At 69.7% G+C, this 56,054-nt stretch carries 55 protein-coding genes (2 of these 55 running past the window's edge); 23 read left to right on the forward strand and 32 right to left on the reverse strand.

All coding sequences use genetic code 11. From position 1 onward, the window contains the following. From xylB to B7K23_RS14765, 4 genes are all read left to right on the forward strand, one after another. Positions 1–1,046 carry the 3' portion of a xylulokinase gene (gene xylB, locus B7K23_RS14750; RefSeq protein ID WP_084127439.1) on the forward strand. The gene continues 394 nt to the left of window position 1, outside the view, so the window shows 1,046 of its 1,440 coding nt (coding positions 395–1,440); the start codon falls outside the window, past its left edge; it ends in the stop codon at positions 1,044–1,046. 129 nt (positions 1,047–1,175) lie between these two features. Then, positions 1,176–1,472 (forward strand): hypothetical protein, encoded by a 297-nt coding sequence (locus tag B7K23_RS15790; protein ID WP_084127440.1) that lies wholly within the window; start codon positions 1,176–1,178, stop codon positions 1,470–1,472. A gap of 77 nt (positions 1,473–1,549) precedes the next feature. Beyond that, a complete protein-coding gene (locus B7K23_RS14760) occupies positions 1,550–2,872 on the forward strand; it encodes an anaerobic C4-dicarboxylate transporter family protein (RefSeq protein WP_084127441.1) in 1,323 nt (440 codons plus the stop codon). A 44-nt stretch (positions 2,873–2,916) separates the two neighbouring features. Further along, positions 2,917–4,260: a M20/M25/M40 family metallo-hydrolase gene (locus B7K23_RS14765; protein WP_084127442.1), complete on the forward strand. Its 1,344-nt coding sequence runs from the start codon at positions 2,917–2,919 to the stop codon at positions 4,258–4,260. Here B7K23_RS14765 and B7K23_RS14770 read toward each other — a convergent pair. From B7K23_RS14770 to ligA, 8 genes are all read right to left on the reverse strand, one after another. Then, on the reverse strand, positions 4,257–6,425 hold the full coding sequence (locus tag B7K23_RS14770) for a heavy metal translocating P-type ATPase (RefSeq protein WP_084127443.1): 2,169 nt from the start codon (positions 6,423–6,425) through the stop codon (positions 4,257–4,259). The two genes, B7K23_RS14765 and B7K23_RS14770, sit on opposite strands and share 4 nt — an antisense overlap. A gap of 211 nt (positions 6,426–6,636) precedes the next feature. Beyond that, a complete protein-coding gene (gene gatB / locus B7K23_RS14775; RefSeq protein WP_084127444.1) occupies positions 6,637–8,160 on the reverse strand; it encodes an Asp-tRNA(Asn)/Glu-tRNA(Gln) amidotransferase subunit GatB in 1,524 nt (507 codons plus the stop codon). Further along, complete coding sequence (gene gatA, locus B7K23_RS14780; protein WP_084127445.1) at positions 8,157–9,662, reverse strand: Asp-tRNA(Asn)/Glu-tRNA(Gln) amidotransferase subunit GatA; 1,506 nt, start codon at positions 9,660–9,662, stop codon at positions 8,157–8,159. Before gatA ends, gatB begins: the two co-directional genes overlap by 4 nt. After that, complete coding sequence (gene gatC, locus B7K23_RS14785) at positions 9,659–9,958, reverse strand: Asp-tRNA(Asn)/Glu-tRNA(Gln) amidotransferase subunit GatC (protein ID WP_062201587.1); 300 nt, start codon at positions 9,956–9,958, stop codon at positions 9,659–9,661. Before gatC ends, gatA begins: the two co-directional genes overlap by 4 nt. A 65-nt stretch (positions 9,959–10,023) precedes the next feature. Further along, the gene (locus B7K23_RS14790) at positions 10,024–10,602 is read right to left on the reverse strand and encodes a GNAT family N-acetyltransferase (protein ID WP_084127446.1); all 579 of its coding nucleotides are present in this window, start codon (positions 10,600–10,602) and stop codon (positions 10,024–10,026) included. 91 nt (positions 10,603–10,693) lie between these two features. Next, entirely contained in the window at positions 10,694–11,506 is an 813-nt protein-coding gene (locus B7K23_RS14795; RefSeq protein ID WP_143338327.1) for a hypothetical protein, read from the reverse strand. 5 nt (positions 11,507–11,511) lie between these two features. Next, positions 11,512–12,321 (reverse strand): OmpA family protein, encoded by an 810-nt coding sequence (locus B7K23_RS14800; RefSeq protein ID WP_084127448.1) that lies wholly within the window; start codon positions 12,319–12,321, stop codon positions 11,512–11,514. A gap of 113 nt (positions 12,322–12,434) precedes the next feature. After that, positions 12,435–14,594, reverse strand: a complete 2,160-nt coding sequence (ligA, locus tag B7K23_RS14805) for an NAD-dependent DNA ligase LigA (RefSeq protein WP_084127449.1) — start codon at positions 14,592–14,594, stop codon at positions 12,435–12,437. A 128-nt stretch (positions 14,595–14,722) separates the two neighbouring features. Here ligA and B7K23_RS14810 point away from each other — a divergent pair, with 128 nt between their 5' ends. Continuing rightward, positions 14,723–16,084 (forward strand): 8-oxoguanine deaminase, encoded by a 1,362-nt coding sequence (locus tag B7K23_RS14810; protein WP_084127450.1) that lies wholly within the window; start codon positions 14,723–14,725, stop codon positions 16,082–16,084. A 51-nt stretch (positions 16,085–16,135) separates the two neighbouring features. Here the strand turns inward: B7K23_RS14810 and B7K23_RS14815 are convergent, their stop codons facing one another. Genes B7K23_RS14815 through B7K23_RS14835 form a run of 5 tightly spaced genes read right to left on the reverse strand, consistent with a single transcriptional unit; the run spans position 16,136 to position 20,319 of the window. Further along, positions 16,136–16,720 carry a helix-turn-helix domain-containing protein gene (locus tag B7K23_RS14815; RefSeq protein WP_143338328.1) on the reverse strand — a complete coding sequence of 195 codons (585 nt, stop codon included), beginning with the start codon at positions 16,718–16,720 and terminating at the stop codon, positions 16,136–16,138. Between the two features lie 13 nt (positions 16,721–16,733). Beyond that, positions 16,734–17,597: an ABC transporter permease gene (locus tag B7K23_RS14820; RefSeq protein ID WP_084127452.1), complete on the reverse strand. Its 864-nt coding sequence runs from the start codon at positions 17,595–17,597 to the stop codon at positions 16,734–16,736. Continuing rightward, positions 17,594–18,391, reverse strand: coding sequence for an ABC transporter permease (locus B7K23_RS14825; protein ID WP_084127453.1), 798 nt, complete (start codon positions 18,389–18,391; stop codon positions 17,594–17,596). Before B7K23_RS14825 ends, B7K23_RS14820 begins: the two co-directional genes overlap by 4 nt. Then, positions 18,391–19,215 carry an ABC transporter ATP-binding protein gene (locus tag B7K23_RS14830; protein ID WP_084127454.1) on the reverse strand — a complete coding sequence of 275 codons (825 nt, stop codon included), beginning with the start codon at positions 19,213–19,215 and terminating at the stop codon, positions 18,391–18,393. Before B7K23_RS14830 ends, B7K23_RS14825 begins: the two co-directional genes overlap by 1 nt. 18 nt (positions 19,216–19,233) lie before the next feature. Next, positions 19,234–20,319, reverse strand: a complete 1,086-nt coding sequence (locus tag B7K23_RS14835) for an ABC transporter substrate-binding protein (RefSeq protein ID WP_084127455.1) — start codon at positions 20,317–20,319, stop codon at positions 19,234–19,236. A 317-nt stretch (positions 20,320–20,636) separates the two neighbouring features. On the opposite strand from B7K23_RS14835, the gene B7K23_RS14840 reads away from it, so the two are divergent. Then, positions 20,637–21,449: an FAD binding domain-containing protein gene (locus B7K23_RS14840; RefSeq protein WP_084127456.1), complete on the forward strand. Its 813-nt coding sequence runs from the start codon at positions 20,637–20,639 to the stop codon at positions 21,447–21,449. Beyond that, positions 21,446–24,181 (forward strand): molybdopterin-dependent oxidoreductase, encoded by a 2,736-nt coding sequence (locus B7K23_RS14845; protein WP_084127457.1) that lies wholly within the window; start codon positions 21,446–21,448, stop codon positions 24,179–24,181. The genes B7K23_RS14840 and B7K23_RS14845 overlap by 4 nt, the downstream gene beginning before the upstream one ends. On the opposite strand, the gene B7K23_RS14850 is transcribed toward B7K23_RS14845, so the two are convergent. Beyond that, positions 24,171–25,100: an XdhC family protein gene (locus B7K23_RS14850; RefSeq protein WP_084127458.1), complete on the reverse strand. Its 930-nt coding sequence runs from the start codon at positions 25,098–25,100 to the stop codon at positions 24,171–24,173. The two genes, B7K23_RS14845 and B7K23_RS14850, sit on opposite strands and share 11 nt — an antisense overlap. A gap of 67 nt (positions 25,101–25,167) precedes the next feature. On the opposite strand from B7K23_RS14850, the gene allB reads away from it, so the two are divergent. Both allB and B7K23_RS14860 read left to right on the forward strand, forming a co-directional pair. Then, the gene (allB, locus tag B7K23_RS14855) at positions 25,168–26,511 is read left to right on the forward strand and encodes an allantoinase AllB (protein WP_084127459.1); all 1,344 of its coding nucleotides are present in this window, start codon (positions 25,168–25,170) and stop codon (positions 26,509–26,511) included. A 46-nt stretch (positions 26,512–26,557) separates the two neighbouring features. Then, positions 26,558–27,142 carry a hypothetical protein gene (locus tag B7K23_RS14860; RefSeq protein ID WP_084127460.1) on the forward strand — a complete coding sequence of 195 codons (585 nt, stop codon included), beginning with the start codon at positions 26,558–26,560 and terminating at the stop codon, positions 27,140–27,142. Positions 27,143–27,292: 150 nt separating this feature from the next. Here the strand turns inward: B7K23_RS14860 and nrdF are convergent, their stop codons facing one another. The 5 genes from nrdF to B7K23_RS14885 form a co-directional block, all read right to left on the reverse strand. Beyond that, positions 27,293–28,267: a class 1b ribonucleoside-diphosphate reductase subunit beta gene (gene nrdF, locus B7K23_RS14865; protein ID WP_084127461.1), complete on the reverse strand. Its 975-nt coding sequence runs from the start codon at positions 28,265–28,267 to the stop codon at positions 27,293–27,295. Positions 28,268–28,299: 32 nt separating this feature from the next. Next, positions 28,300–30,405, reverse strand: a complete 2,106-nt coding sequence (gene nrdE / locus B7K23_RS14870) for a class 1b ribonucleoside-diphosphate reductase subunit alpha (protein ID WP_143338344.1) — start codon at positions 30,403–30,405, stop codon at positions 28,300–28,302. A gap of 20 nt (positions 30,406–30,425) precedes the next feature. Further along, the gene (gene nrdI, locus B7K23_RS14875) at positions 30,426–30,827 is read right to left on the reverse strand and encodes a class Ib ribonucleoside-diphosphate reductase assembly flavoprotein NrdI (protein WP_084127462.1); all 402 of its coding nucleotides are present in this window, start codon (positions 30,825–30,827) and stop codon (positions 30,426–30,428) included. A 14-nt stretch (positions 30,828–30,841) separates the two neighbouring features. Further along, the gene (gene nrdH / locus B7K23_RS14880; protein WP_084127463.1) at positions 30,842–31,078 is read right to left on the reverse strand and encodes a glutaredoxin-like protein NrdH; all 237 of its coding nucleotides are present in this window, start codon (positions 31,076–31,078) and stop codon (positions 30,842–30,844) included. Positions 31,079–31,315: 237 nt separating this feature from the next. Continuing rightward, positions 31,316–32,338 carry a peptidoglycan-binding protein gene (locus tag B7K23_RS14885; protein WP_084127464.1) on the reverse strand — a complete coding sequence of 341 codons (1,023 nt, stop codon included), beginning with the start codon at positions 32,336–32,338 and terminating at the stop codon, positions 31,316–31,318. 260 nt (positions 32,339–32,598) lie between these two features. Between B7K23_RS14885 and B7K23_RS14890 the strand changes: the two genes are divergently transcribed. Beyond that, the gene (locus tag B7K23_RS14890; protein ID WP_234996560.1) at positions 32,599–34,035 is read left to right on the forward strand and encodes an amidohydrolase family protein; all 1,437 of its coding nucleotides are present in this window, start codon (positions 32,599–32,601) and stop codon (positions 34,033–34,035) included. 1,037 nt (positions 34,036–35,072) lie between these two features. On the opposite strand, the gene B7K23_RS14900 is transcribed toward B7K23_RS14890, so the two are convergent. Next, positions 35,073–35,903 (reverse strand): SDR family NAD(P)-dependent oxidoreductase, encoded by an 831-nt coding sequence (locus B7K23_RS14900; protein ID WP_084127466.1) that lies wholly within the window; start codon positions 35,901–35,903, stop codon positions 35,073–35,075. Positions 35,904–35,980: 77 nt separating this feature from the next. Here B7K23_RS14900 and B7K23_RS14905 point away from each other — a divergent pair, with 77 nt between their 5' ends. Further along, a complete protein-coding gene (locus tag B7K23_RS14905; protein WP_084127467.1) occupies positions 35,981–36,589 on the forward strand; it encodes a TetR/AcrR family transcriptional regulator in 609 nt (202 codons plus the stop codon). Here B7K23_RS14905 and B7K23_RS14910 read toward each other — a convergent pair. Next, a complete protein-coding gene (locus tag B7K23_RS14910) occupies positions 36,572–37,021 on the reverse strand; it encodes a hypothetical protein (protein ID WP_084127468.1) in 450 nt (149 codons plus the stop codon). The genes B7K23_RS14905 and B7K23_RS14910 overlap by 18 nt on opposite strands. Before the next feature lie 21 nt (positions 37,022–37,042). Then, positions 37,043–37,480, reverse strand: a complete 438-nt coding sequence (locus tag B7K23_RS14915; RefSeq protein ID WP_084127469.1) for a hypothetical protein — start codon at positions 37,478–37,480, stop codon at positions 37,043–37,045. 55 nt (positions 37,481–37,535) lie between these two features. Between B7K23_RS14915 and B7K23_RS14920 the strand changes: the two genes are divergently transcribed. Continuing rightward, the gene (locus B7K23_RS14920; RefSeq protein ID WP_084127470.1) at positions 37,536–37,838 is read left to right on the forward strand and encodes a hypothetical protein; all 303 of its coding nucleotides are present in this window, start codon (positions 37,536–37,538) and stop codon (positions 37,836–37,838) included. 21 nt (positions 37,839–37,859) lie between these two features. Here B7K23_RS14920 and B7K23_RS16010 read toward each other — a convergent pair whose 3' ends face one another. Further along, positions 37,860–38,600, reverse strand: coding sequence for a C40 family peptidase (locus B7K23_RS16010; protein ID WP_234996561.1), 741 nt, complete (start codon positions 38,598–38,600; stop codon positions 37,860–37,862). A gap of 221 nt (positions 38,601–38,821) precedes the next feature. Between B7K23_RS16010 and B7K23_RS14930 the strand changes: the two genes are divergently transcribed. Beyond that, on the forward strand, positions 38,822–39,172 hold the full coding sequence (locus tag B7K23_RS14930; RefSeq protein ID WP_084127471.1) for a carboxymuconolactone decarboxylase family protein: 351 nt from the start codon (positions 38,822–38,824) through the stop codon (positions 39,170–39,172). A 269-nt stretch (positions 39,173–39,441) separates the two neighbouring features. After that, positions 39,442–39,786 (forward strand): carboxymuconolactone decarboxylase family protein, encoded by a 345-nt coding sequence (locus B7K23_RS14935; RefSeq protein WP_200809861.1) that lies wholly within the window; start codon positions 39,442–39,444, stop codon positions 39,784–39,786. 60 nt (positions 39,787–39,846) lie between these two features. On the opposite strand, the gene B7K23_RS14940 is transcribed toward B7K23_RS14935, so the two are convergent. Both B7K23_RS14940 and B7K23_RS14945 read right to left on the reverse strand, forming a co-directional pair. After that, positions 39,847–40,812 carry a lipocalin-like domain-containing protein gene (locus B7K23_RS14940; protein WP_084127472.1) on the reverse strand — a complete coding sequence of 322 codons (966 nt, stop codon included), beginning with the start codon at positions 40,810–40,812 and terminating at the stop codon, positions 39,847–39,849. A 103-nt stretch (positions 40,813–40,915) separates the two neighbouring features. Beyond that, the gene (locus B7K23_RS14945) at positions 40,916–42,385 is read right to left on the reverse strand and encodes an MFS transporter (protein WP_084127473.1); all 1,470 of its coding nucleotides are present in this window, start codon (positions 42,383–42,385) and stop codon (positions 40,916–40,918) included. 79 nt (positions 42,386–42,464) lie between these two features. Between B7K23_RS14945 and B7K23_RS14950 the strand changes: the two genes are divergently transcribed. Next, positions 42,465–43,097, forward strand: coding sequence for a TetR/AcrR family transcriptional regulator (locus B7K23_RS14950; protein WP_084127474.1), 633 nt, complete (start codon positions 42,465–42,467; stop codon positions 43,095–43,097). Positions 43,098–43,188: 91 nt separating this feature from the next. Here the strand turns inward: B7K23_RS14950 and B7K23_RS14955 are convergent, their stop codons facing one another. Next, entirely contained in the window at positions 43,189–44,211 is a 1,023-nt protein-coding gene (locus tag B7K23_RS14955) for a hypothetical protein (RefSeq protein ID WP_084127475.1), read from the reverse strand. A gap of 192 nt (positions 44,212–44,403) precedes the next feature. On the opposite strand from B7K23_RS14955, the gene B7K23_RS14960 reads away from it, so the two are divergent. Beyond that, positions 44,404–44,970 (forward strand): TetR/AcrR family transcriptional regulator, encoded by a 567-nt coding sequence (locus B7K23_RS14960; RefSeq protein WP_159451445.1) that lies wholly within the window; start codon positions 44,404–44,406, stop codon positions 44,968–44,970. A gap of 225 nt (positions 44,971–45,195) precedes the next feature. Here B7K23_RS14960 and B7K23_RS14965 read toward each other — a convergent pair whose 3' ends face one another. The 3 genes from B7K23_RS14965 to B7K23_RS14975 form a co-directional block, all read right to left on the reverse strand. Beyond that, complete coding sequence (locus B7K23_RS14965; protein WP_084127477.1) at positions 45,196–45,477, reverse strand: muconolactone Delta-isomerase; 282 nt, start codon at positions 45,475–45,477, stop codon at positions 45,196–45,198. Between the two features lies 1 nt (position 45,478). Then, positions 45,479–46,243: an alpha/beta fold hydrolase gene (locus B7K23_RS14970; protein ID WP_084127589.1), complete on the reverse strand. Its 765-nt coding sequence runs from the start codon at positions 46,241–46,243 to the stop codon at positions 45,479–45,481. Between the two features lie 173 nt (positions 46,244–46,416). Continuing rightward, positions 46,417–47,361 carry a LysR family transcriptional regulator gene (locus B7K23_RS14975; RefSeq protein WP_084127478.1) on the reverse strand — a complete coding sequence of 315 codons (945 nt, stop codon included), beginning with the start codon at positions 47,359–47,361 and terminating at the stop codon, positions 46,417–46,419. A gap of 178 nt (positions 47,362–47,539) precedes the next feature. Between B7K23_RS14975 and B7K23_RS14980 the strand changes: the two genes are divergently transcribed. Genes B7K23_RS14980 through B7K23_RS14990 form a run of 3 tightly spaced genes read left to right on the forward strand, consistent with a single transcriptional unit; the run spans position 47,540 to position 50,435 of the window. Next, a complete protein-coding gene (locus B7K23_RS14980) occupies positions 47,540–48,466 on the forward strand; it encodes a VOC family protein (protein WP_084127479.1) in 927 nt (308 codons plus the stop codon). After that, positions 48,463–49,455, forward strand: a complete 993-nt coding sequence (locus tag B7K23_RS14985; RefSeq protein ID WP_159451446.1) for an amidohydrolase family protein — start codon at positions 48,463–48,465, stop codon at positions 49,453–49,455. The genes B7K23_RS14980 and B7K23_RS14985 overlap by 4 nt, the downstream gene beginning before the upstream one ends. Beyond that, positions 49,452–50,435 carry a fumarylacetoacetate hydrolase family protein gene (locus B7K23_RS14990; RefSeq protein ID WP_084127481.1) on the forward strand — a complete coding sequence of 328 codons (984 nt, stop codon included), beginning with the start codon at positions 49,452–49,454 and terminating at the stop codon, positions 50,433–50,435. Before B7K23_RS14985 ends, B7K23_RS14990 begins: the two co-directional genes overlap by 4 nt. Positions 50,436–50,499: 64 nt before the next feature. Here B7K23_RS14990 and B7K23_RS14995 read toward each other — a convergent pair whose 3' ends face one another. After that, entirely contained in the window at positions 50,500–51,633 is a 1,134-nt protein-coding gene (locus tag B7K23_RS14995; protein ID WP_084127482.1) for an FAD-dependent monooxygenase, read from the reverse strand. Between the two features lie 154 nt (positions 51,634–51,787). Beyond that, a complete protein-coding gene (locus B7K23_RS15000; protein WP_200809862.1) occupies positions 51,788–52,774 on the reverse strand; it encodes a cyclase family protein in 987 nt (328 codons plus the stop codon). Positions 52,775–53,025: 251 nt separating this feature from the next. Here B7K23_RS15000 and B7K23_RS15005 point away from each other — a divergent pair, with 251 nt between their 5' ends. Next, positions 53,026–54,240, forward strand: a complete 1,215-nt coding sequence (locus tag B7K23_RS15005) for a S9 family peptidase (RefSeq protein WP_084127483.1) — start codon at positions 53,026–53,028, stop codon at positions 54,238–54,240. Between the two features lie 39 nt (positions 54,241–54,279). Here the strand turns inward: B7K23_RS15005 and B7K23_RS15010 are convergent, their stop codons facing one another. Further along, positions 54,280–54,699 (reverse strand): OsmC family protein, encoded by a 420-nt coding sequence (locus tag B7K23_RS15010; protein WP_084127484.1) that lies wholly within the window; start codon positions 54,697–54,699, stop codon positions 54,280–54,282. A gap of 122 nt (positions 54,700–54,821) precedes the next feature. Between B7K23_RS15010 and B7K23_RS15015 the strand changes: the two genes are divergently transcribed. The 3 genes in view from B7K23_RS15015 to pgi are tightly spaced (at most 58 nt apart) and all read left to right on the forward strand, a layout consistent with a single transcriptional unit that may run on beyond the window. Next, positions 54,822–55,244 (forward strand): MarR family winged helix-turn-helix transcriptional regulator, encoded by a 423-nt coding sequence (locus B7K23_RS15015; RefSeq protein ID WP_084127485.1) that lies wholly within the window; start codon positions 54,822–54,824, stop codon positions 55,242–55,244. A 56-nt stretch (positions 55,245–55,300) separates the two neighbouring features. Beyond that, positions 55,301–55,897 (forward strand): hypothetical protein, encoded by a 597-nt coding sequence (locus B7K23_RS15020; RefSeq protein WP_084127486.1) that lies wholly within the window; start codon positions 55,301–55,303, stop codon positions 55,895–55,897. Positions 55,898–55,955: 58 nt separating this feature from the next. Then, positions 55,956–56,054, forward strand: partial view of a glucose-6-phosphate isomerase gene (pgi, locus tag B7K23_RS15025; RefSeq protein WP_084127487.1) — the 5' end (the start) only. It continues 1,581 nt past the right edge of the window; 99 of the gene's 1,680 nt are visible here — the first part of the coding sequence; it begins with the start codon at positions 55,956–55,958; the stop codon falls past the right edge of the window.

Here is a 56,054-nt window from a genome sequence, read left to right on the forward strand (position 1 = left end):
GCGACGCCGAGCCCGACAACGCCGCCCGCGTCGCCGCCGTCGCCCTCCCCCACGACTGGCTGACCTGGCGCCTGCGCGGCTTCGGGCCTGCCGCATCGTCCGTCCGCGGCCCCGCCCTCGACGAGCTCACGACCGACCGTTCGGACGTGTCCGGCACCGGCTACTGGAACCCCGCGACGGGCGAGTACGACCGTGACCTCCTGGTCGCCGCGCTCGGCCACGACGCCGTGGTCCCGCGCGTGCTCGGGCCTGGCGAGAGCGCCGGCACCGGGATCGTCGACACCTCCGCCACGGGGACGATGCTGGACGACGTCGTCGTCGGCCCGGGAGCGGGCGACAACGCGGCCGCAGGCCTGGGCCTCGGTGCGGTCGCTGGCGACGTGGTCGTCTCGCTCGGCACGTCGGGCACCGTGTTCGCGGTCACCGAGGCCACGAGCGAGGACCCCACGGGCACCGTGGCGGGCTTCGCGTCGGCCTCGGGCGAGTTCCTGCCGCTCGTGTGCACCCTCAACGCGGCGCGCGTCCTCGACGCGTTCGCCCGCGTGCTCGGCGTCGACCACGACGAGCTCGGACGCCTCGCACTCGACGCCCAGCCCGGCGCCGGCGGCGCGGTGCTCGTGCCCTACTTCGAGGGCGAGCGCACCCCCAACCTCCCCGACGCGACCGCGACGCTCTTCGGCCTGACACTGCTGTCCACGACCCGCGAGAACCTCGCGCGCGCCGCGGTCGAGGGCATGCTGTGCGCACTCGCCGACGGCGTCGAGGCGATCCTCGCGCAGGGCGTCGAGGCCAAGCGGCTGCTGCTGGTCGGCGGCGCTGCCCAGAACCCCGCGGTGCAGGCCATCGCGGCGCAGGTGTTCGGCGTCCCGGTCGAGATCCCCACGCCCGGCGAGTACGTCGCCGCAGGCGCCGCGGTGCAGGCCGCGTGGGCGCTCACGGGATCGCGCCCGACGTGGGCCGTGGACGTCGTCGCCGCTCCCCCGGTGGATCACCGGCCGCTGATCCTCGAGCGCTACCGCGAGGTCGCCGGCACCTACTCCGCCTGACCCTCCTCAGGGTGACTCTCAGGGGTTCCCCTCATCCGGAAGGGGTAGACGGAACACTCCCTATGGCCGATGCGCGCGTACGCGCGCACAGGGCAACCTCGAGGCATGCACAAGCCAAGGGGGAACGTCATGAGCCGCGCAGTGCTTGAGGAGCAGTTCGTCGTCCTGCCACCGCGCGCGCCCTCGCGCCTCGCCGAGCCATCCTGGTCCGCGGCCCCGGTCGCGACCGACGCCCCTCAGGTCCGCGCGCCCGCGGCGCTCGGCGCCACGGGCGCGCGCCGCCGAGGCGTGGCGGAGACGATGCGCGCCGTGCGCGACGCGGTGCTGTGGACCCTGCGCGCGGTCGGCGCGGTGCTCGGGATCGCGGTCGCGTCGCTCACGGTGGCGGCGCTGATGTTCGTGCAGCGAGTCCTCCACCTCGGCTGACTCTCGCCGCGCGACCCGCATCCCCCGCGCGTAGGGTGCCGAGAAGGGGCCCGTCACGGCCCGCACCAGGGGGTCACGTGAACGTCACCTTCGTCCTCGAGGCGATCGTCGTGCTGGGCTCGATCGTGCTCGGCACGCGGGCGGGCGGCGTCGGCATCGGCATCTGGGGCGGCGTCGGGACATTCGTGCTCGTGTTCGTGTTCGGCGAGGCTCCCGGCGAGGCCCCCGGGGCGGCGATGGCGATCATCCTCGGCGTCGTCACGAGCGCGGCCCTCATGCAGGCCGCCGGCGGGATCGACTGGATGGTCGCGATGGCTGCCCGCGTGATCGAGAAGCGGCCCCGGCAGATCACGCTCATCGCCCCCGTGACCGCATTCCTGTTCACCGCGGGCGCAGGCACGGGAAACATCGTCTATCCGCTCCTGCCCGTGATCTACGACGTGTCGTACAAGAACGGCGTCCGCCCGTCCAAGCCGCTCACCGTCACGGTCGTGCAGTCGGGCATCGCGCTCGCCGCCTCGCCGGTGTCCGCGGCGATGGCCGCGATGCTGACCCTCACCGACGTCGCGCCCTACGACCTGGGGCTGGCCGGCATCCTCGCGATCACCTTCCCCGCGTGCCTGGCCGGGATCGTCGTCACCTCCCTGGTCGTGGGACGGCTGGGCGGCAAGGACATCGCGGACGACCCCGAGATCCAGGCGCGCATCGCCGAGGGCCACCTCGCTCCCCCGTCGTCCTCGGACACGGCAGCCTCCTCAGCTCTCACCTACACCGCGCGCGGACGCAACGCGGCTCTCGCGTTCCTCGCGGGCGTCCTCGCGATCGTGGTCTTCGGGATCTTCCCCGACCTGCGCCCCGAGTTCGCCGACATGACCACGACGATCGTCCTCGTGATGCTCGTCGTCGGCGCCCTGATCCTCGCGGTCGGCAGGCCGAAGATCGACGAGGTCCCCGACCAGTCGGTGTTCAAGGCGGGCATGGTCGCGGCGATCGCGCTGTTCGGCATCGCGTGGCTCACCGCGACGTTCATCGCCGCGCACGAGGAGTACATCGTGACGACCGTCGGCGGCTGGGTGACCGACTTCCGCTTCATCTTCGCGATCGCCGTCTTCCTGGTCGCCGCGATGACCACGAGCCAGTCGACGGCCACCCGCACGATCGTTCCGATCGGGCTCGCCGCGGGCCTGCCCGTCGGGGTCGCCACGGGCATGTGGGCGGGCGCGCTCGGCGGCGTCTACACCCTTCCGGCCAACGGCCCCCAGATCGCCGCCGCCAACTTCGACCAGACGGGCTCCACGCGGCTCGGCACCAAGCTCGTGGACCACAGCTTCTTCGTCCCGATGCTCGTCCTGTCGGTCACGACCGTGGCGGTAGGTTCGATCATCGGCGCATTCTTCTGACCCGGTGCCGCGCGCACCGCCCCCGAGCGAAAGGCAGCTTCCTCATGACCACCTCCGACGTCCAGGCGACCGTCCGCGAGCTCATGCCCGGCGTGATCGCCGACCTCGAGGAGCTCATCGCGATCCCGTCCATCGCCTTCCCCGGATACGACGAGAAGCCCGTGATGACGATGGCCGAGGTCACGCTCGAGAAGTTCAGGGCCGCGGGCTTCGAGGACGCGCGATTCATGGACGTGCCGACGGGCTACCCGCCCATCTACGGGGAGATCCCCGGCCCCGAGGGCGCCCCGACCGTCGTCCTGTACGCCCACTACGACGTCCAGCCCGCGCACGCCTCCCAAGGCTGGAGCAGCGACCCGTGGACGCCGACCCGCAAGGAGGACGGCCGGATCTACGGCCGCGGCGCCTCGGACGACAAGAGCGGCCTGGTCACGCACCTCGGCATGATGCGCGCGTTCGACGGCAAGCCTCCCGTGACGCTGCGCCTCATCCTCGAGGGCATGGAGGAGACCGAGAGCAACCTCGAGGAATTCGTCGAGACCCACCCCGAGCTGTTCGAGTGCGACCTCTTCGTCATCTGCGACATGGGCAACATCCGCGTCGGCGACCCGGTGATGACGACGGCGCTGCGCGGCGACGTCGCGTGCGTCGTCAAGGTCTCGACGCTCGAGCACCCGCTGCACTCGGGCGTGTTCGGCGGCGCCGCCCCCGACGCGATGATGGCCCTCGCGCGCTTGCTCACCACCCTCCAGGACGATGCGGGCAACGTGGCGGTCGAGGGCGTCACGGGCGGCTCGTGGTCAGGGGCGGACCTGACCGAGGACGACTTCCGCGCGATGGCGGACATGCTTCCCGGCGTCTCCCTCGCCGGGACGGGCACCGTCGCGGACCGGCTCTGGGCCAAGCCCTCGATCAACGCGATCGGCATCGACACGACGAGCATCGCCGACTCCTCGAACGTCATCCACCCCGAGGCGAGCGCGAAGGTCTCGATGCGCATCGTCCCTGGATCCGACCCCAAGGAGGAGCTCGCCGCGCTCGTCGCACACCTCGAGACGCACGCGCCGTGGGGCGCGAAGGTTGAGGTGACCCCGATGAAGGCCGCGCCGCCGTACCGCGTGAAGACCGACGGCGCCGGCTACGCGGCGGCGCGCGACGCGATGGCCGAGGCGTTCGGGAAGCCGTGCGACGAGGCGGGCTCGGGTGGGTCGATCCCGCTGCTGCAGACCCTCGAGGACGCCTCCCCCGGCGCGGAGTTCGTGCTGTGGGGCCCCGAGGACACCGCGCAGGCGCGCATCCACGCGTCCGACGAGTCGGTCGACCCCAAGGAGATCGAGCGCATGATCGTCGCGCAGGTGCTGCTGCTTCAGAAGCTGGCCCAGCGCTAGGAGACGTCCTCCGGCGCAAGGCTCACCCGGCGCAGCAGCTGCGCGTTCGCGGCGACGATGATCGTGGACAGGCTCATCGCGAGCGCCGCGATCGCGGGCGGCATCGTGATGCCCCACGGCGCGAGCACGCCCGCGGCGAGCGGGATCGCGATGACGTTGTACCCCGTCGCCCACACGAGGTTCTGGCGCATCTTGCGGTACGTCGCGCGCGACAGCTCGATCGCGCCGAGCAGGCCGCGCGGGTCCGAGGACGCGAGCACGAGGCCAGCAGCCTCCATCGCGACGTCGGTGCCGGCGCCGATTGCCACGCCCACGTCCGCCCTGGCGAGCGCGGGAGCGTCGTTGACACCATCCCCGACCATCGCGACGCGGCGACCCTTGCGCTGAAGGTCGGCGACCGCATCGTCCTTGTCCTCGGGGAGCACCTCGGCGTAGACGTCGTCGATGCCGAGCTCGCCGGCGACCGCGTCCGCGACGGCCTGCGAGTCGCCGGTGAGCAGCGCCACGGACACGTCGCGCGCGTGGAGAGCGTCGATCGCGGCGCGCGATTCCTCGCGGATCGGGTCGGACGTCGTGAATGCCCCCGCGACCGCGTCGCCGACCACCACGTACAGGACCGAGCCTCCGGAGTCGCGCCACTCCTCGGCGACGTTCGCGATCTGGTCCGGCTCGGACAGGTCGAGCTCGTCGAGGAGCGCGGGTCCGCCGACCGCGACGGTCTCGCCGTCCACCGTCGCGCGCACTCCACGGCCGGGAAGCGTGTCGATGTCGTCGGCCTCCGGGATGTCGAGCCCCGCGTCGGTGGCCGCCTTCACGACGGCGCGGCCCACCGGGTGCTCGGAGTCGGACTCGACCGCGGCCGCGAGCGCGAGCATGCGGTCCTCTCCGTCCGGGTCGACCGAGGCCTTGTCGGTCAGCTCGTGGGCACCCTGCGTGAGGGTTCCGGTCTTGTCGAACAGCACGGCATCCACGAGGCGCATCTGCTCGAGCGCGCCCGAATCCTTCACGAGGATGCCCTGCTTCGCGGAGACCGAGGTCGAGATCGCGACCACGAGCGGGATCGCGAGGCCCAGCGCGTGCGGGCACGCGACGACGAGGACCGAGACCGCCCTGATCAGCCCCGTGCCAGGGTCGCCCATCGCCGCGTTGACCGCGAAGGTCGCGACGGCCGCCGCGAGCGCGATGTAGAACAGCCACTCGGCGGCCCGGTCCGCGAGGCGGCGAGTGCCCGAGCGCGACGCCTGCGCGTCGCTGACCATCCGCTGGATGCCTGCGAGCGCGGTGTCGTCGCCGATGGCCGTGATCTCGACCCGCAGCGAGCCGTCTGTCGCGACCGTGCCCGCGACCACGCGGTCGCCCTCACCGCGGCTCACGGGCTCGGACTCGCCAGTCACCATCGACTCGTCCATGCTCGCCTCACCCGAGACGATGCTGCCGTCGGCGGGCACGCGCCCACCGGGGCGGACGACGACGGTGTCGCCTTCCGCGAGGTCCGACACCGACACGTGTTCGGTGCCGTCCCCGGTCACCCGTTCCGCATCGTCCGGCAGCAGCTCAGCGAGCGCCTGCAGCGCGCCCTGAGCCTGGCCGACCACCTTCAGCTCCTGCCAGTGACCGAGGAGCATCACGACCACGAGGGCCGCAAGCTCCCACCAGAAGTCAAGGTCGGCGAGCCCGAGAGTCGAAGCGACCGAGGCGCCGAACGCGACCGTGATCGCGAGCGAGATGAGCGTCATCATGCCGGGCTTGCGGTCCCGCAGCTCGTCGCGCCAGGCCATCGTCAGGAACGGACGCCCGCCCCACGCGAAGATCGCGGTGCCGAGGATCGGCGGGATCCAACCGCTGAGCGGCAGGTCGTAGCCGAACCAGCCCTCGATCGTCGACGAGAACGCGATGACAGGGACCGCGAGCGCGAGGTTCCACCAGAAGTACCGGCGGAACATCATCGCGTGGCCCGAGTGGTCGGTGTGGTGCGAGTGGTCGCCGTGGCCCTGGTGCGCGTCGTGGGTCTCGTGCGCGTCGTGGGTCTCGTGCGCGTCGTGGGTCTCGTGCGCGTCGTGGGTCTCGTGCGCGTCGTGGGTCTCGTGCGCGTCGTGGGTCTCGTGCGCGTCGTGCTGATCAGTGCCCGATTCGTGCGTCGTGTCGTGGGCTGTGCCGTGCTGCATGAATACCTCCTGGAGGGGACAACGCATTCACGGTAGGGATTCCATCCCACTGGAAGGTCAAGCCCTTGAGGCGCCGTCGCGGCTCCCGCCCGCTCCGCGCGGCCAGGCGCTGCGTCCCGAGGTCCCCCGGGGACACGCGAGCTGGATCCCCCTGGACACGCGAGAGGGGCCCGCCCCGCAGGACGAGCCCCTCATCGAGTACAGCGGCGGTTCAGCCCTCCACGCCGGCGCGCTGCAGGATGATCTCCCGCACGCGTCCCGCGTCGGCCTGACCGCGCGTGGCCTTCATGACCGCGCCGACGATCGCGCCGGCGGCCTGGACCTTTCCGTCCTGGATCTTCTGGAGCACGTCGGGCTGCGCCGCGAGCGCCTCGTCGACGGCCTTCTCGAGCGCCGAGTCGTCCGAGACGACCTCGAGCCCGCGAGCCTCGACGACGGCGGTCGGCGAACCCTCGCCCGCGAGCACGCCCTGGAGCGCCTGCCGTGCGAGCTTGTCGTTGATGCGGCCCGAGTCGACGAGCGACTGCAGCTCGGCCACGTCCGCGGGCGTCACCGCGAGAGCGTCGAGCGAGGTCTCCTGCTCGTTCGCGACGCGCGCGAGCTCGCCCATCCACCACTTGCGGGCGGCCTGCGGGCTCGCACCGGCCTCCACCGTGGCGATGAGCAGCGGGATCGCGTCGGCGGCGACCACGTCGCGCATCTCGAGGTCGGAGAAGCCCCACTCGTCCTTCAGGCGCGCGCGCATCTTGGCGGGGTGCTCGGGGATGGTGCCCCGCAGCTCCTCGACCCACTCGCGCGACGGCTCGACGGGCAGCAGGTCGGGCTCCGGGAAGTACCGGTAGTCCTCGGCCTCCTCCTTGGAGCGACCCGACGTCGTGGACTCGGTGTCCTCGTGCCAGTGGCGGGTCTCCTGGTGGACCGGCTTGCCGTCCGACAGCAGCGCGGCCTGGCGGCCCGCCTCGAAGTGGATCGCCTTCTCGATCGCGCGGAGCGAGTTGACGTTCTTGGTCTCGGAGCGCTTGCCGAACGGCACCGCCGACTGGTCGTCGCCCGCGGGGGCCTTGGGACGCAGCGACAGGTTCACGTCGGCGCGCACCGAGCCCTGGTCCATGCGGCCGTCGGAGATGCCGAGACCGCGGACGATGTCGCGGATCGTCGCGACGTACGCGCGAGCGACCTCGGCGGTGCGCGAGCCCATGCCCTCGATCGGCTTGGTGACGATCTCGACGAGCGGGACGCCGCCTCGGTTGTAGTCGACCAGCGAGTAGTCGGCGCCCTGGATGCCGCCGGAGCCACCCACGTGGGTGTTCTTGCCGGCGTCCTCCTCCATGTGCGCGCGCTCGATGCCGATCTGCACCACGGTGCCGTCGTCGAGGACCACATCAAGCGAGCCCTCGTAGCAGGTCGGCTCGTCGTACTGCGAGATCTGGTAGTCCTTCGCAAGGTCCGGGTAGAAGTAGTTCTTCCTCGCGAAGCGGCTCGACTCGCGGATCGAGCAGCCGAGCGCGAGACCCAGACGGATCGCCGACTCGACGGCCTTCTCGTTCGTCACCGGCATGGCGCCGGGAAGCCCCAGGCAGACCGGGCACACCTGCGTGTTCGGCTCGGCGCCGAACTCGTTGGCGCAGCCGCAGAACATCTTGGTCTTCGTGTTGAGCTCCACGTGGACCTCGATGCCGAACACCGGGTCGAAGTCCTCCATGGCCTCGTCGTAGCTCGTCAGCGCGGTGCTCACTCGGCCACCTCCAGCTCGGGGGCCTGCGCAGTCAAGGCGCCACCCCACTCCTCGGTCAGCGAGGCCTCGAGGGCCGCGCCGACGCGGTACAGGCGGGCATCCTCGTGCGCGGGCGCGAGGATCTGGAAGCCGACCGGCAGACCGTCCTCGGGAGCGACGCCCGCCGGCAGCGACATGCCGGGGATTCCCGCGAGGTTGGCGGGAATCGTGGCGACGTCGTTGAGGTACATCGCGAGCGGGTCGTCGAGGCGCTCACCGAGCTTGAAAGGCGTCGTGGGCGTCGTGGGCGACACCAGCACGTCGGCCTGCTCGAACGCCGCCGCGAAGTCGCGCTGGATGAGCGTGCGGACCTTCTGTGCGGAGCCGTAGTAGGCGTCGTAGTAGCCGGCCGACAGGGCGTACGTGCCGAGGATGATGCGGCGCTTCACCTCGTCGCCGAAGCCCTCGGCGCGGGTCGCGAGCATCGTCTTCTCGACCGTCTCCTTCTCGACGCGGAGGCCGAAGCGCACCGAGTCGAACTTGGCGAGGTTGGAGGACGCCTCCGACGGCAGGATCAGGTAGTACGCGGCGAGCGCGAACTCGAACGACGGGCACGAGACCTCGACGATCTCGGCGCCCATCGCCTTGAGCCGCTCGAGCGACTCCTCGAAGCGCTGCTCGACGCCGGCCTGATAGCCCTCGCCAGACAGCTCCTTGATGACGCCGACCTTCACGCCCGTGAGGTCCTTGGTCGCGCCCTGCATCGCGGCGTCGACGCAGGCCGGGACCGGCTCGTCGAGGCTCGTCGCGTCCTTGGGGTCGTGGCCGCCCATGACCTCGTGCAGCATCGCGGTGTCGAGCACCGTACGACCGCACGGGCCGAGCTGGTCCAGGGACGAGGCGAGCGCGATCGCGCCGTAGCGGGACACACCACCGTAGGTGGGCTTCACGCCGACCGTCGCGGTCACGGACGCGGGCTGGCGGATCGAGCCTCCGGTGTCCGAGCCGATCGCGAGCGGCGCCTCGAAGGCCGCGAGCGCCGCGGCCGAGCCGCCACCCGAGCCGCCCGGGATGCGGTCGAGGTCCCACGGGTTGTGGGTGGGGCCGTAGCCGGAGTGCTCGGTCGACGAGCCCATCGCGAACTCATCCATGTTGGTCTTGCCGAGGATCGGCATGCGCGCGGCCTTGAGGTTCGCGGACACGGTCGAGTCGTACGGCGGAATCCAGCCCTCGAGGATCTTGGAGCCGGCCGTGGTCGGCAGCCCCTCGGTCACGAGCACGTCCTTCACCGCGACCGGCACACCGGCCACGGCGGGCAGCTCGACGCCCGCGGCGCGGTCCTCGTCCACCTTGCGCGCGGTCGCGAGCGCACCCTCGGGGTCCAGGTGGAGGAAGGCGTGCACGGGTCCGTCGACGGCGGCGATGCGGTCGAGGTGCGCCTGCGTGAGCTCGACGCTCGTGACCTCGCCGGCCACCAGCGCGGCCGCCATCTCCGCGGCGGTCTTGCGGGTCCAGTCGGTCATGCCTCCTCCCCCAGGATCTGCGGGACGCGGAAGCGTCCCTCGTCGGCCTCGGGAGCGGCGGCGAGCGCACGCTCCTGCGGCAGCGAGGGCCTCACCTCGTCGGGGCGGTGGACGTTCGACATCGGGATGGGGTGGGAGGTGGCGGGCACGTCGGTGCCTGCTACCTCGGCGACCTTGGCCACGGCGTCGACGATGGCGGACAGCTGACCCGACAGGCGGTCGAGGTCGTCGTCCGTCATGTCGATGCGCGCGAGCGCGGCCAGCCGCGCCACGTCAGAGCGTTCGAGGGATGACATGCGGCCAGTCTAGTGGCGACGGAGCACTACGTCGGGGCCGGTGGCCCTGCTGCTCCCGGAGCCGATCACGGCTCCCAGGAGTAGCCCAGAAGCCTCGCGCCAGGAGGCTCGGCCGAGGCGTCGTCCGCGCGCCGCGCGGCCTCCTCGGGGCTGATCCTCTCCGCCTTCTCGTGGTCCACGAGCCAGTCGAGGTCGGGACGCCGCCGGAAGCCCATGGCCTCATACAGACGATGCGCCGCATGCATGGTCTCGAGCGTCGACAGGACGACGCGCGAGGCGCCGAGTTCGACCGCCTGGTCGAGCGCAGCCTTGGTGAGGGCGCGTCCCAGTCCGCGCCCACGTTCGAGCGGGGACACCGCGAGCATTCGCAGCTCGTACTCGTCGCCCGTCGCGAGCTCGGTGAAGCGGCTGCCCGGCGGGACGAGGGTGATGGTCCCGACCGCCGCGCCCTCTCCGTGGCCGCCGTCGGCGAGCATCAGCAGGATGGCGTCCTCGGCGCGGGTCTGGGCGTCGCGCAGCTGCGGCACGTAGGGGTGGGATTGGTCGACGAGTCCATCGGAGAGATACGCGAGGGCGGTGAGCGCACCGATCTCGGCAAGTCGGGAGTTCTCGTCGGGTGCGACTGCGCGGACGAGGAACGTCATCCGGTCGCCTCCTTCCGGGGTTCGAGGCTCAGGCGTCGTTGCCTGCCGTCAGTGTACGGAAACCGCGGCACGAGGGCCGAGTCGTGCTGTCCTACGCGTCCGTGGTGGGCTTGCCCTCGGGGTCGGTGGTCGCGGGCTTGTCCTCGCCGGACTGCGCGGACTTCGCGGCCTCGGCCTCACGCCGGCCGAGCGGCACCTGCAGCGCCTCGATCTCGGGCACGAACACGCTCCCCGTGTCGGCACCCCCATAGGAGCCGTAGGGACTCTCGACCTTGGGCGCGTGGCGACCGCGTCGTCTTCTCGAGGCGTGGGCCGGGGCCGCATGCTCGGCGTGCGGGGTCTCGGCCTCCGCGGCCTCGGGGTGTGTGGCCTCTACGACGCTCTCGGGGTCGGCGGCCGCCTCCGCGGCGGGTTCGGATTCGGGCTTCGGCGCAGCAGACCGACGCTTCGCGGCCCCGGGCGACGTGGACAACGAGGCGAACGTCGACACGGCCTCGCCGAGGGTGTCGACGTCCACGTCCTCCCTTTGAGGCTCGGTCGCGGCGGTCCGGGAGACCGGCTCCGACTCTGGCTCCGGCTCGTCAGCGGTCTGTGCAACGGTCTCGACCGCGGGGGCAGGCGCGGGGGCGGAAGGGCTCATCGGCTCCTCCACTGCCTCGTCGGCGGGCTCCGTGTCTGCCGTCACCACGTCCTCCGAGGACTCCGACTCGTCGGGGCCCCCATCTGCGGATGGCGCCTCGTCGGGGGTGTCTTCAACGGCCGCAGGCGCTTCGGCTGCGCGCTCGTCGGGCGCGGACACGACGTGCCCTCCGACCGTGTATCGCCGCAGGTAATAGCCCACGATCACACCGAGAATGAACGCGACCAGGAGCCAGAGCCAGGCCTCAGTCATGACAGCACTCATGATCGTCATCCCTCTTCCGTGATCGTGATCTCGACGCGTCGATTCTGTGCGCGCCCCGCCTCGGTGGCGTTGGAGGCGACCGGCGAGTCCTCGCCATACGCGGCGGTCTTCAGGAGGTCAGAGGGCACCCCGGCGCGCGCGAGGTACTCGGCCACATTGGCGGCCCGCTCCTCCGTGAGCTCCTGGTTCTCCTCCTCGGTGCCATACGAGTCGCTGTAGGCATCCAGGTGGACCGTGATGCCCTCGTGCGTCTCGAGAGCGTCGATGATGCTGTCGGCCACGGAGTCGAGCGACTTCTTGGCCTTCGACGTGAGATCGGAGGAGAAGGCCTCGAACAGCACTGGCTCGAAGTCGGGAAGCGGCGTGGTGGCGGTCTCGTCGGGAGTCGCGCTCGGCGACGCGGACTCGGCGGGCGAGGCCGTGTCGGAGGGCTCGGCGGACTCCGACGGCTCGTCGGTCGGGTCCTCGGAGGTCGACGTGGGCTCGGGCGTGGGGCTCGGGTCGAGAGACGCGTCCGCGGTGTAGGTCAGCGATGTGATGAGGGCGATGCCGTCCACGGCGGACGCGGCCGCCTCCTGATCCCCACTCGGCCCCCGCAGCTCGACCTCGCGATAGCGAACGTCGGCGACGACGACGTTCTCGAGGCCCGCCTCATCGAGCGCCTCCCGCGCCTGCGACTCCGCGGAAGAGGCGACCGACGCGGTGAAGCCCCAGGTGACGAGCGTGAGGGTGAGCGCGAGCCCGAGGAGCAGCAACCACCATCGGATGGGGCCGGCGACGTACCGCCGACCGTGCCCCTGGCCTTCGCCGTTCATCGTCACCCTCCTGACGTGCACGCGACACTGCGGTGTTTCCTGTCACCTTAGACCCGAGCGCAAGCCCCGGAGCCTTACCGCCGCGGTGTCGGGCGTGCCGTCGCGCCGTCCGCCTATTCCACCGAGTCCTGCGGGGCTATTCCTTCGCACAGTGCCACGAACTGCTGCTCGTTGAGCACCGGGACGCCGAGGTCCTCCGCCTTGGCGGCCTTCGAGCCCGCGTTCGCTCCGACGACGACGTAGTCCGTCTTCTTGGACACCGACGAGGCGGCCTTGCCGCCCCGCGAGATGATCGCCTCCTTGATACCGTCGCGGGAGAAGCCCTCGAGCGTTCCCGTCGCGACGATCGTCAGCCCCTCCAGGGTCTGCGCGATGCTCTCGTCCTTCTCCTCCGCCATGCGCACGCCCGCGGCGGACCATCGCTCGACGATCTCGCGATGCCAGTCCACCTCGAACCACTCGCGCACGGACTCAGCGATCACGGGGCCGACGCCCTCGACGGCCGCGAGCTCCTCGGCACTGGCCGCGCGGATCGCGTCCATGGAGCCGAGCTCGGTGGCGAGGGCGCGCGAGGCGGTCGGGCCGACGTGCCTGATACTGAGCGACACCACCACCCGCCACAGCGGCTGAGTCCGCGCCTTCGCCAGCTCGTCGAGCAGCTTGGATCCGTTGCGGGTGATCGCCCCGGCCTCGCGGGGCGTCTCCCCCGCCTCGCGCTGCGCCTTCGACAGGTTCTCGTCGACCTTGAGAGTGAACATCGGGATGCGGGTGAGGTCGTCCTCCGTCAGATCGAAGAGCCCCGCCTCGGTCGCGAGCACCCCGGTCTCGACGAGGGCGACCGCGGCCTTCTCCCCGAGCACCTCGATGTCGAGGGCGCCGCGGGACCCGATGAAGGCGATGCGGTCAGCGAGCTGGCCGGGGCACGCGCGCGCATTGGGGCAGCGAAGGTCCTTGTCGCCCTCCTTCTGCTCGTACAGCTCGGTGCCGCACGAAGGGCACGTCGTGGGCATGGTCCACTCGCGCTCCTTGCCGGTGCGTGCGGCCACCACCGGGCCGACGATCTCGGGAATGACGTCGCCGGCCTTGCGGAGCACGACCGTGTCGCCGAGCATCACGCCCTTGCGCTTGACCTCGTGCGCGTTGTGGAGAGTCGCGTATGTCACCGTCGAGCCCGCGACCTTGACCGGCGTCATGATCCCGTAGGGGGTCACGCGCCCCGTGCGCCCGACGTCCACACCGATGTCCTCGAGAGTGGTGTGGACCTCCTCGGGCGGAAACTTGTATGCCAGCGCCCAGCGGGGCGCTCGCGACGTGGAGCCGAGCTCGGCCTGGACCGCCCGGTCGTCCACCTTGAGCACGGCGCCGTCGATCTCGTGGACGAGGCGGTGACGCCGGTTCTCCAGATCGGTCAGGGTGGCCGCGATGGCCTCCGCGCCGCGCACCGCGCGGACGTGCTCCGAGATCGGCAGCCCCCAGGCCTCGAGGACCTCGTAGATGCCGTGTTGTGTCTTAAACCGGGGGTCTGGAGGCGTTTCCTGCCATTCCAACGCGCCGAGGGCGTAGGTCGTGAGCGCGAGCGGCCGCTCCGCGGTGACCTCGGGGTTCTTCTGACGCAGGGAACCCGCGGCGGTGTTGCGAGGGTTCGCGTACGGGGGCTTGCCCTCGGCAAGCAGTCGCTCGTTGAGCCTGTCGAACTCCCTGACGGGCATGTAGACCTCACCGCGGATCTCCACGACCGAAGGGATCGCCGCGCCACCGTCGTCGGGGCCGCGCAGCGCCCGAGGGATGCCGGCGATCGTGAGCACGTTCGCAGTGACGTCCTCCCCTGTGGTGCCGTCTCCTCGCGTGACCCCGCGCACGAGCGTGCCGTCCTCATAGGTGAGCGACAGCGACAGCCCGTCGATCTTGGGCTCGCACACGAGCTGCTGGTCGCCGGCCTCCTTGCCCACGCGCGCGAGCCAGGCCTCCACGTCGTCGAGCGAGAACGCGTTGTCCAGGCTCATCATCCGCTCGCGGTGGCGCACCGACGTGAAGCCGGTCTCGACACCGGCGCTGCCCACGGTCTGCGTGGGCGAGTCCGGCTCCACGAGCTCGGGGTGCCGCTCCTCGAGCGCCCGCAGCTCCCGCTCGAGAGCGTCGTACTCCGCGTCCGACAGGATGGGCGCATCGTCCCCGTAGTAGCGGGCGCGGTGCTCCTCGATCTCCTGCACGAGCTCAGCGTGGCGGACCCTGGCGACGGTGGCATCGGCGATGGCGTCATTCACGTAGGCCATTCCACCACGGCCCGCTGACACGGCGCCCCCGCCACCCTGACACGCACCGTCCCGCCTCGCGTGGCCCCCGAGGGCCCGCCGGTAGGCTGAGACCGCGACCGATCGGCCGCCAGGAGGGAGGCCAGCGCATGGCCGGACTGACGCTGATCGAGGGCGGGCACGTCGTGACCGTCGACGCCGACGGCACCGAGTTTCCCAAGGGCTACGTCGCCATCCGCGACAACCGCATCGTCGAGGTCGGGGCCGGCGCCGCCTCCTCGCAGCTGCGTGACGCGGCCGCGCAGCGGTACGACGCGCGCGGCGCGCTCGTCACCCCGGGGCTGATCAACACGCATCACCACCTCTACCAGTGGCTCACGCGCGGTTGGGCGCAGGACTCGATCCTCTTCGACTGGCTCGTGGCGCTGTACCCGACGTGGGCGCGGGTCAACGCGGGCACCGTCGGAGCCGGCGCCGCGGGAGCGATGGCGACGCTCGCGCGCTCGGGCTGCACCACCGTGGGCGACCACCACTACATCTTCCCGCGGGGATCGGGCGACATCCTCGGCGCGATCGCGTACGAAGCGAGCGAGATCGGCGTCCGCGCGCACCTCACGCGCGGCTCGATGGACCTCGGCGCGTCCCAGGGCGGCCTCCCGCCAGATTTCGCCGTCGAGACCACCGAGGAGGCGCTCAGGGCATCGGAGGATGCGGTACTGCATCTTCACGACCGCGCGCCGGACTCGATGCTGCAGATCGCGATCGCTCCCTGCTCGCCGTTCTCGGTCACCACGGACCTGCTCCGCGAGTCTGCGCAGCTCGCGCGTCAGCTCGATGTGCGGCTCCACACCCACGGCTCGGAGACGGTCGAGGAGGAAGCCTTCTGCCGCGAGCGGTTCGGCATGGGTCCGACCGACTACCTCGAGTCCGTCGGCTGGCTGGGCCCGGACGTCTGGATGGCCCACTGCGTGCACCTGGATGATGCGGACATCGCCAAGTTCGCAGCGACCGGCACGGGCGTCGCGCACTGCCCGTCCTCGAACGCGCGCCTCGCAGCCGGGATCGCTCCCGTGAGGTCGATGCTCGACGCGGGGGTCGCGGTAGGGCTCGGCGTCGACGGCGCCGCGTCTAACGAGGACGGCACGCTCGGCTCCGAGATCCGTCAGGCGGCGCTCGTGTCGCGCCTGCGCGACGGCGCGACCGCGATGCCTGGCCGCGACGCCCTCCGGGTCGCGACGATGGGCGGAGCCAGGGTGCTGGGGCGCGAGAAGGAGCTCGGCTCGCTCGAGCCAGGCAAGCTCGCCGACATCGTCGTCTGGGACCTCGGCTCGGTCGAGCACGCGGGCATCGCCGATCCGGTCGCGGCGCTCACGCTGGGTTCGCTGCCGACGGTCAGGACGATGCTCGTGCAGGGTCGCGAGGTGGTCACCGACGGACGGCTCGCACGCACCGATGAGGAGTCGATCGCGAGCCGCGTGCGCGAAGCCGTCGCGGATCTCACGAACGTCTGAGGCGGCCTCGGCGACCGGCCCTGCTGCCCCCGCCTCAGCGGGCAGAAGGGCTCAGTGTGCGACCTGCTGCTTGACCGTGATGAGCTGCGCGGTCCCCGAGGACGCCCACCATCGGTGGGCGACTCCCCCCACGTAGTAGGCGGCGTCTCCCACCGCGAGCACCTGCTCCTCGCCGTCGAGCTCGAGGTGAAGCTCTCCGGACACGACGGTCACCCACTCGTCCTCCGCGTGCGTGAAGACCTCGCCCGGCTCGGTGCGTGCGCATTCGATCGCCATCGGCAGGAACGGCCTCGCACCGCGCGCGAGCGCCACCGCCCTGTCCTGCGCGAAGTCCGACACCGCGTCGTCCGCGTCGGAGGCGCGACGAACCTCGACGCGCGGCGGCGCCTCGCCGCCCGCAACGGCCTCCGCGGCCGCCATGAGCTCGACGGGGCTCGTCTCGAGCGCCACCGCGATGCGCCGCAGCGACGGTAGCGAGAAGTTCGCCAGTCCACGCTCGACCTGGCTCAGGAACGGATGCGACAGGCCCGTCGCCTCGGCGAGCTGCACGAGCGTCAGCCCGCGCTCCCGCCGCAGCTCGCGCACGCGCGCGCCGAGACGTTCCTCGGCGCCTTCGGTGTCGGTGCCTGGGGACACGGCTCGACTCACCTCACAGGCGCTTCGTCGGATGCATGCCCATGCGGGTCAGCACCGTGTTCTCGAGGATCGCGACCAGGTTGTAGAGCACGAGGGACACGAGCGTCACGACGACGACCGAGGCCCACAGCTCGTCGAACTTCGCGGACGTCGAGTAGCCGTTGATGACGCCGCCGATGCCCGAGCCCGTCGCAAGCCATTCGGCCAGGAGCGCACCGGTGATCGCGCCGGGCACCGACACGCGCACCGCGGCGAAGAAGGCCGGTAGCGAGGCGGGCAGAGCGACCTTGGTGAGCTGCTTGATCGAGCCACCGCCGTAGACCTGCACGACCTCGAGGGTCTGCTGCGAGGCCTGCTGGAGGCCGAAGGCGATGTTCACGAGCGCCGGGAACAGGACGACGATGCCGCCCATCACCGCGACGGTCGCGAACTCGCGACCGAAGATCATGATGATGATCGGCGCGAAGGCGACCAGCGGCACGGAGCGCAGGAGCAGCGCGATCGGCATCATCGCGTGCTCGAAGCCCTTGGACAGGCGGAAGCCGATGGCCCCGAGCAGGGCGATCAGCAGACCCGCGACGAATCCGATGACCGCGTCGCCGAGCGTGACGGCGAGGTTGCCCATGATCTCCGCGCGGTTGGCCGCGGCCTCCTCCTCGACGAAGAAGAAGTTCCACACGTCCGCAGGCCCCTTGGCCACATACGGCGAGAGGTCGGAGACGATCAGGATCATCTGCCACATCACGGCCACGCCGACGAGCGTGAGGAGGAACGTCAGCAGCGAGCTGCCGAGCGCCTTGAGCGTGGCCCTGCGCGCCTGACGCTTGACGTCGTCGGCGAGGTTGGGGCTCGACCCTGCGATGGCGGTGGCGGTCATGACGCCGCTCCCTTCGACCACGGGGTGGCAAGGCGCGTCAGCAGACCGACGCCGAGGTACAGGATGAGCGCGACAGCGCCCGAGGCGAGGGCGATGCCCCACACGCGAGGCGAGTTGAGCGCCTGCTGCGCAACGACCATCGCGACGCCGATGCCCGTCTCGACCTTGCCGAAGTACTCACCGAGGACGGCGCCGAGGAAGGCGGCCGGCACGGCGATCTGGAGGGCGGTGAGGACCGCGGGCAGGGCCGCGATGAAGCGCACCTTGCGCAGCTGGGTCCAGGTGTTGCCGCCGTAGACGGAGACGACGTCGAGCGCCGCCTTGTCCGCGGCGTGCAGGCCGAGCAGCGAGCCGACCACCGTTGTGAAGAACACGCTGAGTGCCGCCATGAACACGGCGGTGCCCGAGGGCTCTCCCTTGGACGGCACCTCGAAGATGATGACCGCGAGCGGGCCGATCGCGACGATCGGGACGCAGTACGTGATGACCGCGATCTGCGACACCACGCCCTCGAGCCGCGGTATCACCATCACGAGCCCCGCGAGGGCGAGCGCGAGCCCGTTGCCCCACAGGTAGCCCTGCGCGGCCTCGGCGAGAGTCACGGAGAAGTGGGTCCAGTAGTAGTCCCACCCGACGGCGCCGTACTCCTGAAGCACCTGGAGCGGCGTCGGGATGGCCTGGGTGCCACCGGGGCCGACGTTGGAGAAGACGGTCGCGGCAAGGATCCACCACGTGGCGAGGAGGGCGACGGCGCTGATCGACGCGGTGGCCCAGGCCGGCAGGCGGCGCTCCATCAGTGGTCCTCGAGCGCAGCGCCACCCGCGCCGAACAGCAGCTCCGACGCGCGATCCACGTACGCGTGGAACTCGGGGCTGCGCTGGATCTCGGGGGTCCTGGGACGCGGCAGGTCGATCTCCATGACCTCCTTGATGCGGCCAGGACGGGGGCTCATCACGGCGACCTGGTCGGCGAGGAAGATCGCCTCGGAGATCCCGTGCGTGACGAGCAGCGTCGTCGCGGGCTTGGCCGCGAGGATGCGCATGAGCTCGACGTTCAGCCGCTGGCGGGTCATGTCGTCGAGCGCGCCGAAAGGCTCGTCGAGGAGCAGCACCGAGGGCTTGAGGACCAGCGCGCGCGCGATCGACACGCGCTGGCGCATGCCTCCCGACAGCTGCGCGGGCTTGGCCTTCTCGAAGCCCTTGAGTCCGACCAGCTCGATCAGCTCGGCGATGTAGTCGTCGTCGACGGGCTTGCCGGAGACCTCGAACGGAAGCTTGATGTTGCCGTAGACGGAGCGCCACGGCAGCAGGGCGGAGTCCTGGAAGGCGATGCCCAGCTCGTTGTAGGCGCGCAGGTCCGCGGGGCTGCGGCCGTCCACGCGGGTGCTCCCGCTGGTCGGCTGCTCAAGGCCCGCGAGGATGCGCAGGATCGTGGACTTGCCGCACCCGGACGGCCCCAGCAGCGCCAGGAACGAGCCCTGGTCGGTGTGAAGGGTCGCGTCCTGGAGCGCGGTGACGGTCTTGCCACGCGAGTGGAAGACCTTGGTCAGCGCGGAGATCTGCAGGCCGGTGCCCGGGGCGGTCTCGCCCCGGGCACCGGTGGTGTCAGCGTTGGTCACGTGACGAATCCTTGCAGATCAGCCCGCGTAGGCGATGAGCTCGGGGTACTCCGCGTAGACCTCGTCGAGGAGGCTCATGTCGAAGAGGTCCTCGGCGGTGAGGTCGATGCCCGCACCGGCGAGCGAGGCGAGGGTCTCCTCCTGGAGGGCGTCCGAGATGGTGAAGAGGCCGTTCGCGACGGTCTCGTCCGAGACCACGAGGTCCTCGGCCTGGACGATCGCGCCCTCGAGCGAGACCTCCGGGTCGAGCTCGAGGTCCACGCCGTACTCCTCGACGGCGAGGCGCGAGCCCTCGGCCGGGTCGTTGACGGTGTCGGACCAGCCCTTGATCTCGGCCACGAGGAAGGCCTTGATCATCTCGGGGTCGGAGTCGATGAGGTCCTGCGTGACCGTGATGGTCTCGGCGACGAACGGCAGGCCGTTGTCGGCGAAGGGCAGGTTGGTGACCTCGATGCCCTCGGCCTGAAGGACGAGCGACTCGTTGGTCAGGTAGGCGATGAAGCCGTCGACCTCGCCGTTGGTGAGCGGCGCGGGGTCGTACTGGACCGGGACGATCTCGACGTCATCGGTGGTCAGGCCGTTCGCCGCGAGCAGCGCCTCGAACAGCGAGGTGTTCGAGTCCTGGACGCCGATCTTCTTGCCGACCATGTCCTCGGGCGTCTGGATGTCGGCGCCGTCGGCCAGCGAGAGCACCGTGAAGGGGTTCTTCTGGTAGGTCGCGCCGACGATCTTCAGGGGCGCGCCCTCGGTCGCGACGGCCGAGCCGATCGAGACCGCGTCGGACAGCGCGAAGTCGGCCGTGCCCGAGAGGAGCTCGGCGGCACCGGTCGACGGTCCGGGGACCATCTCGACGGACGAGAAGCCGGCCTCGGTGTAGTAGCCCATCGAGTCCGCGAAGAACTCGCCCGAGAACTCCTCGTTCTTGATCCAGGACAGCTGGAGCGTGATGTCACCGTAGTCGGCGGCCTCCATGGCCTCCTCGGTGGCCTCGCCCGACGCTGACGACGACGACTCGGACGAGTCGGAGGACGAGCAGGCCGCGAGCGTGAGAGCCGCGACGGCAGCCGTGGCGACAGCCGCGGTGCGCTTGAAGCTGAAGGACATGTGTTCTCTCTCCCTGTGTTTATCGCGCCTCGTATTCCCTGTGCGAGGCGCGTGCCGCCCGCGGACGTGGGTGAGCATGTGAGCCCCTCCGACGCGACCGTGGACACACCACGGCTGCGGCACACCGCCAAAGTAGGGACTTTAGATTTCATCAACACGACCAGTTCTGTTTCATCGCTGTTAAATCCCGCCGCCGATACCCAATCGTGACTTCGGGTCGTGCTCTACTGGCTGTTCGTCTGGTGAACATGCCCGGAGCGCCACGCTGACCTCGAACGGTCGACGCGCGCCTCGGGCCGAACTGGGAAGGAGACGCGATGGATCTCACCGCAGTCACCGGCTACCGCCGCGCCACGACGCGGGCCGACCTCGCGCTCGCGCCAGGAGAGGCGCTGCTCGCGGGCGGTACCTGGATGTTCTCCGAGCCGAACCGCGACGTCACGGGACTCGTCGACCTCATGTCGATGCCCTGGGAGCCGGTCGAGGTCAGCGACGCGGGACTGCGCATCGGCGCGACGTGCACGATCGCCCGCCTGCTCGCCGAGCCGCAGGTCCCCGGCTGGCCCGCGCAGGCGCTGTTCGGCGATGCCGCGAACGCCCTGCTCGCGAGCTTCAAGATCTGGAACGAGGCGACCGTCGTCGGCAACGTGTGCCGCTCCTTCGCTGCCGCCGCGATGCTCGCCGCATGCGCGACCCTCGACGGCACGGTCGAGATCTGGGCGGCCGACGGGTCCGTCCGTAGGGAGCCCGTTGCCTCCCTGCCGACGGGCAACGGCACGAACACCCTGCAGCCCGGGGACGTCGTGCGCGCGATCGACCTCCCTGCCGCCGCGCTCGCGGGACGCACCGCGCTGCACAAGATCGCGCTCGCCGAGCTCGGACGCTCGGGCGCCGTCGTCACGGGACGCCGCGACCCTGACGACGCGATCACGATCGTGGTCACCGCAGCGACGCTCACCCCGTGCGTGTACTCCTTCCCCGTCCCGCCGAGCGAGGACCGGCTGGTCGAGTCGGTGCGCGCGGCGGAGGGCTTCTACACCGACGCGCTCGGCACCGAGGACTGGCGTCGGCACGTCGCCGGCGTGCTCGCGGCACGCGTGCTGGCCGATCTGATGGAGACCGACTCATGACGATGAACGTCGACGGCGCGCCCATCGAGGGCGAGCCGAAGCCCGGCCAGTGCCTGCGCACCTTCCTGCGCTCCCGCGGCGCGACCGCGGTGAAGAAGGGCTGCGACGCGGGAGACTGCGGCGCGTGCGCGGTGCTCGTCGACGGCGAGCCCGTGCACTCGTGCCTCTACCCCGCTGTCCGCGCCGAGGGCCGCACGATCACCACGGCCGCGGGCATCGCCCAGGACGATGCGCTGGCGCCGGTCCAGGAGGAGTTCGTCGATCGCTTCGCCTTCCAGTGCGGCTTCTGCACCCCCGGCATGGTCGTCACCGCGGCCTCCCTCACGGAGGACGACCTGCCCGATCTCGACCGGAGGCTCAAGGGGTCGCTGTGCCGGTGCACGGGCTACCGCCCGATCCGCGAGGCGGTCGAGCACGCGGTGCGCCGCGGCTGCGGCGGCGGCGGCGAGTGTGACGGCGTCTGCGGCACGACCGCATCGTCCCTTGTCCCCGGCGAGGACCGGGCGACCGCATCGTCCTCGCCCGCCGCGACTGCATCGTCCCCGAATCCCGGCGCCCCCGTCGTCGGCACGTCCGCCCGTCCCCCTGCCGCCACCCGCGTCGTGCAGGGCCGTGAGCCCTACACATTCGACACCTGGATCCCCGGGACCCTCCACATGCGCGTGCTCGGCTCCCCGCATGCGCACGCCCGCATCGTCTCGATCGACGCGTCGGCGGCCCTCGCGATCGACGGCGTCCACGCCGTGCTGACCCACGAGGATGCCCCCGCCACGCTGTTCTCCACCGCGCGCCACGAGAGCCGGATGGACGACCCTCGCGACACCCGCATCCTGGACGACGTCGTGCGTTTCCAGGGCCAGCGCGTCGCTGCCGTCGTCGCGGACTCGCTCGCGATCGCCGACGCCGCGATCGAGGCCCTCAAGGTCGAGTACGAGGTCCTCGACGCGGTGTTCGATCCCGAGGAGGCGCGCTCAGGTGCGGCGCCGGTGATCCACCCCGGCCGCACGCCCGAGGACGGGGTGCTCGACGCCTCGCGCAACCTCGTCGCGTCCTGGAAGGGCGGCTACGGGGAGGTCGACTCGGGGCTGGCCTCGGCCGCCGCGGTCGCGACCGGCACGTGGTCGAACTCGCGCGTCACGCATGCGCAGCTCGAGACGCATGGCTCGGTCGGCTGGATCGACGATCTCGGGCGGCTCACCCTGCGGACCAGCTCGCAGGTGCCGTTCCTCGTGCGCGACGAGCTCGCGGTGATCCTGGACCGCGCCCCCGAGTCCGTGCGCGTCTTCACGGCGCGCGTGGGCGGCGGCTTCGGCGGCAAGCAGGAGATCTTCACCGAGGACATCGTCTCCCTCGCGGTGCTCAAGACCGGCCGCCCCGTGGCCTACGAGATGACCCGCACCGAGGAGTTCATCCGCACCGCTACCAGGCATCCCTTCCGCGTGACCGCGACGCTGGGCGCCGACGCGGATGGGATCCTGACAGCGATGGACATCCAGGTGCTGTCCAACACCGGCGCGTACGGCAACCACGCGATCGGCGTGATGTTCCACGGCTGCGCGGAGTCGCTCGAGGCCTACCGCTCCCCCGCCAAGCGGCTGGACGCCGAGGTGGTCTACACGAACACCACGCCCGCCGGTGCGTTCCGCGGCTACGGCCTTGGGCAGGTGATCTTCGCCGTCGAGTCGGCGATCGACGAGCTCGCGCTCAAGCTCGGCATCGACCCGTTCGAGATGCGCCGGCTCAACGCCGTGAAGGACGGCGATCCTCTCGGCGTGACCGAGCGGCAGCACCAGGACGGGCTCATCTTCGGCTCGTACGGCCTGGACCAGTGCCTGGATCTCGCGGAGGCCGCGCTCGCGCGCGGCAACGGCGTCTCGGCTCCGGACGGGTGGTCCGTGGGCGAGGGCATGGCGCTGAGCATGATCGCCACGATCCCCCCGCGCGGCCACCATGCGACCGCCTCCGTGACCGCGCGGCCCGACGGCACGTTCCTGGTCGCGGCCGGCACCGCGGAGTTCGGCAACGGCACCCACACCGTGCACACCCAGATCGCGGCGGAGGCGCTCGGCGTCCCGCTGTCCCTGATCGAGCTGCGCGCGTCCGACACCGACGCGACCGCCTACGACACCGGGGCCTTCGGCTCGACCGGCATCACGGTCGCGGGCAAGGCGGTGCATGCCGCCGCGCTCGCACTCAAGGCGCGGCTCGACGCGGGCGAGGAGATCCCCGCCGAAGGCCTCGTCGGCGAGGGCTCGACCGATGGCATGATCCGCTCGCTCGCGTTCAACGTGCAGGCCTTCCGCGTCGCGGTGGACCTCGACACGGGCGCCGTGAAGATCCTGCAGTCGATCCAGTCCGCGGATGCGGGCGTGGTCCTCAACCCCGCGCAGTGCCGCGGCCAGATCGAGGGCGGCGTCGCGCAGGGCATCGGCTCTGCGCTCTACGAGGAGGTGCTCATCGGCGACGAGGGCTCCCCCACGAACCCCGCGTTCCGCACCTACCGTGTGCCTCAGAGCGCCGACGTCCCGGACACCGAGGTGTACTTCGCGGAGACGTCCGACGAGCTAGGGCCGTTCGGGGCGAAGTCGATGTCCGAGTCGCCGTACAACCCCGTGGCTCCCGCCCTCGCGAACGCGATCATGCGCGCGGTCGGCTCCCGCCCCTACGAGATCCCGATGTCGCGCGACCGGGTGTGGCGGCTCGCCTCCGCTGCGGAGCGTGTCAGTGGATAGGACCGCCGCGCTCGCTGAGCGGCTGCCCGGTGGTCCCGGTCCTGTCGCGCAGGATCTCCGCGAGGATCGCGACAGCGGTCTCCGCGGGGCTCGATCCGCCCAGGTCGAGGCCGATCGGCGACCGCAGCCGGGCGATCTCCTCCTCGGTCAGCCCCGAGCCGCGCAGGAGCTCGACGCGCCGCTCGTGCGTGCGACGCGAACCCATCGCGCCCACGTAGCCGGCGCGCGACCGCAGCGCGACCCCCAGGGTGGGAATGTCGAAGCGCTCCTCGTGCGTCAGGACGCACACCGCATCGTCCGGGCCCAGCGCGACGCCCTCGAGGTAGCGCTGCGGCCACTGGGCGACCACCTCGTCGGCCTCGGGAAACCTCGCCTGCGTCGCGAACACGGGACGCGCGTCGACGACCGTGACCAAATAGCCCAGTGCCTTCGCGGCGCTCGCCAGCGCTCCGGAGAAGTCCACGGCACCCACGATCACCATGCGCGGCGCGGGCTCCCGTACCAGGGAGAACGACTCCTCCGCGCGTTCGGGGTGACGCGGGAGGCGCACCTCGACGCGGGCTGCCGGGTCGAGCGACTCGCGCAGCGCCTGGACCACGGCGCCGTCCTGCTCGGACAGCCGGAAAGCGACCACGCCGAGCGAGCCGCCGCACGCCAGCCCGGCCGCATAGAGGTCGCCCTCCCCGCCCAGGTCGACGTCGACGAGGCTGTGATCCTTCAGGACTCGCAGCGCGAGCTCGTAGGCCTCCCCCTCGACGCAGCCACCGGAGATCGACCCGATCGCGCGCCCGTCCCAGGTGACCGCCATCGCGGAGCCGACGGCTCGCGGGGCCGAACCATGCACCGCCGTCACGACCACCACCCCGAGCGGCCTGTCCGCATCCAGCTCCGCGAGGATCTCGCGGGCGATCTCGAACACACGTGCCTCCTGACGCTGGGAACTGCCAGCCAGTCTAGGCAGGCGCGCCGTCCCCACAAGGAGCCCCATGCTTGACGTCGACCTGGTGATCCGAGCCCCGCGCGCGCTGATCGATGGCGAGGAGCGCGCCGCGTCCGTCGCGGTCGACGACGGCGTCGTCGTGGGGATCGGCTCGCTCGAGCAGGCCTGGCAGACCGACGCCGAGCGGGTCCTGACCGACGACGTCGTGCTTATCCCGGGAGTCGTCGACACGCACGTGCACGTCAACGAGCCCGGCCGCACCGAGTGGGAGGGCTTCGCGTCGGCGACGGCGGCCGCCGCGGCCGGCGGCGTCACCACCCTCATCGACATGCCGCTCAACTCGATCCCGCCCACGACGACGGTCGAGGCCCTCGAGCTCAAGCGCTCGGTCGCCGCGTCGAAGGCCCGCGTCGACGTCGGCTTCTGGGGCGGCGCGATCCCGTCCTCGCTCGGCCACCTCCGCGAGCTGCACGAGGCCGGGGTCTTCGGCTTCAAGTGCTTCCTCGCGCCGTCGGGCGTCGACGAGTACCCGCACCTCGAGCCCGCCCAGGTGCTCGAGGCGATGGAGGAGATCGCTTCCTTCGGCGGCCTGCTGATCGTGCACGCCGAGGACCCGGGGCACCTGGACGATGCGGCGGCGCCCGGGACGGATGCCGTCGCCTTCGCCTCCACACGGCCTGACGCGGCGGAGACCACGGCGATCCAGTCCGTCATCGACGGGGTGCGCTCGACCGGGTGCCGTGCGCACATCCTGCACCTGTCGTCCGCCGCCGCGCTTCCCGCGATCCGCGAGGCGAAGGCCGAGGGGCTGCCGCTCACCGTCGAGACCTGCCCGCACTACCTGACCTTCGACGCGGCGCACATCCCCGACGGCGGCACGCAGTACAAGTGCTGCCCGCCGATCCGCGACGAGGCCAACCGCGAGGCGCTGTGGGAGGCCCTCGCCGACGGCACGATCGACTTCATCGCCTCCGATCACTCCCCCGCGACCGCGGACCTCAAGCTCGCGGGCCAGGGCGACTTCGCGCAGGCGTGGGGAGGCATCGCGGGGCTCGAGGTGAGCCTGAGCGCGATCTGGACGGGCGCATCGTCCCGGGGCTACTCGCTCGCCGACGTGCTGGGCTGGATGTCCGCGAAGACCGCGGCGTGGGCCGGACTCGCCGCCAAGGGCGGGATCGCGCTCGGCAAGGACGCGGACCTCGTGGCCTTCGCCCCCGACGACGAACGCGTGATCCACGCGGGCGAGCTCCACCACAAGAACCCGGTGACGGCCTTCGACGGCCACGCGCTGCGCGGCGTCGCGCGGACCACGTGGCTGCGCGGGAGTGTCGTGAACGGCGAGGGTAGCGTTCCTGGTGTCACGGGCGCGCTGATCGCCCGGCCCGCATAGCCGGTCGCGACCCACCGCGCACCGCCAGAACCCCAGGAGGCTCCGCATGGACGTCGGAGTCCTCGGGGACATCCCGTCGGTCGCCGAGCTCGAGGCGACGCTCGACCGGTTCTCGGCGCGAGGGATCTCGACCATCCTCTGCGCGGCCCCGCTTGCTTCTGACCTCGACGCCGCGTGCGTCGGGGCAGTGCTCGCTCCGCGCGGCCAACTGCTGTACGCCCTCTCCACCAGGGACGATGCGGCCCTCACCGGCCTCGCGACCGATGCCGAGGGCTTTGCCGTCCTGGGCGACTCGGTGCGTCTCGCGCCGCCCGGGCTCCGTACGACGCTCGCTGGCCGCAGCGTCCTCTGGCTGGGTGACGGGCTCACCGCCGAGGAGGCCGCACGCGTCGCCTCCGAGGGCCACGCCGAGCTCGTGATCAGCCACGCGGCCGCGCTGCCCGACCTGGCCGACGTGATCGCACAGGTCCGCCCGGACGTGCTGGTCTACGGCAGCGCGGACGCCCCGGTCGACGACATCCTGTTCCTCCCGGGCGGGCACCGGACGCATGCGATCGGGCTCCCTGCCGTGGGCTCGGCGGGGTCGGCCGGTGTGCTCGAGACGGGCCGGCTCGCCACGGCGATCTGGTGAGTCGCCGCCCGCCTGTGGCGCGCCGACGAGCCTCCCGACCCCGCAACGTGTGCGACCGCGCAGCCCTCGCGAGACGACCTCCGGAGACAAGCCGAGGGCCCCGCACCATACGGTGCGGGGCCCTCGATTGCTGATGGACTGAGCTGGGGGTCAGAACTCCCAGTCGTCGTCCGTGGTCTCCTCGTGCTTGCCGATCACGTAGGACGAGCCGGAGCCCGAGAAGAAGTCGTGGTTCTCGTCCGCGTTGGGCGACAGCGCCGACAGGATGGCCGGGTTGACGTCCGTCACCGTGGACGGGAACAGCGCCTCGTAGCCCAGGTTCATGAGGGCCTTGTTGGCGTTGTAGTGCAGGAACTTCTTGACGTCCTCGGTCAGGCCGACGCCGTCGTAGAGGTCCTGCGTGTACTGGACCTCGTTGTCGTAGAGGTCGTACAGAAGGTCGAAGGTGTACGCCTTGAGCTCCTCGCGGCGCTCGGGCGTCTCCTTCTCGAGGCCCTTCTGGTACTTGTAGCCGATGTAGTACCCGTGCACGGCCTCGTCGCGGATGATGAGGCGGATCATGTCGGCCGTGTTCGTGAGCTTGGCTCGCGACGACCAGTACATGGGCAGGTAGAAGCCCGAGTAGAAGAGGAACGACTCGAGCAGCGTCGAGGCGACCTTGCGCTTCAGCGGGTCGTCACCACGGTAGTAGTCCATGATGATCTTCGCCTTGCGCTGCAGGTTCTGGTTCTCGGTGGACCAGCGGAACGCGGCATCGATCTCGGGCGTCGAGCACAGCGTCGAGAAGATCGACGAGTAGCTCTTCGCGTGCACCGACTCCATGAACGCGATGTTCGTGTAGACGGCCTCCTCGTGCGGCGTGATCGCGTCGGGGATGAGCGACACGGCGCCGACGGTGCCCTGGATCGTGTCCAGCAGCGTCAGGCCCGTGAACACGCGCATCGTCAGCGTCTGCTCCTCGGGGGTGAGCGTCGCCCACGACTGGACGTCGCCGGAGATCGGGACCTTCTCGGGCAACCAGAAGTTACCGGTGAGGCGGTTCCACACCTCGACGTCCTTCTCGTCCGGGATGCGGTTCCAGTTGATCGCGTCCACGTGGCTGACGAGGGTCAGCTTCTCACTCATGTCAGTTCCTTCAGTCTCAGCTCGTCAGGGCGTCACAGCATGCAGCTGACGCAGCCCTCAACCTCGGTGCCCTCAAGCGCCATCTGGCGGATGCGGATGTAGTAGATCGTCTTGATGCCCTTGCGCCAGGCGTAGATCTGCGCACGGTTGATGTCACGCGTCGTGGCGGTGTCCGGGAAGAACAGGGTAAGCGACAGGCCCTGGTCCACATGCTGCGTGGCCGCGGCGTAGGTGTCGATGATCTTCTCGGGGCCGATCTCGTACGCGTCCTCGAAGTACTCGAGGTTGTCGTTGTCCATGAACGGCGCCGGGTAGTAGACGCGCCCGAGCTTGCCTTCCTTGCGGATCTCGATGCGCGACGCGATCGGGTGGATCGAGGACGTCGAGTTGTTGATGTAGGAGATCGAGCCGGTCGGCGGGACGGCCTGCAGGTTCTGGTTGAAGATGCCGTGCTCCTGCACGGACGCCTTCAGCTCGCGCCAGTCGTCCTGGGTCGGCAGGACGATGCCGGCGTCGGCGAACAGCTCGGCCACCCGGGCGGTCGCGGGCTTCCACTCCTGCTCGGTGTACTTGTCGAAGAACTCGCCGGTCGCGTACTTCGAGTTCTCGAAGTTCTCGAACGCCGTGCCCTGCTCCATCGCGATCTTGTTCGACGCCTTGATGGCGTGGAAGACGACCGCGTAGAAGTACATGTTCGTGAAGTCGATGCCCTCCTCGGATCCGTAGTGGATCCGCTCGCGGCCCAGGTAGCCGTGGAGGTTCATCTGACCGAGGCCGATCGCGTGGGAGCGGTCGTTGCCGTAGCGGATTGACGGCACCGAGTCGATCGCCGACTGCGTGGACACCGCGGTGAGGCCGCGCACGGCGATCTCGACGGTCTGGCCGAGGTTGCCCCCGTCCATCGCGGTCGCGATGTTCATCGAACCGAGGTTGCAGGAGATGTCCTTGCCGGTCTCCGCGTAGGTGAGGTCCTCGTTGAACTTCGAGGGCGTGTTCACCTGGAGGATCTCGGAGCACAGGTTCGACATGTTGATGCGGCCCTGGACCGGGTTGGCCTTGTTCACCGTGTCCTCGAACACGATGTACGGGTAACCCGACTCGAACTGCAGCTCCGCGACGGTCTGGAAGAACTGGCGGGCCGCGATCTTGGTCTTGCGGATCCGCGAGTCGTCCACCATCTCGTGGTACTTCTCAGTGATCGAGATGTCGCCGAAGGGGACGCCGTAGACGCGCTCGACGTCGTACGGGGAGAACAGGTACATCTCCTCGTTGTTGCGCGCGAGCTCGAACGTGATGTCCGGGACGACGATGCCGAGCGAGAGCGTCTTGATGCGGATCTTCTCGTCCGCGTTCTCACGCTTCGTATCCATGAACTTCATGATGTCCGGGTGGTGCGCCGAGAGGTACACCGCGCCCGCCCCCTGACGCGCGCCGAGCTGGTTCGCGTAGGTGAAGGAGTCCTCGAGGAGCTTCATCACGGGGATGATGCCCGACGACTGGTTCTCGATGTGCTTGATGGGCGCACCCGACTCGCGGATGTTCGACAGCGACAGCGCGACGCCGCCGCCGCGCTTGGACAGCTGCAGCGCGGAGTTGATGGAGCGGCCGATCGACTCCATGTTGTCCTCGATGCGCAGCAGGAAGCACGAGACGAACTCGCCGCGCTGAGCCTTGCCCGCGTTGAGGAAGGTCGGGGTGGCCGGCTGGAAGCGGCCAGTGACGATCTCGTCGACCAGCTTGGTGGCCAGCTCGGTGTCGCCCGCGGCGAGGGTCAGCGCGACCATGACGACGCGGTCCTCGTAGCGCTCGAGGTAGCGCTTGCCGTCGAACGTCTTGAGCGTGTACGAGGTGTAGTACTTGAACGCGCCCAGGAAGGTCGGGAAGCGGAACTTGTACGAGTACGCGCGGTCCGTGAGCTCCTGGATGAAGCCGAAGTCGTACTGCGCGAGGATCTCGGGCTCGTAGTACTTCTTCTCGACCAGGTAGTCGAGGCGCTCCTTGAGCGAGTGGAAGAAGACGGTGTTCTGGTTGACGTGCTGGAGGAAGTACTCGCGTGCCGCCTCACGGTCCTTGTCGAACTGGATCTTCCCCTCGGTGTCATAGAGGTTCAGCATCGCGTTGAGCGAGTGGTAGTCCATGCCGGTACGTGGCTTGTCGATCACAGTTGCTTCCACAGGTCATCCAATCCCTCGCGGACGGCGCTGACGTCGTCCTGAGTTCCGAAGAGTTCAAACTTGTACAGGTGAGGCACGTGGCACTTCGCGGCGACGATGTCACCGGCGATGCAGTAGGCCGTGCCGAAGTTGGTGTTGCCGGCGCTGATCACGCCCCGGATCAGCGAGCGGTTGTGCTCGTCGTTCAGGAACTTGATGACCTGCTTGGGGACGGCTCCCCCTTCGTTGCCGCCGCCGTAGGTCGGCACGACGAGCACATAGGGCTCGTCCACCTTGAGCGGTTCATCCTTGGGCCTCAGCGGAATCCGCTCGGCGGGAACGCCGAGCTTGTCGACGAACCGCTTGGTGTTCTCCGAGGTCGAGGAGAAATAGACCAGCGAGGCCATGATGGACGTCTTTGTTAGGACGCGATCTTCTGGGCGAGCGCGGCGATCTTGTCGGGCTGGAATCCCGACCAGTGCTCGTCGCCGGCGATGACGACGGGCGCCTGCAGGTAACCGAGCTCGGTCACCGTGTTGTAGGCGTCCTCGTCCATGGTGACGTCGAAGATCTCGAACTCGATCTCGGCGCGCTCAAGAGCCTTCTTGGTCGCGGTGCACTGGACGCACTGAGGCTTGGAGTAGACCGAGATAGTCATGGACGGTTCCTTTCGACGCTGTACCCCCCTGCGAGGTGGGCACCACTATATATGGGGCGTTGATGCGTCAACACACACAACATGGTGTGTCGCAAGAAAAATCTTCTCACGCCCCTCTGACACGCACGAAGTGCCCTCGGGTGCCTCTGGGGACGACACACCGGCGACATGTGGAGCACACGTGGACGACACGCCGAGGACCTGTGGAGGACACGCGCAGAGCCCGCGGAGAACCCTTTACGGAACCTCGATCATCACTCCCCAGCCGCGCTCGACGCGCAGGATCTGGCCGCCTTCGAAAATCTCCCCGACTGCCACTCGCACGTCCACCGCATCGACCGGCACCTCGCCCATCCACGCGAGCGAGTCGGCGGACAGCACATCCCCCGACAGTCCGTGATCGCGGTTGAACGCCGCCATCCCGTGGCGCGTGCGCCCTCCGAGCTCCCCATCGAGCGGGCCCACCGAGTATCCGAGCGAGGCGAGGTATGTCTGCGTGGCGAGCACGGCGTCGTTACTGCCACCGGGCGAGACTGCGGTGCCCGCGGGGAAGTCGTTGGCGAGCGGCTCCGCAGCCGCATACGCCACCACGTCGTGACCGCCGATCACCGCCACCACGTCGCCCGCGGAGATGGGGGTGCCCGCGGACACGACCCACTCGACCTCCCCCGTCGCGGGGCTCTCGAGGCTGTCCGTCGACGCCGTGCCCGAGGCACGCAGGTCCGGGACCGTCACCTCGCCGCGCTCCCCGATCGCCTCAGCGGCTGCGCCGACGCAGTCGGCCTCGCCGATGCGCACCACAGCGTGGGCACGCGCGTCCGCCACGAGGCGCCAGCACATCGACGAGGACCCGGAGGCGTTGAAGAACTCGTCTGGCCCCGAGTACCGCCCGTAGGTGAAGAGCTCGCCCGTGAACTCGTCGCCGCTGATCGCGTAGTCGATCAGGTAGGTCTCCGTCTGCCCCGTCACGCCCGCGCTGGGGTCGCGGAGTGCGCGCAGGGAGACGCAGCCCTCCACCGTCTCCTTGGTCTGACGGAGATAGGCGTCGGCGCCGAGCGCGCCCAGTCCGTCGACGATGCACTCGAGCGACGTGTCGTACGACGCGAGAACCCCGTACTCGGCGCGCTCGCTCCCCTCGGATTCGTTCGAGTAGTCGATCCAGGCGAAAAGCACCATCGGCACCAGAGCGGCGAGGAATACGAGAACGACGCTGGTCAGCACGAAGCCGCGCGCGACGCGACGCACTCCCGACGAGACCATGCACACCCCCTGAGCGGCAGCCCCCACCGCCGCGATGGTCCGAGGCTATCGCCTTGACCAGGCGCAGGCCACGGCGTCGGCGGCCCGTTCGCCAGACTTAGCGCCCTCGAAATGTCGATGAAATCAACACCCCGTACGGTGATCCAGTACAGCGGGGGTGCAGCGAACACTCCGGCTCATCCGGGGTGGTGCCGGGGTCGTCCGACGGCAATCCGGGCGGCCCCGGATCCCCGCCCCCACCACGCAGGAAGGGCCCTCACGTGCCACTCCCCACCGGCCCCGAGGCGCCTGGCGCCGTGCGCGTCCACCGGGCGCACCTCTTCCACATCGCGGGATCGCCGTCGCAGGACGACGTCGCCTCGCACCTGGTCTCGCTCCCCGACGGTGCGCTCGTCGTCGACGCCGAGGGTCGGGTCGCCTGGGTCGGGCCGTTCGACGAGCTCCCCGACGAGTTCGCCGCCGCTCCCGTCGTCCGCTCCGACTATCTCCTGCCGGGATTCGTCGACGGGCACGTGCACTACCCGCAGTCGTATGCGACCGCGGCGCACGGCGGCGGCCAGCTGCTCGAGTGGCTCGATCACTGCATCTTCCCCACCGAGGGCCAGTTCGCCGACCCCGAGTTCGCGCATCGGGCCGCCCGGTACTTCACTCGTCGCCGCATCGCCGCGGGCACCACGGCCGCGATGGTCTTCGGCTCGGCCTTCCCCGTCGCCCAGGACGCCCTGTACGAGGAGACGCTCAGGGCCGGCCTGCGCATCGTCTCCGGAAGAGGCGTCCAGACCGTGGGCCCTGCCGCCGCATCGTCCCTCCTCACCGGGGAGACCCAGGCGATCGAGATGGTGGCCGACGAGATCGACCGCTGGCACGCCGTCGACACCGGCGACCCCCGCACGGCGCGAGTCCAGGTCGGCATCGTCCCGCGCTTCTCACTCTCCGTGACGCGCGAGACGCTCGCCGCGATGGGAGAGCTCTACGACGAGGCGCGCGGAAAGGGCGTGTACTTCCACTCGCACCTCAACGAGAACAACCGCAAGGGCGACGGCGAGATCGCGGCCGTCCTCGGCACGTATGGCACCGAGACCTACCTGGACACGTACGACGGGCGCTTCGAGGAGGGCTCAAAGGTCGGCGGCAAGACGCTGCTGGGCAGGCGGTCGACGCTCGCGCACGCGGTGCACTGCCAGCCGTCGGAGCTCGCGCGGATGGCCGAGACGGGCACGTCGATCGCGCACTGCCCCACGTCGCAGCTGTTCCTGGGCTCCGGGACGATGCCGTGGCGGGCGACCGTGGCCGCCGGGGTGAACATCGGGCTGGGCACGGACATCGGCGCGGGCGACGAGTGGCTCATCTCGCGCGTCGCGGGCGACTGCTACAAGGTGCACATCTCCGAGGAGGGCGATGCTGGCACCGCGCTGCACCCGGCCGAGCTGCTGTTCGCCGCGACCCTCGCCGGTGCAAGGGCGCTCGACATGGAGCACGCATTCGGCAACCTCGACGTGGGCAAGGACGCCGACTTCCTGCTGATCGACAAGAACCTCTGGGAGCCGCTCGAGGGCATGCTCACCACCGGCATCCGCTCGGACGACGAGGAGCAGGCGACGCTCGAGGAGCTCTTCACGCTGCTCGTGGGCCTGCGCCAGCCGGCGATCGCGGGCGTCTACGTGCAGGGCCGCGAGGCGATCGCTCCCCCGCTGTAGCCCTGCCCGTTCGGGTAAGTCAGTGTCGGTTCTGAGGGGTCAATGCGTCTGACGGGGAGGTGAGTGTCGTTGCGGCGTGACTCAGGTGGGCGTGCCGTCCACGTGGACATCTAGACGTAGAACTACACGCGAGCGCAATGGCCTCATCAATCCCCACGCGCGAGCGCGCCGCCGCGCAGACCTAGGGAATGTGCCAGAACAACTTCCACGCAGCCATGAGACCGGCCCGCAACGAGACTGTCCACGGCCTCCCGCGAGACCACCCCACGCCAACGACGGCAGCAACTACTCCTGCGAGTCCGAATCCGGCTAGCCAGAAGAACACGACCGCGACGGACCACGGCACCGGGAAGAAGATCGCGAGGCCGGAAATGACCCCCGCGATCAAAGCGCTGCCAAGCGCGAAGAACCCCAAGGCCTCCCATCGCGCGGCGGCACGCTCGCGCCCCGGAAGCGGCGGCTTGGAAATCGTGACCACATCAACCCCTCGGCAGGTCCCCAACCTGGAATGCAAGCGATTCTGGCAGGCATGGGCCATCAGTGCGAGCGCGCGTGAACGCACACGCAAGCGTGATGAGGGTGTCCATCCTCAGAGACGCGCCCAGGACTTCATCGTGCCTGCTGAGGTCCGACAAGATCGCTAATGTCTCGTTGTACTGGGCTCCGAAACGCTCGAACAGACTGGGGTGATCATGCGCTGGGGATGGACTGCTGCCGCGATCGGCTCGCTTGTCGGCGGGTTCACTGCTTTCACCCAGCTCTCGGCGTACACATGCCTCGCAAGAACAACGCCGAGCGGCGAGCCCCCGCACTGTGGCCTAGCGCTTGTCGACATTGTGGGCATGGCGTTCGTGGTGGGGGCAACTCTCGCGCTGTGCGGCTACTCCGTCTATCGCGCAGTACGCAAGAAGCCCTAGCGCGTTGGCGCACCCGGCGCGTGTAGACACACGCACGCGCGCATCTTTGCGCACAGCACTGCCGTCGAGCGCCGCATGAGAACAGGGTGGATTGGCAACCAGCCGGCGTGCCGGCCCACCTCACACCCGCCCGAGCGGCACCCCGATCGCCTCCTCGGTCACAGACGCGAGCCGCGCCCGGTTACCCGCGTCGCGCGCGAACCTCGGCAGTGCACACGCCTCGAGCGACTCGTCGACGTACACGCCCTCGGGTCGCCTGCCGACCGCGAGACGCTCGTAGGCCTCCGCGATCTCCTCCGGAGGTGCCGCGGCACGGTTCTTCGGGGCGTAGAGGAAACGCTGCACGGCGGGCTGCGCCGCGAGCTTGTCCGCGTCGAGCCTCACCGCCGGCACCCGCAGGCACGAGACCGACACCTCGCCACCCCACTGCTCGGCGAGCGTCTCCGCGACCATGACCTGGGCGAGCTTCGCGTGATAGTACGCCTTGGTCGGGGTGTACCAGCCGCTTCCGTCGAGCTCATCCCAGCGGATCCCGAGGCGCGGCATCGCGAGCAGCCCCTTGGACGCGATGAACACCGCTCGTCCGTCGCTCGACCGGGCCAGCGTCGGCATGAGACGAGCGGCAAGGGCGGCCGGCCCGAGGTGGTTGGTCGCCCACACCCGCTCGAACCCCGCGGGCGTGACCTCTCGCGTCTTCATGCCGAGGTCGAAGACCGCGGCGCTGTTGATGAGCACGTCGACGCCCTCTGAGGAAAGACGCGCGGCCGCCGCCTCCACCGAGTCGAGGTCGTCCATGTGGGTCTCGACGACGGCGACGTCCGGTCCGAGCGCGGCGCGCGCCCGGTCCACCGAGCGGCACAGCGCGAGCACGCGATGGCCGTCATAGCCCAGCCTCCGCGCAGCCCTGAGCCCGATGCCCGAGTTCGCCCCGGTGATCGCAATGGTCGCCATGCTCGTCTTCCCTTTCGTCGCCCCCCCGTCCGCGCGGAGCCACCACGCGGATTGAACGATCGTATAACATTTAGAACATGCGTTCAGCGAGTGACCTGTCGACCCCGGCCCGCATCCGCGAGGCCGCGATCGCGGTGTTCGCCGAGGAAGGCTTCGGCGCAGGCATCCGCACGGTCGCGGCGCGCGCCAGTGTCGCCCCCGGCCTGGTCATGCACCACTTCGGGAGCAAGGACGGGCTGCGAGAGGCCTGCGACGCCCATGTGGTGGAGTCCCTCGTCGGCGAGAAGCTCGCTGGGGACGCGACGGCAGCGTCGCTCGCCGCGCTGTTCGGCTCGAACAGCGAACCCCACCACAGCGACGCACTCCCCCTCGCGGCCTACCTGCGCAGGATGCTTGCCGATGGCTCGGACGCGGCGCTGCTGCTCTTCGACCGCCTGGCCGCGGCCACGACCGCAACCCTCACCGCGCAACAGGCGCAGGGCGCGATCCGTCGGGACGTCGACGTCGCGGCGATCGCGCCGATGGTCACGCTGTACGGCCTCGCGCCGGTGGCGATGCCCGAGTTGCTCGCGCGCGCGGTGGGTCGTGCCACCGTCGACGAGGGGACGCTGTCACTTGCCGCCGCAGCGCTGGGCCCGGTCCTCGCACAAGGTCTCTACGCGCCGCCCTCAGCCGCCGCGGGCTGACCCCGCGACCGCAGAGACGCCCTCCGCCCACTCGCGCATCATCTCGGCGTACGCGGAGGGGTCGAACTGGTCGAGGTAGGACGCGTCGCCTCCCGGCAGGAGCGTCGTGTCGTACGCGACGGTGACGACGCACGAGCCGTCGCCCGAGTCCTCGCAGCTGACGCTCACGGCGCCCGCCCATTCACCCGGACGATGCCGCACATAGGACGCGCGGCAGGAGACTCGGTCGATCTCCACGACAGTCCACAGGGTCTCCGCCCCGCCGTGCTGCGTCACGAAGACCGTGCCGGGTTCCTCGGACGACTCGCCTGCCGGATACACCGGCTCCCACCCGGGCACCCACGCACGCTCGCCCTCGGGCGTGAAGTAGCCGATCGCATCGTCCGCACGCTGTGGCAGCTCGAAGCCGCCCGTCACCTGGATCCTCGTCATGGCTCCCCCGTCGATCCCGCATCAGTCCAGCCTCGTCGCGAGGACGACGCTCGCGACGGTGAGCAGCACGAAGGTCATCACGATTGCCGCACCGACGATCATCGGGGTCCTCGCTCCGGGCTGCGACCGCGCCCGCCGCACGAACATCCTCGTGACGAAGAGCGGCGCGCACAGCACGACTGCCGCGGCAGCGCCGGCCACCGCGGCGACCCACCACTGCGACTCGAGGTCCTGACCGTCGTAGCCGAGCACCGCGGGGACGACCCCTCCGACCACGAGGGCGACGCCGCCCGCGAGAGGGATGAGCGCGAGCGACCACCAGGCCTTGGCGAGTGCGGAGGCCGCGCGCCGCTCGCTGCGGGAGCGCGGCTGGGGCTTCGAGGCAGGTTCCTCCGGGTCGGGCTCCCCGTCGCCGGACTCGGGTGGTTGGTTCTCGTCGTCGACCTCGTCAGCAAGCACCCGCTCAGGCTACGTCGCGCGCGGCCACCCCGCGTCGTCGTGGAAGAATCCCCGCATGCCTGTGGTCTCCGAACGCGTCTCCGAGCGCATCTCCGAGGACTTCGGCGCCTCCGCGCCGCAGATCCTCAGCGCCCTCGAACGGCTGAGCCTCGACATCCACGCGGACGCCGAGCGCGTGCAGGCGGCAGTACTCCTGGTCGCGAAGGGCAGCAGGACGATGCTGGACGACGCGCTCGAGCACGCCGAGTCGGACTGGCGTGACCTCCTGGACAGGGCGGGGCTCGCGAGCGCCGACTGGCAGGACCGCCTGGACGACGAACTGGGCCCGACCGATGCGAAGCCGCCCGCCACGCCCTGACGTCGCGTTCCTCCGTAGGAGCTAGAGAACCCGACGGATCGAGGTGGGCGTCTCGTAGACGGCCCGCTCCTGGACGTAGCTGCCGCGATACGGCGCATCGATCATCCGGCCGTTGCCGATGTAGATGCCGATGTGCGAGCCGCCGTCGAAGATCAGCAGGTCGCCGACCTTCGCGTCCTTCATGGAGTCGATCTCGGTGCCGATCTTCCCCTGGTCGCGCGCGACGCGCGGGATGCCGTCCACGCCCAGATCGGTGAACGAGCGCAGCACGAGGCCCGAGCAGTCGAGCCCGCCCTCGGACAGCGACTCGCCGCCCCACACGTACTTCACGCCCAGGTACTCGCGGGCCGCTTCCACCAGGTCCTGACCGGTGGGCTTTGACGAGGACGACGCCTTGTCGGCGACGGCGCTCACGACCTCGACCGCGGAGGAGGCCACCGAGGCGGCCGCAGACGACGCGGTCGAGCCGGCCGACGTCACGGCGCTCGAGAGCATGCCGAGCAGCGAGGAAGATGCGGCGGTCACCCCGGTCGTGAAGCTGCCGCCGCCAAGGATGGCAGCGAGATTCGAGGAGAGGTTCGACGTGGAGGAGGCTCCCGAGCCGGAGAAAGCGCCAAGCGCGCTCTCGTACTCCGCGGCGAAGTCGGTGGTCGAGTTCGAGTCGGTCGCGGCGTCGGCGGTCGCGGCGGCCTTGTCGGGCGCGACGAGGCTCGTGATCTGGGCGATGCGGGCCTGCATCGTCGAGACGGCGTCGACAGACATGCACACTCCTTCAAGTGCTCAAGGGGTGGCCGATCCGTGGCGCGCAAGAGAGCGATCCGTGCTCATGGGGCCTATCGGCCACACCACACGCCCTGTGAGGATTGGCACCAAGTGACACATCACGCAACCGTGACGTACGTCCCTGGGGCGGCACACTTTTGTCGAAGACACTGGTGGCACGCAGCCGCTCTACCGGAGAGCCGGCGCGATCGAATGGAGACATGGACATGAGCCACCAGGACCACTACAACGACGTGATGGGCGGAATCGGCGAACTCGGCAAGGAGATCCCCGAGAGCGTCAACGCCTTCTTCAAGCTGCACCACGCGGCGCTCGCCGACGGTGCGCTGCCCAAGGCCACCAAGGAGCTGCTCGCGCTCGCGATCGGCATCGCGGTCCGCTGCGGCGGCTGCATCACCTGCCACGTCAAGGACGCCCTCGACTCGGGCGCGACCCCCGAGCAGGTCTACGAGACCATCGGCGTCGCGATCCTCATGGGCGGTGGCCCCTCGGCCGTGTACGGCGCTGAGGCCGCGAAGGCCGTCAAGGAGTTCGCCGGCGTTCCCGCCTGATCGTCTTCACTGACACTCTCTCTGCGAAAGCCCGGGCCGACACCTGTCGGTCCGGGCTTTCGCGCGTCTGCCTCAGATCGCGCGAGCCCTGACGGCCGGCGCACCACGCTGACCCAAGGGCGCGACACACTCGCGCATGCGATGCCCACCGCCGGCACGGAGTGCCGAACTTCGGACGTTGGTCCCTTCGAAGACCGGTTCACCTGTCTCACACTTGACGAATAGATCCCGCCAGCCGCACGCGGGACCCGTCGAATGGAGCCCCCGAGATGGCACATCAGGAGAACTGCACGGACGTCATGGCCGAGATCTGGGATCTTCGAGGCGAGCTCCCGGGCGCCGCGGACGCCGCGTTCGAGCTCCACCGCACCGCACTCACCGGCGGGGCCCTCCCGAGGTCCAGCAAGGCGCTCATGGCGCTCGCGATCAGCATCACTTCGCGTTGCGTCGGCTGCATCACCTGCCACGTCGAGGGCGCCCTCGAATCGGGAGCAACTCCGGACCAGGTGCACGAGGCGATCGGCGTGGCGATCCTCATGGGCGGCGGCCCGTCTGCCACGTACGGCGCGGAGGCCGCCAAGGCGGTCCAGGAGTACCTGCGCACCCACCCCTGATCTCGAGCGAGCGCAGACGAGGGCCCCGGTCTCCCGACCGGGGCCCTCGCGATGTTTGAGCTAGGGACGCATCTGGGCGCTGGTCGGGCGCTCGTTCATGACGCCGGGCAGGAGCTCGACGAAGCACAGGCCCACGCGCTTGCCCGCGAGATTGCGCACCTCGCACAGCTGCTCGTAGTAGGCGATGTTGAGCTGTCCGTCGGTCATCGGGGTGATGACGTAGCGCTCCTCCTTGAGACCGGGCACGTCGAGCATCCACGCCGCGGAGAACTCCATATCGTTCGCAGAGACGAACTTGGTCGGCGTGATCGTGTACCCGTTCAGGCGCTGCGCGTCACCGTCGGCGGGGATGTAGGTGCCGTCCTGGTAATCGCTCTGCGGGAACGAGAAGAGCATCATCTCCTCGTCGTCGTCGAAGCGCAGAGAGAACCACTCCCAGTGGGTCTCGCGGCGGAACTCCGAGTACGGGCCGCCCTGCTTGTCGAACCAGGACTTGCCGGCGACCTTGAGCTCCTTGCGGCCGATCGTGATCGTGCCGGTGGTGGGCATGTTCGGGTACGAGTAGTAGACCGTGGTCTCGTTCTCCTCCGGCAGGGCCATGCGGAGCACGCCGTCCTCGCAGTGCCAGTAGGCGCCCTTGCCGTAGTCGAGTGCGAGGTCGAAGGACCAGTCGTCGTCGCCACCGAACACCTTCATGGAGTGCGGCCCCTTCACGGCACCCGCCTTCGAACCCCACTGGGCGGTGGTGTCCGTCAGCAGGACCGGGTCGGCCACGGGCGACATCTCCTGGGCGTAGTGATGGGCGCCGGCCTGGATGTCCGTCAGCGCGAGCATGAGCACCCAGAACTCCTGGCCAGGAAGGCGCCGCTTGGCGAGCGTGTACTGATAGGAGTACAGCCGGTCGTCCTCGTCGTGCAGGTAGCCGGTGGCGTACCACCACTCGGAGACGTCGGCGTGGGGGCCCCACTCCGTAGCGAAGTCGCCATGCTCTGCGGTGCGGTACTGGATCGGATCGATGCTGAACATGGTTCAGCTCCTTTCGTTCTGTGAGTGGCGCGGCGTCAAAGCCGCGCGGGGAGGGTGCCGGGCCGTCGGAGGCAGGGGCGCGGCCGACGACCCGGACGCATGGTCAAGCGGCGAGGATGTCGGCCGGGTCGTGCTCGACGAGCCGCATCTTCTTGGGCAGCAGCAGCGCGGCGACGATGCCGATCACAGCGACTCCGGCGCAGACCCAGAAGCCGAGCGTGAAGGCGTGGTCGGAGGGGATCCCCATGTCGTTGCTGTTGCTCGTGACGATCGCGGCGATCACGGCGGTGCCGACGGAGCCGCCGATGGTACGGACGATCGAGTTCACGCTCGTGGCCTCGCCGGTCTGCTCGGGCGGGACGGAGTCGATGATCGCGTTGGACATCGCGGCAAGCGCGAGGGCGAAGCCGATGCCGGTGAGCAGGTTCGAGGCGACGATCTGCCACATCGCACCGTGACCGATCGCGGGGAGTGCGAAGGCCGCAGCGGTGATGACCGCGCCGATCGAGAGCGGCAGCCTGGGGCCGTAGCGCTTGGCGAGGGTGCCCGAGAGCGGGCCGAACAGCAGCATCATCACGGTGGTCGGCAGCAGGAACAGGCCCGCCTCGGTGATGGTCTTTCCGAACCCGTAGCCGAGCTCGCTGGGCAGCTCGAGCAGCGCGGGCACCAGGAGGAACGAGCCGAACATCCCGAAGCCGACTGCCAGGCCGACGACGTTGGTGGTCCATACGCCGCGGCGAGCGAGCAGCCGCATGTCGATGAGAGGCTCCTTGGTACGGAGCTCTACCAGGGCGAAGATCGCCATGACGACGATGCCGAGGCCGGCCAGACCGAGGGTCATCGCCGAGGTCCAGCCCCAGTCGCTGCCCTTGCTGATGGCGAGCAGGAGGCTGACGAGCGAGATCGCAAGGAGCGCCGTGCCGCCGAAGTCGAGTCGGCCAGGCTTCATCACGGGCGACTCGGGGATCCAGATGGCGGTGCCGATGAGGGCGAGGATGACGACTGCGAGCGGGATCCAGAACAGCCAGTGCCAGCTCAGGTGCTCCACGATGGGCCCGGCGGTGACGATGCCGATGCCGGCGCCGATGCCCGAGACGGCGGAGAGGCCGCCGACGGTGACGCCGACTCGCTCCTCGGGAAGCTCGTCCCGGACGATGCCGATCGACAGCGGGAGGATCGCGCCCGCGGCGCCCTGGAGCGCACGGCCGACGATGAGGATCGGCAGGGACGTCGCGAGCGCCGAGACCGCGATCCCGGCGGCGAGCAGTGCGAGCACGATCAGCAGGACCCGCCTCTTGCCGATCATGTCGCCGAGTCGACCGAGGATCGGGGTGAGGACGGAGGCTGACAGCAGGAAGGCCGTGAGCATCCAGCTGGCGGCGCTCGTGTCGGTGCCCAGGTCGGACGCGATGGCGGACAGCGCGGGAGCCACCGAGGACTGCAGGACGGCGAAGCCCGTGCCCGCGAGGGCGAGCAGGGTGACGATGAGGGCCGGCTTCGAGGCGCGACGTGCGCGCCGGGCGCGGCGGGTTGAGGCCTCGGAGGACTCAGTGGTCTGCGTGGGGACGCTCATGGATTCTCCTTGTAAGTAAACGAGCGATTACATGCAATGTAGGCCCCACTCTCGCGTATGTCAACGTATGATTACTTACATGAGCGATACGTCACAGGAACCGCAGCCGGAGCAGGGGCGCCCTCGGCGTCGCGACGCGGCCGCTACCAGGCAGCTTCTTCTGGACGCAGCGATGCGCAGGTTCGCGACCGACGGCTACGACACCACCGCGACACGGCAGATCGCGAACGACGCGGGTGTGAACGTCGCGCTGATCGCCCGCTACTTCGGCTCCAAGGAGGGGCTCTTCGAGCACTGCGTGCGCGAGGCCGCGGCCGTGGTGGGCCGCGCGGCCTCGACCGTCGACGAGGGCGAAGGCTCCGAAGGCCAGATCCCGCGCATCGCCGATGCCATCAGCCGGCTCTCCGCAGGCGTCGGCTCCGGCGCTGCGACCCATGCACTGCTTCTCCTGCTGCGCTCCTCTGGCGACCCACATGCGGAGCGAATGCGAGTCTCGGTGCTCAGCGGCTTCGCCGAGCGACTCGCCGAGGTCGGCGACGCCGCCGATCCGGAGGCGCGCCTGCTCCGGGCGCAGGTGTTGCTGGCCACCTCGGTCGGCATCTCAATCCTGCGCAGCGCCGACGGCCTCGAGCCGCTGGGATCGGCCACGCGCGAGCAGCTCGTGGACCCCGTGGGCGAGGTGGCTGCGGCACTGCTGTCCTCCGCGCGCTGAGCGACGACCCTTGGCAACGACGCCGGACGCGAGGGCTGGGTCGGGGCCGGGGTGAGAGTCGGGGCCGGAGCCCCGACCCCCACCCCTACCGCTAGGCGGTGGCTGGCGCCGGATCGATCGCGGAGTAGGTCGGCTCTGCGGCCGACTTGTTCTTCACGAGGACGAGCGCCAGGAACGCGACGTGGATCGCGCCGACGACGAGCGCCGGCACATAGGCGACCGTCGTGCCCATCGCGAAGGCGTAGACGATGTCGAAGACGTGCAGCGCGATCGGCACTCCGAAGATCACCCAGCCATTGCGCCGCAGATCGATCTTCGTGCGGCTCCGCCAGAACACCGCCAGCAGCATGATCGCCAAGGCGTAGTTGAAGCAGAGCAAGGTGAGCTGAGGCGCAGCCGACCCCTCCCCCGTCTCGATGCTGCCCCATCCGAAGAGCAGGAATCGCGTGAGGGGGGTCGCGATCGTCACGACGTTGAGCACGCCCGCGAGGATCGGATAGGTGAAGCCCACGACGTTGTTCTCGAACTTCGAGTGGAGCCAGCGGCCGACGAGGACCCACGCCGTGAACCACACCATGAGGTACATCCAGCCGCTGAAGTTGTACCAGGGGATGTCGAAGAATCCGCCGTCGTAGCCGGGGTTGCTCCAGTTCCATTGGCCGGAAAGGCCGCCTTCTCCGAAGGCGCCTGGGTAGAGGCCCTCGACCTTCGCGGCGACGTCCGCGGAGAGCGCGTAGCGGTCGAACACGGCCGACGGGTCGACGGTCATGTCCTGGATCGAGCCGAAGAGGCCGACGACGAACGGAACGGCCCAGAGCTTTCTCACGAGTCGCAGCGCCAGGTTGAAGGCCGCGTACCAGATCGCCGCCTCGAGGAACAGGATCTCAAGCGGAACCCCTCCCACCATGAGCACGCGGCGCACGTCGTAGTAGTAGGTGTGAGCCTCGAACACGCCCACGTTCTCGAACAGGGCGGCCCCCACGACGAAGCCGAAGAGCTCGAGGATCCTGATGAATGGCTTGGACTGCTTGGTCGCGTGGTACATGCACGCGAAGAACACGATGACTGCGAAGAGTTCTGTGAGGACCCAGCTGATGGGCGATCCGAAGAGCATCCGTGCCTCCAATCCTTGTGGTCATGCCCCTGCTGCCCTGACGTCGGGGCCCTGACTGCGGATTGCCACTGCCGTGGCCACAGAGGCGAGTGAATATAGCCAAATGGCTATGACGTTGCAATGTAGCCGAACGGCTAAAAGAATTGCAAGCCAATCGGCTATAATTCACACGACGACGCGGGAGGGCAGCAGGTGGCGAGGAAGTACACCCCACGGGGCGAGACGCGTGGCCGCGTCCTCGACTCGGCACTCGCGCTTTTCGCCGACCATGGGTTCAGCGGCACCAGCCTCCAGATGATCGCCGACCACGTCGGCGTGTCCAAGGCAGCCGTGTACCAACAGTTCCGCACCAAGGAGGACATGCTCCTCGCGCTCATGGAGCCGGCGATGGAGAGGCTCGCGGAGCGTGTTGAGGACGCGGAGTCGCAGCGAGGTCGTGGCGACCAGGTGAGCGTGATGTTCGACGGGCTTGTCGATCTGGTTCTCGAGTTCCGCCTGCGAGTCGGGCTGCTGCGCGCGGATCCCGGGATCCAGAGCATCGTCAATCGCCATCCGGAGATGTCTTCCCTGGTCTCAAGGCTGCAGGCCGTTCTCCTAGGCCCCGATCCCTCCGTCAACGATCGCGTCACGATGGCGGTGATGGGCTCGGGCATCATGGCAGTCGGAGCCGACCCTGCGCTCTCCGACATCGACGACGAGGACGTCCGTCGCGAGATGCGCGCTGTTGTCGATCGCGCCGTCGCGTTCGACGTGAGCTAGCGGGGCTCAGAAGCACCAAGCCAGACTGCGGAACGCTGTATCGCTCCGACCATCGTGGATCCGATGACCACTCGAAGTGGAGCGCTTCCCGGAAAGGCGTGCGCGCCGGGGCCATGGTCCTCGGAAGTGCCAGATGGACGCGCACATTGGCGGCCACGTTCTCTGGTTGGCCGCACCTGGATGTGCGGGAAGGAGGCAGGTTCTGGCGCTGCGGCACGTGAGTGCCTACGGTGTGCGCTCCTGCGGGTGCGTGGCGAGCGGCTCCACGGTCACGTCGAGCCATGGTGCCATCGGCAGCGACATGAGCGCCGCGTGCAGAGCAGTGGCGTCGGCCGCTTCGTAGAGCCCGATCGTGGCGTTGCGACCGGGCACTCGCCACAGCTTCTTCAGCAATCCCTCGTTGCGCAGTTCGACCGCCCTCGCGCGTTCGGCGCGCTTCAACTCCTCCCGCCGCTCGGCTGGAGTATCGGAGGGGAGCCGGTTCTCGGAGCGGACCAGGAACTCCACGTCAGCTCACCCCGCTCGGCCGGGGGGAAGCGGCGTCGCCGTGCGCGAGCGGCCTGGACGACGAGGAGGCGATCGCGATCAGCAGCTCGGCAAGCTCCCGCGGCGCGGTCACCATCGCCTCATGCCCCGTCTCGAGTTCGTGCACGGGCCAACCGAGCGCGCGCGCCCTGTCCGCGTGGCTGCGGAAGGCGCGCATCCAGCCGACGCACTCGATGTACTGCGCGGGCACGCGATCCAGTTCACCGCTGAGCCGGAGCGCGTCGGTGTAGGTCTTCCATGGGTGCGCGGTGAGGCGAGGCGACAGCCAGTGGCGGTCGGCCGGATCGTCCACTCCGAGCACCGTCAGGTCCCTCACGGGAACCAGCCATCCGAAGCCGCGCTCCTCGACCGACTCCGCCCAGTGGTGAGCGATCGTCTCCGGGAGCAGCGCCTGTGCCGTGTCTCCGTCCTGTCCGACGAATGCGTCGAGAAAGACGCGGGTCATGATCCGATCGGGCCGTCGATCCGCGACGGCGCTGATGATCTGGCCGGCGTAGCTGTGCCCGACGAGCACGACGTCCGCCAGGTCGCGCACGTCCATGAGCCGCACGACGTCCTCGATGTGCGTCTCCAGCCCGACGATGGGCGAAAGGAGGTGGCTCCTCTCGGACAGTCCGGTGAGCGTCGGGGCATGGACCTCATGGCCTGCGTGCCGCAATCGCGCCGCGACCCGATCCCAGCACCATCCACCGTGCCACGCGCCGTGGACCAGGACGAACGTTGTCACGAGCACCTCCCCGTCGAGACTTATGCGCCGAGCTGGAGCCTTCGGCGCACCTTCGACGCCACGCTCCGGTTGTCGCCAATATTGGTAACACATCGCACCGCCCTCGGTCGAGGTCACCTCCACTTCTCGCACGCCGGGTCTTCCCGAGCGCGCGTGCGGCGGGCGGCCGAAACTCAGCCCCCCTCGGGAGCCGCCAACTCCTCGCGAACCCGACTGAGGACCCCCCGGAGCCAGGTGAGGCCGCTGTCTCGCTGGCGGGAGGGGTGCCAGAAGGCATGCTCGATGAACCCTTCGCCCTCGAATGGCGTCTCTACCACCGTGAACTCGTCGGACCCGCACGCGCTCTCCGCGAGCGACCGTGGCACGAGCGCCCAGTGCGAGCCCTGGCGGAGCATGTCGGGCACCGCGAGGTAAGAGTGCACCGATGCGTGGGGCGGCGCTGCGGCGAGCGCGAGGTGGGCGTCGACGCCCGCGAGCGGCCGCAGCTGATTGCGCGGTCCGAGCTGAGCGTGCAGCTGCGGCGCATTTCGCAGGTCCTTGACGGTCAGCTGGGAGCGCCGCGCCAGCGGGTGCGCGCTCGACATCGCCACGACGAAGTCGTCGTAGAACACCGGCAGCGACGCGCTCGTGTATGCCGGCAGGTAGACGACGGGCAGCACCAGGATGTCGCTCTGCAGAAGGGCGCCGTCGGGATCCTTCACGAACGTGGTCGGCGTCGGCTCGAAGGAGATCCCCACGTGCGGGGCCTCGGCCCGCAACAGGGTCATCAGCACCGGACCGATGCGGGTGAGCGAGTAGTCCGACAGCGCGATGGAGAACACTCGCTCGGAGGTCCGCGGGTCGAACTCGACGCCGGCGGAGAACAGCTCGCTCGCGGCGTCGTAGGCCGCCCGCGCGGCGGGCCGCAGGCTCTCGGCGAACGGGGTGAGCTGAAGCTCGTTTCCCACGCGCACGAGCAGCTCGTCGCCGAAGTAGCCGCGCAGTCGCCTGAGGACGCCGCTCATCGCGGACTGGCCGATGTGCAGCCGCGCACCCGCGTTGGTCACGTGACGTTCCTCGAGCAGCGCGTTGAGCGCGACGAGCAGGTTCAGGTCGATCGATTCGAGCCGGGCAACCACACTGTCCCCCTTCGGTTTCGGGGAGCCTAGCAGTCGGTGATAGCGGGCATCGCGGACAACTGTTTCCGCGCCGCGTCTCGAGTTTCTACGGTGGGTCTATCGCCGCGCAGCGTCGCGCGGCCAGAGCCGATCTCGATGGCGACCGGAGCCGTCGGGCGCTCGACGTCAGGAGGTCCCCGTGACGCGCATCCACAGCCTGGGCTACGTAGGCTTCCAGTCCCCGCAGGTCGCCGAGTGGCTCCCCTTCGCAAACGACGTCTTCGGCCTCGAATGCGACCTCGACGAGTCGGGGGCCGCGCAGATCCGGTGGGACGACCGCATGTACCGCATGCGCATCGTCCCCGGCGAGGACGACCGGCTGCTCTACCTGGGGTGGGAGACGGGCAACCGGCTCGACTTCGCGGCCGTCATCGAGGATCTTCGCGGCAAGGGCGTAGAGGTGGTCGACGAGTCGCCCGAGCTCGCCGACGAGCGGAGAGTGTCGGCGCTCGCGTCATTCTCCGACCCGTTCGGCGTGCGTCACGAGGTGTTCTACGGCCAAGGGCACATGGACCGCACCTTCCGCGGGCAACGCGCCACCTCGTCGTTCATCACCGGCGACCAGGGCCTTGGGCACGCCGTGCTCATCGTCCCCGACATGGAGGAGGCGAGCCGCTTCTACGAGGACACCCTGGGCTTCAAGTGCAGCGACGTCGTCGACGTCGGGCTGGGACCCATGGCGTTCCTGAGGTGCAACCCGCGCCACCACAGCCTCGCGATCTGGGGCATCCCGGGCGCGCTCGGCCTCAACCACGTCATGGTCGAGAGCACCGACATCGACGACGTGGGTCGCGCCTACGATCTGGCGCAGCGCAGCGAGTATGAGATCAGCGCATCGCTGGGGCGCCACGCGGGCGACGAGCAGCTGTCCTTCTACACTCGCACGCCCAGCGGCTTCGACCTGGAGTTCGGCGCGGACTCGCTCGTGATCGACGACGACGACGCGTGGACGATGCGGCGGCTCGATAGGCGCTGGGGCAACAGGAGTGAGATCTGGGGGCACCAGTTCCGTCCTCTTCCCCCGCAGAGCTCCGTGCACCCGTACCCGGCGGAGGTCGCGCCGTGATCGACGTCCACGCCCATCTGTTCTTCGACGAGCTGCTCGGCACCGCTGGCGCGCTCGGGCCGGAGATCCGCAAGGTCGGCGAGGACCGCCACGAGATCGTCGTGGGCGGCTACCGCTGGCCCATCGGACCCAAGTCGAGCCTTGCCGAGACCTCGCTCCAGCGTGTCGACTCGCTCGACGAGGATGGCATCGACGTGCAGGTGCTGTCGCTGTCGCCGCTGTGGCTCCTCACCCACACGCCCGCCGAGGCTCAGGTGCCGTTCCTGCGGTCCGCGAACACCCTCATGTCCGAGTGGTGCGCCCAGCAGCCCGCACGGCTCGCGGGATTCGCGGCGCTCCCGACCACCGACATGGGCGCCGCGATCGGCGAGCTCGAGCACGGGGTTCGCGAGCTCGGGCTGGTCGGCGGCTACATCGGCACGGACGCTCGCGCCTCGCTCGACCATCCGGACATGGACGACCTCTATGAGGCGTGCGTGGACCTCGACGTGCCGCTGTTCGTCCACTCGACCGTGCCCGGCGTCGACGGCCCCCCGGGCGACCCGCGACTCGACCGGTTCGACTGGCACGTCACTCTCGGCTACCCGCACGAGGAGACGCTCGCGGTCGCCTCGCTGCTGTTCGGGAAGGTGCTGCTGCGTCACCCGGACCTCGACGTGTACGTCAGCCACGGCGGCGGAAGCATCGCCTTCCAGCACGGTCGGCTCAGGAAGTTCGCGAGCCTGCCGCGCTCGCCGATCACGGTCGAGGAGTTCGACGCGCAGTTCTCGCGGCTGTGGTTCGACACCCACGTCAACTCCCACGACTCGCTCACGCTGCTCCGCTCCGTCGCGAACCCCGACCGACTCGTGTTCGGCACGAACTACCGCGGGTGGGACTCGGGCGGCGTGGACGAGGTGACTTCGCTGGCGGACGAGGTGGTGCGCAACGCCGAGGCGCTCCTGCGCGCACCGGCGCCGGCGGTCACGACGATGGAGGGACGACGATGAAGGTCGCACGGTGGCAGCGCCTCGACGGCACGATCGAGGCAGGCTTCGTCCACGACGGGCACGTCATCCCGCTTCCCGACGGCAGGCCCGTCGACGCGCTGATCGTGGCGGGTCTGCCTACCGCGCTCGCGCTGGGGCGCGAGTTGATCGGGGCCGACGAACGCGGCGGATGGCGCCGACTCGACTCGGTGCGCCTGCTGCCTCCCGTGGTGCCGAGCAGCGTCCGCGACTTCGTGACGTTCGAGGAGCACGTGGAGGGGATGGTCAGGCTCTCGAATCCCGAGGCCCGCGTCTCCGACGCCTGGTACGACGCCCCGACGTTCTACTTCACCAACCCCCACACGATGATCGGGACGAACCAGCCCGTGGTGCCGCCACGCTGCTCGGAGCTCGACTTCGAGCTCGAGGTCGCGGTCGTGATCGGCGCGCGGCGCGAGTGCGACGGGCGCAACCTCACCGTGGAGCGCGCCGAGGAGCAGATCTTCGGCTACACGATCTTCAACGACTGGAGCGCGCGCGATCTCCAGGCGCGGGAGATGCAGGTCTCGCTCGGGCCGTGCAAGGGCAAGGACTTCGCGTCGACGCTCGGCCCGTGGATCGTCACCGCCGACGAGATGGCGGCGCGCCGCGACGAGCGCGGCTTCCTCGACGTGGAGGTCTCGGTGGAGATCAACGGAGAGCGCTTCGGCGGCGACAATCTGGCGCACATGGCGTGGACGTTCCCCGAGATGATCGCCTACGCCTCGCGTGACTCGAGGATCGCGCCGGGCGACGTGCTGGCCTCCGGCACCACGGCGCGCGGGTGCCTCGCCGAGACCTGGGGCCGCGCCGGCAGGGTGGACCCGCCCGCGCTCCAGGCGGGCGACACAGTTCGCATCGTCGTCGACGGGATCGGCGAGGTCGTGAACACCGTCGCGCCGCCGCGCGACTCCCAGGTGTCGATCCCCGCGGCTCGCCCCCGCATCGTCCGTTCGGCCTAGGCCCACCGCTCCTCCCCAGCGTCTGGCGCCCGCCGTCCCTCGAGGGCGGCGGGCGCCGGACGTCTCACAAGGGCTGCGCGAGCAGCTCGCTGACCTCGGTCATGAGCTGAGCGGTCTCCCGGTTGCGGTCGGCCTCGCGGCGCCACTCGGCGATCTGCAGCGAGCTCTCGATCACGACCTGCGCGCGGTGCCTGCGGCGGGCGTAGAACTCGTCCCACAGGGCAGCGTCGACCGCCTGCCTGGTCGAGAGGAGCCCGGACAGCACGACGGCGTCCTCGAGTCCCTGCGCCGCACCCTGCGCGAGGGTGGGCGGGCAGCTGTGGGCGGCGTCGCCGATGAGGACGATGCGCCCGCGGTGCCAGTCTCCCTGCACGGAGAAGAAGCTCATCCGCGTGTAGTTGACGCGGGAGGCGTCGGTGAGGTCCTTCACGATCGCGTCCCAGGGGCCGTGGTACTGCGCGGCGAGCGTGCGCATCTGGGCGAGCATCTGCTCGGGCGTGAGGTGGGAGCGATCCTGGAAGTCGTCGACGATGTAGGCGTACATCGTGTTGGGTCCGGTGGGCGAGTAGCCCGCGTAGTACGCGGCGCCGCCGTAGAAGAGCTCCGTGCAGGTGACGCCCGAAGCGAGCGGCACAAAGGTCCTCCAGACACCGAAGTCGAGCATCTCGGGCTCCGAGTCGATCCCCATGAGGGAGCGCACGGACGAGCGCAGGCCGTCGGCGCCGATGAGCAGGTCGGACGTGAGGGTCAGCCCCGATCGCGTCACCGCGGTCACGCTCTCGGCGTCCTGCCGCACCTCCACGACGCGCTCGAGCTCGTGCACCACCACGCCGAGGCTGTCGGCGCGCGCACGAAGGATGCGGGCGAGGTCCGGTCGGTACATGCCAGCGGCGGCCGGGTACTCGTCGCCGCCGGCGCGATGCGCGTCGACCCTGAACAGCTCGGTCCCGTGCGCGTCTGGCGCGCGCAGCACGAGCCCGTCGAAGACCGAGGCGGCCCGCTGCACCTCCTCCCAGACGCCGACACGGTCCAGCATCCGCAACGCGTTGCCCTGCAGGCTGATCCCAGAGCCGACCGGCTCGGACGTGCGATACGCCTCGAGGACCTCGACGTGAATCCCAGTCTCCGCGAGCAGCGACGCCGCGGCAAGCCCTGTGATCCCTCCCCCGACGATCGTGACGGAGTTGACGGCGTTCATCGTTTCTGACCTCCTGAGGAGTTCTCGAGCGTGCCGGGGACCCCTGAAGGTCGATCGGCGACGTTGCGGATCGGTTTCACTCTACGAAGGCGGGACCGGGTGGCGGAAACAGCGGCACGAGATACCCACCATGCGCGGCCACGATAGGGAGTCCTCACAGCAGTGCGATCGGGTTCACGGGAGAGCCGACCGCACCGGTGATCCGCAGCGGTGCCGCGGTGAGGAGGAACTCGTAGCGGGACTCGGCAGCGCAGGCTTCGGCGAGCTCGTCGAGGTCCCACATCTCGCCGATCGTGAGCCCCATGTGCGGGATCACGACCTGGTGAAGCGGCTGGAAGGCGTCGTGGAACTCGTTGGGGCGGACCTCGAACCCCCAGGTGTCGGTCGCGATCGCGGCGATGTCGCGCTCGTGCATCCACCGGGCGGTGGTGAAGGACATCCCGGGAGCCGGGCCGCCGGCGTACTCGCCCCAGCCGTCGCGTTTGGCGCGCGCGAGCTGGCCGGTGCGGACCAGGACGATGTCGCCCGCGCCGACGATGCTCGTCTCGCCTTGAGCGTCGATGCACGAATCGAGGTCCTCGGCAGTGATCGCGTAGCCGTCGTCCAACTCCCCTGTCACCGGCGAGAGGTGACGGCCCAGATCGAGCAGCACACCACGGCCAGTGACCAACGGGGCGGCGTGCTCGATGCCAGTCACGAGGTCGCCGTCGGAGGTGACGACGTCGCCCGCGCGACGGCCGTTCCACGCGATGCCGTGGTCGAAGATGTGGCCGAGCCCGTCCCACTGGGTCGAGCACTGGAGCGGCATGGCGATCACGTCGTCGGCGCCGCCGATGCCGTGGGGGAAGCCCTGGTTGCCGCGTTCGGCATCGGTGCCGGTGTCGAGCATCGTGTGGACCGGGTTCGTGCGCCGACGCCAGCCCCGCTGGGGGCCGTTCATGTCGAAGGGCAGGGACAGCGAGACGCTCCGCCCGGTGTGGACGAGCGAGGCCGCCCGCAGGCGTGCCACCTCGTCGATGAGGTTGAGGGTGCCGACGGCATCGTCCTGGCCCCAGCGTCCCCAATTGGTGACGGCGTCCGCCATCGCGGCGATCGCGGCCTCCGGGGCGCTCGGATCCAGCCGTGCGGATGTGACAGTCATGTCTCTCCCTCGGGACGCTTCGTTGCGCCCAGGCCCAGTCAAGCGCACGCCGAGACGTCAGCAAAGACCGGGTACGCGATGGCGGCTATTCGTGTCCGCGATGGAGAACCATGCCCTCGCCCACAGCAGCACGCGATGTTGGGGGCATCAGTCGCGTCGATGACCGCCATCGGAACATTCCTCTGTGCCGACGGCGGCGGCGTTCCTAGGGTGAAGGCGTACGCAACGGCGCGATCCGGCTGGAGTCCCCCATGTTCATGTACTTCCCGACCAACTACGTGTGGAGCATGGCCGCGGTAGCCGCTCTCAACAACGGTGGCCTGATCGACGAGGTGGACCGAGCGTGCAAGCCGGTGCTCGAGGCGTCCCGCAATGGCGACGATGTGGGGACCGAGCTGCTCTACGCCTCGTGGGCGGCGGTCGCCGACCGGCTGGTCGCCTCGGCGGAGGAGGACGAGGCACGGGGCCGGATCATCGGCGCGGGCGACAAGTACTACCGGGCGAGTCTCTACCTCTCGCAGGCGGAGCGGTTGCAGTCACCCCAGTGGGAGGGGCGCAAGGCCGCATATCAGCGGTCGATCGACCTGCTGCTCAAGCACGTCGCGCTGTCCGGCGTTCGCTTCGAGACAGTGGAGATCCCCTATGGCGACGCGAGTCTGCCTGGCTACCTCATGCACGCGGAGCCGTCCGCCGTGGCGGCCGGAGAGAAGCCGCCGGTGGTGCTCCAGTGGAACGGTCTGGATTCGACCAAGGAGATGATGTACTACTCGCAGTTCCCGCAGATGCTCGCGCGTCGCGGCATCTCCACCCTCATGGTCGACACCCCCGGATCGGGCGAGGCGCTCAGGATGCGGGGCCTCACCGCGCGCTACGACACCGAGGTGTGGGCCTCAGCGTGCGTCGACTACCTCGAGACCAGGGACGATGTCGACGCTGACCGCGCGGGCATCGTCGGCTGGTCCTTGGGTGGCTACTACGCACCCAGGGCCGCCGCCTTCGAGAAGCGCCTGAAGTTCGTCGTCGCGTGGGGCGCCAATCACGACTGGGCGGCCGTGCAGCGCCGACGGGTCGACCGCGAGGGTGAGAACCCGGTGCCTCACTACTGGAAGCACGTGTTCTGGGTCTGGGGAGCGAGCGACCTGAACGACTTCATGGAACGCACCGAGAACATGCACCTCGACGGCGTGGTCGACAAGATCACGGTGCCGTTCCTCATCACCCACGGGGCGAACGACCGCCAGATCCCGGTGGAGATGGCGCATCGTTCCTATGCGCAGGCGGTCGGCAGCCCCCGGTGCGAGCTGAAGATCTTCGACGACCCCGAGGGCGGCACCGAGCACATCTCGATCGACCACTTCGCCTACGTCGCCGCTTTCATCGCGGACTGGATCGCGGAGACCGTGCCGAAACTGGGATCCCCCACCGCTTCCAGCGACGAGCTCAACGCCGTCGGTTCGACTCGCTAGGGCGTCGGCGGCCTCCCCTGGCGTTCTCGCGCAGCCCGCTCAGATCGAACGCACCGTCGTGACGCGCTCGGCGCCGACGTCGATCGTGTGACCCACCGTGCACAGCCGCTCGATCGCACGCTCGGCCCGCTCGATCAGCGACTCCGCCTTCTCGGCGTCGAGAGCGCTGAGGTCCGTGCGAAGCGTCGCACTCAGCGCGCTGAAGCGGTTCTGCTCCTTGTCGACCGCACCATCCACGTCGACGAAGGCCTCGAAGTCGTCGCCGAGACGGCTCGCGAGCGTGTGATCCATCGACAGGCTCGCGCATGCGGCCAGGGCCGCCTGGAGCAGCTCTCCAGGCGAGAACACGCCAGCAGCCTCCGACAGTCCGAGCCTCACCTCGGCCCCGCGCTCGTTGCGGGCGACGTAGGCATGGGTGCCCGTGCGCTCAAGGTGAAGAGGGGTGCGTGCGTCAGTCATGAAGTATGTCCATCCGGGGTAGCAGTGAGGCCATGCGTCGATCGCGCGCCGATCAGGGCGCCTCGCTGATAGTATTTTCAAATTGCAACTATTTCAAATGAGAACTATTCGAGGGTGATGAGATGACCGGTGCCTCCGACGAATCCGCCGTGAACGCATGGCTCGCTCTCGACCGCCTGCACTGCCTCGTCACCTCCGCGGTCTCGGATGCGCTCGCCGTCCGGGACTCCGTATGCACGGAGGAGCTCACCCTGCTCCAGCTGCTGCGCGAGGCAGCCGACGGCCGGATGAGGATGAGCGAGCTCGCGGACGCGGCCCGCACCACGAACAGTCGCGCCACACGGCTCGTCGATCGCCTCGAGTTCAGGGGGCATGTGGTCCGCGAGGCCTGCGGCGACGACCGGAGGGTGGTCTTCGCATGCCTCGCCGCGGAAGGGCGTCGCGCACTCGCCGAGATCGACTCCGCCCTTGCGCCTGTCATCCACGAGGCGTTCGCCTCCGCCGCGGCCCGACGGTGGGCCGCGGACCTCACCACCACGCCCTGACCGAGGCACTGCCAGCGAGATAGCCTGTCGATACGGACACACACGAGGGGGAACTCATGCATCCGGTCGCGAAGCGCTGCCTGTGGTGGGCCGTCGGGCTCGCCGGCATCGGCGCGCTGTTCATCGCGTTCGGCGCGAACTTCGTCTACGGCTTCGAGCAGCTCGCGGGGCCGAACGCCGAGCTCGCAATCTATCCCTTCGCGTTCCTTGCCCAGGTGATCACGAGCTTCGCGATGCCGCTTGCCGCGGCCCTTGTCGGCGCGGCCATCGTCATCCAGACGCTCGCACCGAAGGCGACTGCCGCATCGTCCCTGGAGGACGAGGATGGCTGGGGCTATCTCCCGCTCGACGCGTCCGAGCCCCGACTGGTCGACGAGCGCGACGCGGTCGTCGAGACACGTGGCCCGCAGGACTTCCGCATCCACCTGTGGACCGATCCGCCCGTCGCGGAGGAGGGCGCATGCGCCGCCTACGACCTCGACTCGTGCGAGGTCGGCGAGGCGATCTCCTGGGCCGGCGCCGAGGCAGGGCGCCGGACGCCGTGCTTGGCCGAGGTGCTGCTCAAGCGACGCAGCGACTCGGGCGAGCTGGAGACGATCGCGTTGACCACGATCGCCACCGGCAAGCCCGTCGTCCCGACCACCGAGAAATGACGGGACCGAGCCCACGGTCCCGGTGACGCATCGTCCGGGCGGCACTAGCCTGTAAGGCGTGAACGCACCCATCGATTGCACCTCCACGTCCGCGTGGGCCGAGCTCGAGGCCCACAAGTCCGCCTTCGCCCCCGACCTGCGCGGCTGGTTCGCCGCG

The sequence above is a fragment of the Demequina sp. NBRC 110054 genome, from assembly GCF_002090115.1.
In the GTDB taxonomy this organism is placed as follows: Bacteria; Actinomycetota; Actinomycetes; order Actinomycetales; family Demequinaceae; genus Demequina.

Bases quoted from the DNA above. Each gene is read 5' to 3' on its own strand.
- B7K23_RS15790 (WP_084127440.1), top strand. From the start codon at position 1,176: ATGAGCCGCGCAGTGCTTGAGGAGCAGTTCGTCGTCCTGCCACCGCGC.
- B7K23_RS14765 (WP_084127442.1), top strand. From the start codon at position 2,917: ATGACCACCTCCGACGTCCAGGCGACCGTCCGCGAGCTCATGCCCGGC.
- B7K23_RS14770 (WP_084127443.1), bottom strand. From the start codon at position 6,425: ATGCAGCACGGCACAGCCCACGACACGACGCACGAATCGGGCACTGAT.
- gatA (WP_084127445.1), bottom strand. From the start codon at position 9,662: ATGACCGACTGGACCCGCAAGACCGCCGCGGAGATGGCGGCCGCGCTG.
- gatC (WP_062201587.1), bottom strand. From the start codon at position 9,958: ATGTCATCCCTCGAACGCTCTGACGTGGCGCGGCTGGCCGCGCTCGCG.
- B7K23_RS14790 (WP_084127446.1), bottom strand. From the start codon at position 10,602: ATGACGTTCCTCGTCCGCGCAGTCGCACCCGACGAGAACTCCCGACTT.
- B7K23_RS14795 (WP_143338327.1), bottom strand. From the start codon at position 11,506: ATGAGTGCTGTCATGACTGAGGCCTGGCTCTGGCTCCTGGTCGCGTTC.
- B7K23_RS14800 (WP_084127448.1), bottom strand. From the start codon at position 12,321: ATGAACGGCGAAGGCCAGGGGCACGGTCGGCGGTACGTCGCCGGCCCC.
- ligA (WP_084127449.1), bottom strand. From the start codon at position 14,594: ATGGCCTACGTGAATGACGCCATCGCCGATGCCACCGTCGCCAGGGTC.
- B7K23_RS14810 (WP_084127450.1), top strand. From the start codon at position 14,723: ATGGCCGGACTGACGCTGATCGAGGGCGGGCACGTCGTGACCGTCGAC.
- B7K23_RS14820 (WP_084127452.1), bottom strand. From the start codon at position 17,597: ATGACCGCCACCGCCATCGCAGGGTCGAGCCCCAACCTCGCCGACGAC.
- B7K23_RS14825 (WP_084127453.1), bottom strand. From the start codon at position 18,391: ATGGAGCGCCGCCTGCCGGCCTGGGCCACCGCGTCGATCAGCGCCGTC.
- B7K23_RS14835 (WP_084127455.1), bottom strand. From the start codon at position 20,319: ATGTCCTTCAGCTTCAAGCGCACCGCGGCTGTCGCCACGGCTGCCGTC.
- B7K23_RS14840 (WP_084127456.1), top strand. From the start codon at position 20,637: ATGGATCTCACCGCAGTCACCGGCTACCGCCGCGCCACGACGCGGGCC.
- B7K23_RS14845 (WP_084127457.1), top strand. From the start codon at position 21,446: ATGACGATGAACGTCGACGGCGCGCCCATCGAGGGCGAGCCGAAGCCC.
- allB (WP_084127459.1), top strand. From the start codon at position 25,168: ATGCTTGACGTCGACCTGGTGATCCGAGCCCCGCGCGCGCTGATCGAT.
- B7K23_RS14860 (WP_084127460.1), top strand. From the start codon at position 26,558: ATGGACGTCGGAGTCCTCGGGGACATCCCGTCGGTCGCCGAGCTCGAG.
- nrdF (WP_084127461.1), bottom strand. From the start codon at position 28,267: ATGAGTGAGAAGCTGACCCTCGTCAGCCACGTGGACGCGATCAACTGG.
- nrdE (WP_143338344.1), bottom strand. From the start codon at position 30,405: ATGGACTACCACTCGCTCAACGCGATGCTGAACCTCTATGACACCGAG.
- nrdI (WP_084127462.1), bottom strand. From the start codon at position 30,827: ATGGCCTCGCTGGTCTATTTCTCCTCGACCTCGGAGAACACCAAGCGG.
- nrdH (WP_084127463.1), bottom strand. From the start codon at position 31,078: ATGACTATCTCGGTCTACTCCAAGCCTCAGTGCGTCCAGTGCACCGCG.
- B7K23_RS14885 (WP_084127464.1), bottom strand. From the start codon at position 32,338: ATGGTCTCGTCGGGAGTGCGTCGCGTCGCGCGCGGCTTCGTGCTGACC.
- B7K23_RS14900 (WP_084127466.1), bottom strand. From the start codon at position 35,903: ATGGCGACCATTGCGATCACCGGGGCGAACTCGGGCATCGGGCTCAGG.
- B7K23_RS14905 (WP_084127467.1), top strand. From the start codon at position 35,981: ATGCGTTCAGCGAGTGACCTGTCGACCCCGGCCCGCATCCGCGAGGCC.
- B7K23_RS14910 (WP_084127468.1), bottom strand. From the start codon at position 37,021: ATGACGAGGATCCAGGTGACGGGCGGCTTCGAGCTGCCACAGCGTGCG.
- B7K23_RS14920 (WP_084127470.1), top strand. From the start codon at position 37,536: ATGCCTGTGGTCTCCGAACGCGTCTCCGAGCGCATCTCCGAGGACTTC.
- B7K23_RS16010 (WP_234996561.1), bottom strand. From the start codon at position 38,600: ATGTCTGTCGACGCCGTCTCGACGATGCAGGCCCGCATCGCCCAGATC.
- B7K23_RS14930 (WP_084127471.1), top strand. From the start codon at position 38,822: ATGGACATGAGCCACCAGGACCACTACAACGACGTGATGGGCGGAATC.
- B7K23_RS14935 (WP_200809861.1), top strand. From the start codon at position 39,442: ATGGCACATCAGGAGAACTGCACGGACGTCATGGCCGAGATCTGGGAT.
- B7K23_RS14940 (WP_084127472.1), bottom strand. From the start codon at position 40,812: ATGTTCAGCATCGATCCGATCCAGTACCGCACCGCAGAGCATGGCGAC.
- B7K23_RS14945 (WP_084127473.1), bottom strand. From the start codon at position 42,385: ATGAGCGTCCCCACGCAGACCACTGAGTCCTCCGAGGCCTCAACCCGC.
- B7K23_RS14950 (WP_084127474.1), top strand. From the start codon at position 42,465: ATGAGCGATACGTCACAGGAACCGCAGCCGGAGCAGGGGCGCCCTCGG.
- B7K23_RS14955 (WP_084127475.1), bottom strand. From the start codon at position 44,211: ATGCTCTTCGGATCGCCCATCAGCTGGGTCCTCACAGAACTCTTCGCA.
- B7K23_RS14990 (WP_084127481.1), top strand. From the start codon at position 49,452: ATGAAGGTCGCACGGTGGCAGCGCCTCGACGGCACGATCGAGGCAGGC.
- B7K23_RS14995 (WP_084127482.1), bottom strand. From the start codon at position 51,633: ATGAACGCCGTCAACTCCGTCACGATCGTCGGGGGAGGGATCACAGGG.
- B7K23_RS15000 (WP_200809862.1), bottom strand. From the start codon at position 52,774: ATGACTGTCACATCCGCACGGCTGGATCCGAGCGCCCCGGAGGCCGCG.
- B7K23_RS15005 (WP_084127483.1), top strand. From the start codon at position 53,026: ATGTTCATGTACTTCCCGACCAACTACGTGTGGAGCATGGCCGCGGTA.
- B7K23_RS15010 (WP_084127484.1), bottom strand. From the start codon at position 54,699: ATGACTGACGCACGCACCCCTCTTCACCTTGAGCGCACGGGCACCCAT.
- B7K23_RS15015 (WP_084127485.1), top strand. From the start codon at position 54,822: ATGACCGGTGCCTCCGACGAATCCGCCGTGAACGCATGGCTCGCTCTC.
- B7K23_RS15020 (WP_084127486.1), top strand. From the start codon at position 55,301: ATGCATCCGGTCGCGAAGCGCTGCCTGTGGTGGGCCGTCGGGCTCGCC.